Here is a 55259-nt window from a genome sequence, read left to right on the forward strand (position 1 = left end):
CCACGGTCCGGATCAGCAGGTGCACTGCGCGCAGCCAGCGGCCGACCTCGGCGTGCGAATACCGCTTGGGACGGGCCGTGGCACAGCCGACCCGGATGAGGCCGGTGACGAGTCGTGCGCGTTCCTCGGGGCTTCCGTCAGTGAGATTCCGAATGTCCTCCGTCGCCATTCCGAGGAAACGCGTGCGCTTCCAGTCCGCGATCAGCGCTCCGCTCGACATCTCGGTGACTCGGCAGTGCGGTGAGAGGATTCGCGTCATGGCCGCCAGGGAATCGAGGTCTTCTGCCACCGCACACCCTCCTGGCGGACCTGCCGCGGCGACCTCCGCGACAGGCCCCGGTTCGCCTCGTGGACGATGTCAGTACTGGTATCCGTGACCGTCGTAGTAACTGCCGCTGTAGCCCCCGATCAGACGGCCGTTACCGAGAAGGACAAGTCCGTGCGGCATACGACGGCGCAGCAGTCGGAGAAACATCGCTTACCTCCAAAATCGGGCAGCCGTCAGTCATTTCCAGGCTACTCGCCCCCGGAGGCCCCGCAATCGGGCTGCTGTCACCCGCGTCACGGCGCAGCTCGAGGTCACGTCGGGGGATGTGCGCCCGACAGGCCGGCAGGAGTGCGCGGCCCCGGCAGCCGAGTGCTGGTTCACCCTGCGCAGGATGCCGAGGCGATGGGCGTCCGCGAGGAAGTCCTCCAGCTGCCAGGGGAGTTGCCTGCGGACGGCGAACTGGATCCGAGCGATGCCGACCATGCCGCCATCCAGCGCCCTCGCATCTCCACGGCCCAGCGGCAGCCCGGAAGGGGTGAGACGCGACGGGGCCGATGGTCCGCGACCATCGGTCCCGATCGTCACATCAGCGGGGCACCCGCCCCGACCTGCGCCTACAGGACCGGCAGGTTCTTCCGCAGTTCGAACGCCGTGACCTCCGAGCGGTACTCCTCCCATTCCTGCTTCTTGTTGCGCAGGAAGAAGTCGAAGACGTGTTCGCCGAGGGTCTCGGCGACGAGGTCGCTGCGTTCCATCAGGGTCAGGGCCTCGCCCAGGTTCTGGGGCAGGGGCTCAATGCCCATCGCGCGGCGTTCGGCGTCGGAGAGGGCCCAGACGTCGTCCTCGGCGCCCGGCGGGAGTTCGTAGCCCTCCTCGACGCCCTTGAGGCCGGCGGCGAGGAGCATCGCGTAGGCCAGGTAGGGGTTGGCGCCGGAGTCGAGGGAGCGGACCTCGACGCGGGCCGAGCCGGTCTTGCCGGGCTTGTACATCGGGACGCGGACCAGCGCGGAGCGGTTGTTGTGGCCCCAGCAGATGTACGAGGGGGCCTCGCCGCCCGCGCCGGCGGTGCGCTCGGCGCCGCCCCAGATGCGCTTGTAGGAGTTGACCCACTGGTTGGTGACGGCGGAGATGTCCGCCGCGTGCTTGAGCAGACCGGCGATGAAGGAGCGGCCGACCTTGGAGAGCTGGTACTCCGAGCCGGACTCGTAGAAGGCGTTGCGGTCGCCCTCGAAGAGGGAGAGGTGGGTGTGCATGCCGCTGCCGGGGTGCTCGGAGAACGGCTTGGGCATGAAGGTCGCCTGGACGCCCTGCTCCAGCGCCACCTGCTTCATGACCAGGCGGAACGTCATGATGTTGTCGGCGGTGGAGAGCGCGTCGGCGTAGCGCAGGTCGATCTCCTGCTGGCCGGGCGCGCCCTCGTGGTGGGAGAACTCGACGGAGATGCCCATCGACTCCAGCATGGTGATCGCCTGCCGGCGGAAGTCCATGCCGATGTTCTGCGGGGTGTGGTCGAAGTAGCCGGAGTTGTCGGCGGGGGTGGGGCGGGACCCGTCGAGGGGGCGGTCCTTCAGCAGGAAGAACTCGATCTCCGGGTGGGTGTAGAAGGTGAAGCCCAGGTCGGAGGCGCGGGCGAGGGCGCGCTTGAGGACGTAGCGCGGGTCGGCGAAGGACGGGGAGCCGTCCGGCATGAGGATGTCGCAGAACATGCGGGCGGTGCCGGGGGCCTCGGCGCGCCAGGGCAGGACCTGGAAGGTGGAGGGGTCCGGCTTGGCGATCATGTCCGACTCGTACACACGGGCGAAGCCCTCGATGGCGGAACCGTCGAATCCGATGCCCTCGTCGAAGGCCTGCTCGAGCTCCGCCGGGGCCACGGCGACGGACTTGAGGAAGCCCAGCACGTCCGTGAACCACAGGCGTACGAACCGGATGTCGCGCTCCTCCAAGGTCCGGAGCACGAACTCCTGCTGCTTGTCCATCTTCCGCTTCCCCATCCTTGCTGGTCAGGCCGCCTGTCCCCCGTCCCACGGGAGGCGGTCGGGCACCTGAGCATCCCACCACACGACCATTTCGTGCGCGTTGCGGACCTTGATCGTCAGGGCGACCCCGGCCTGAACGCCTCGCGCACGGAAGGTGTACCGCTCGCGCGGCGGAACACACCGCCTGGGCGGCGGGTGTACTGCTCTGCCGCCCATCTTGCCTGCTCGGACCGACATCCGTAATGCCCGGCCCCCTGCGTCCTGCCCGACACCCCGCGCCCCACCCTCAGGTCTTTAATTTGCATCTCAGATGCAAGTTTTACTACGGTGCTGTCGCCGGCCGCCGCGCAGGGCGCCGGTGAGGGAGCCTTGAGGAGGCCTCATGCTGTCCGACCAGTCCGCAGCCACCGTCCGCGCCACGCTTCCCGTGGTCGGGGCGGCCATCGGCGAGATCACCGAGCGCTTCTACGCCGGTCTGTTCGCCGCCCACCCCGAACTGCTGCGCGACCTGTTCAACCGCGGCAACCAGGCCGCCGGCACCCAGCGCCACGCGCTGGCCGGCTCCATCGCCGCCTTCGCCACGCACCTCGTCGAGCACCCGGACGCCCGGCCCGACGCGATGCTCGCCCGCATCGCGCACAAGCACGCCTCCCTGGGCGTCGCGCCCGAGCAGTACGGGGTCGTCCACGAGCACCTCTTCGCCGCCATAGTCGAGGTGCTCGGCGAGGCGGTCACGCCCGAGGTCGCCGCCGCCTGGGACGAGGTCTACTGGCTGATGGCGAACGCGCTGATCGCCATCGAGAAGCGGCTGTACGAGGAGCGCGGCGGGCTCGTCCGGCGGGACTGGGAGGTCGTGGAGCGGGTCCCGGAGACGCCCGACGTCGTCACCTTCCGGCTGCGTCCCGTCGACGGCGGCCCGGTGCGCGACTTCCGGGCCGGGCAGTACGTCTCCGTGGGCGTCGAACTGCCCGACGGCGCCCGGCAGATCCGCCAGTACAGCCTGTCCGGCGCGCCGGGGACAGCCGTACGCCAGATCAGCGTCAAGCGGGTGCCCGGCGGTCCGGCGACGCCGGAGGGCGAGGTGTCGAACCACCTCCACGCGCGCGTGCGGGCGGGCGACGTCCTGCGGATGTCGGAGCCGTACGGCGACCTGGTCCTCGACGACGCCGAGGACGCGCCGCTGCTCCTGGCCTCGGCCGGCATCGGCGTGACCCCGATCGTCGCGATGCTGGCCCACCTCGCGGACGCCGGCCACCGCGCCCCCGTCACCGTCGTGCACGGCGACCGCTCCCCCGCCGAACACGCCCTGCGCGACGACCACGAGGCCTACGCGGCGAAGCTGCCCGAGGCGAGCGTCCACCTCTGGTACGAGGAGAACGCCCCGGAGGACGCGCGCACCGGGCTGGTCGACCTCACGGACGTCCCCGTCCACCCCGGCGCCCACGCGTACCTGTGCGGCCCGCTCCCCTTCATGCGCTCGGTACGCGCCCAGCTGATCGAGAAGGGCGTGTCCCCGGCGAACGTGCACTACGAGGTCTTCGGCCCGGACCTGTGGTTGGCGGGGGCCTGAGGGCTGCTACGCCGTGATCAGGGGGTCGTAGGGCTCGCCCTCGGGTGTGAACACCAGGACGAACTCCTTCCCGGCCCCCAGCGCGACCTCCCGCAGCCGGGCCAACGCCTGCGCCTCGGTGGGCAGGCCCAGGCCCAGAGCGGCGGCCGCGGCGTCGCGGCGGGCCGCCAGGTCGGGCATGTCCGCCAGGTACTCCGCGGCGAGCCCCCGGCTCTCCTCGACGGTGAACGCCTCGCAGTCCCGCCACCAAGGGGCGACCAGGAGGAGACACAGCAACTCGCGCAGCCCGACCGCGACCAGCGCCGCACCGCCCTCGGAGTCGGCGTACAGAACCGGGCGCCCCTCACCGCCCTCACCGCAGAAGAAGTAGGTACCGCCGGCTCCGTCCCCGGCGAACCCCTCCAACGCGGCGCCCGAGGCGAGATGAACCTCCTCGGCGTGGTCGCCCCGGTCCAGTTCGAAGTTCCCCGGCCAGGCAAGGAACCGGGCGGCCCGCTCGTGCTCACGCACGGCCGTGATCAGCGATCGCATGAGCGGCACCCTAGCGAGGTTCTCCGACACGGCCCGCTCGCGTGGGCCCCGCCGCGGTGGGCGGGGTCAGACGGGTCTGGGGGTGATGGACAGCAGCAGCGGGCCGGTCGGGTCCGCCACCATCTCCGAGATCGTCAGCGGGTCCAGGGAGGCGAAGAAGGCTTCCTGGGCCCGGCGCAGCGCGCCGCGGAGGCGGCAGGCGGGGGCGAGGGGGCAGGGGGCCGGGCCCTCGCAGTCGACCACGTCGCCCTCGCCCTCGAAGGCGCGGATCACCGCGCCCACGGAGGCGCCGCGGCCCTTCTCGGTCAGGGAGAGGCCGCCGCCCCGGCCGCGGCGGGCCTCCAGCAGGCCCATGTGCTGGAGCTCGGCCACGACCTTGGCGGCGTGCGTGTAGGGAACCTCCATCGCCGCCGCCACGTCACGGGTCGTCGGGGAGGTCTCGCCCGCCACCGCGAGGCGCATGAGCACCCGCAGCGCCAGGTCGGTGGATCGCAAGAGCCGCATGAGAGGAAGCGTAGATAATGCGCATCTCCGGTTCAAATTATCCGGCCCGTGAGCGCCGGTCCGGTTCGCACGCCGGTTGTTGGCTGTGACCTGCCTACGGAATCCGCACCGGGGCCCTTACGATCATCACCGTCCGACGCACCGCCCCCGCACTCCCCTCCCGAAGGACAGACCCCATGGGTTCCGCCAGCAAGAGCACCAACGCCGAGCGCAAGGCGCGCATAGAGGAGATGCGGCGGGCCGAGCAGGCTCGGGAGCGCCGCAACCGGATCCTCGTCATCACGGCGAGCGTCGTCGCTGTCGCCGGCCTCGTCGCCGGAACCGTCGTCCTCGTGCGGTCCCAGTCGGACGACGGCGCCACGACCGCCGACGCGAAGGCGACGGGCACGTTCGAGACGGGCGCCGACGGGGTCAAGACGTGGAAGGGGACGCTCGGACGCACCCACGTGACCAAGACGGTGAAGTACCCGAGCCGGCCCCCGGTCGGCGGCGACCACGACCGCGCGTGGATGAACTGCGACGGCGACGTCTACACCGAGGCGCTGAACGACATGAACGCCGTGCACTCGCTGGAGCACGGCGCGGTCTGGGTGACGTACAACGCCAAGGCCCCGAAGGCCGAGGTGGAGGCGCTGGCGGCGAAGGTGAAGAAGACGCCGTACACGCTGATGAGCCCGGTCGACGGGCAGCCCGACCCGATCATGCTGAGCGCGTGGGGGCACCAGCGCACGGTGACGGGGGCGAACGACCCGCAACTCGCCGCGTTCTTCGAGAAGTTCGTGCAGGGCGAGCAGACGCCCGAGCCGGGCGCGGCGTGCACGGGCGGTCTGTCGGAGTGAGGTACGCCGCAGTCGCCGTGGCGGTGGCCGGGGTGCTGGTCGCGGCCGGGGCGATCAGTTACTCCGTCGCCGTCGACAACGGCGCCCGAGTCCCGTCCGCCGGCTCCGCGGACGCCGGCTTCGCCCGTGACATGGCGGTCCACCACCAGCAGGCCGTCGAGATGTCGTACATCGTGCGCGACCGCACGAAGGACGAGGAGATTCGGCGGCTCGCCTACGACATCGCGCAGACGCAGGCCAACCAACGCGGCATGCTGATCGGCTGGTTGGACCTGTGGGAGTTGCCGAAGGTGTCGTCGGACGGGCCGATGGCGTGGATGGGCATGAAGGGCATGGCGGCCGGCGAAAACGGCGCGCTGATGCCGGGCATGGCCACCGATGCGGAGATGACGAAGCTCGGCACGCTCGACGGCCGTCAGGCGGAGGTCTACTACCTCCAGCTCATGACGGCCCATCACCAGGGCGGCGTCCACATGGCCGAGGGCTGTGTCAGCCGCTGCTCGGTGCCCGTGGAGAAGCGTCTTGCGCAGGGCATGGTCGAAGGGCAGGAGTCCGAGATCCGGTTGATGGCGGACCTCCTGAAGGAGCGCGGGGCCACGGCCGGTTCGTAGGCGGGTCCCTTGGGGGCTTCTTGGCGTGGGCAGGGTGGTTCTTGGGATGCGCATTTCCCTGGCATGAACGGTTCATCGGGAGAGTGGCCACCGTCGAGTGATCGCTCGCGAAGAACCCGATACAGGGGGTCTCATGAGATCCAAACGTGCCGTGCTGCGCGCCGGAGCGAGCATGGCGGCGACACTGCCCGTGCTCGCCGGCGCGCTGGCGTCCGGCATCCCCGCGGCGCACGCCGCGGACGGCCCGGCCCGGGACGCGCTGGCCGGGACCAGGCCCGCGTGGGCCACGGCCGGCGCGGACCGGGGCGCGACCCCGGACGGGGCGCAGGTCGCCGCCCGGGTCTATCTGGCCGGGCGGGACGCGGCCGGCCTCGCCGCGTACGCGAGGGCGGTGTCCGACCCGGCTTCGTCGGCGTACGGCGCGTATCTGAGCCCGCGTCAGGCGCGGGCCCGCTTCGGCGCGACCGCCGCGCAGGTGACCGCGGTCAGGTCCTGGCTCACCTCGGCCCGTCTGAAGGTCACGGCGGTCACACCGCGTTACGTGGCCGTCAGCGGCGAAGTGGCCGCAGTGGAGCAGGCCTTCGGGACGCAACTGCACAACTACACCAAAAGAGGCGGGACTTATCGCGCGCCGTCGGCGACGGCCTCCGTGCCGGCGAGCCTGGGCGGCGCCGTCCTGACCGTGACCGGCCTGGACAACGCCCCGCACCGGGCCGACGCCAAGGATCAACTGCCGCCGCCGGACGCCGTGTTCAAGAACGCCGGCCCGTTCTCCTCGTACTACGGCTCGAACGTCGCGCGCACGCTGCCGTCCGCGTACGGCACGAAGATCCCGTACGCCGTGCAGGGTTACACCGGGCGGCAGTTGCGCTCCGCGTACGGGGCGGGCGGCTACACCGGCAAGGGGGTGCGCATCGCCATCACCGACGCGTACGCCTCCCCGACCATCGCCTACGACGCCGGCTCCTACGCGAAGAAGCACGGGGACGCGGCCTGGAAGAGCGGGCAGCTCACGCAGGTCCTGCCCGGGAACTACACGCGCACCGAGGAGTGCGGGGCGGCCGGCTGGTACGGCGAGGAGACCCTCGACGTCGAGGCCGTGCACGCGCTCGCGCCGGCCGCGCAGGTCACCTACGTCGGCGCGGCCTCCTGCTACGACGACGATCTGCTCGACTCGCTCGGGAAGATCGTCGACAATCGTCTCGCCGACATCGTCTCCAACTCCTGGGGCGACGTGGAGGCCAACCAGACGCCGGACCTCGCCGCCGCCTACGACCAGGTCTTCCAGTTCGGCGCGGTCGAGGGCATCGGCTTCTACTTCTCCTCCGGCGACGACGGCGACGAGGTCGCCGGCACCGGGACCAAGCAGGTGGACACGCCTGCGAACTCGGCGTGGGTGACGGCGGTCGGCGGGACCTCGCTGGCGGTCGGCAAGGGCGACCGGTATCTGTGGGAGACCGGCTGGGGCACCCAGAAGGCGACCCTGTCGGCCGACGGCGCCGCCTGGACCGGCTTCCCCGGCGCGTTCACCTCGGGCGCGGGGGGCGGCACCAGCGCGACCGTGGCGGAGCCGTACTACCAGCGGGGCGTCGTGCCGACGGCGCTCGCCACGGCGCACGGCGCGGCCGGCAACCGCGTCGTGCCGGACATCTCGGCGATCGCCGACCCGAACACCGGGTTCCTGGTCGGGCAGACGCAGACCTTCCCGGACGGCTCGCAGCGGTACGGCGAGTACCGCATCGGCGGCACCTCGCTGGCCGCGCCGGTCATCGCGGCCGTGCAGGCGCTCGCGCAGCAGGCGCGCGGGGGCGGGGCGCTCGGGTTCGCCAACCCGGCGATCTACGCGCGGTACGGCTCGAAGGCGTACCACGACGTCACCGACCGCCCGACGGGCGCGGCAGGGCTCGCGGTGGCCCGCGTCGACTACGCCAACAGCTACGACGCGTCGGAGGGGCTGATCACGTCGGTGCGCAGCCTCGGCAAGGACAGTTCGCTGTCGGTGGTACGGGGCTACGACGACGTCACCGGCGTGGGCACCCCCGCGGGGGGTTACGTGGAGTCGTACCGCCGACGCTGAGGGCCTGCGGACGCGGCGGGGACTGCGCGACGCGGGCCACTGGCCCTCCGGGCAACGAGCGGGCGGGAACCGTACGACGCGGGCCGCGGGCCCTCCGGGCAACGAGCGGGCGGGAACCGTGCGACGCGGGCCGCGGGCCGTTCGTGGCCGGTCGCGCAGTTCCCCGCGCCCCTTGCCTCGGCGGACGCCGCCTGTGATGCCCGATCACCCTCCGGACAACGGGCGGGCGGGAACTGTACGACGCGGGCAGCCGGCCGTCCGTGGCCGGGCGCGCAGTTCCCCGCGCCCCTTGCCTCGGTAGACGCCGCCTGTGATGTCCAGGCGGCGGTGTCTCCCGGTGTTCAGTGGTGCAGTGCCTCCTCGCGGCGGGGCGTGCTCGCCGCCACGACGCGGGCCGGGGCGGACGTCGTCGCGGGGGTCCTGCGGCGGTCCACCGCCCAGGCGGTCGTGGCGACCGCGAGGCCCAGGACCGCCAGGGCCGCGCCCGCCACGGCGGGGGACGTCGTGCCGAGGCCGGCGGCCAGGGTGAGGCCGCCGATCCAGGCGCCCCCGGCGTTCGCCAGGTTGAAGGCCGCCTGGTTGGCGGAGGAGGCGAGGGAGGGGGCCGAGGCGGCCTTCTCCATCACCATCAGCTGGAGCGGCGAGCCGGTGACGAAGGCCGCCACGCCCAGCAGCGTCACGCCGAGCGCCGCGCTCCACGCCGCCGACATCAGCAGCGGGAAGAAGGCCAGGACGACGACCAGCGACGTCAGTCCGCCGAAGAGCGTCGCGCGCAGGGCGTGGTCGGCGAGGCGTCCGCCCAGCAGGTTGCCGATCGTCGCGCCGACGCCGAACAGCGCGAGCAGCAGCGTCACGCTGGAGGCGGCGAAGCCGGCGGAGTCGGTGAGCATCGGGGTGATGTAGCTGTAGGCGGAGAAGAGCGCGCCGAAGCCGGCGACGGTCGTGCCGAGCGCCAGCCAGACGGGCAGGGAGCGCAGGGCGTTCAGTTCGCCGCGCAGTCCGGCCGAGGTGGCCGCGTGCCGGCCGTCGTGCGGGATGAGCAGGGCGAGGGCCGCTATCGCCGCGACGCCGATCGCGCTCACGCCGAGGAACGTGGCCCGCCAGCCGAGGTGCTGGCCCATGGCCGTGGCGACGGGGACGCCGGCGACGTTGGCGACGGTCAGGCCGAGGAACATCAGCGACACGGAGCGTGCCTTGCGCTCGGGGGCGACCATGTTGGTGGCCACGACCGCGCCGACGCCGAAGAAGGCGCCGTGCGGCAGCCCGCTGAGCAGCCGGGCGGCCAGCAGCCAGTTGTTGTCGGGGGCGAGCGCCGAGAGCGCGTTGCCCGCCACGAACAGGCCCATCAGGGAGATCAGGACCGTGCGGCGGGACATGCGGGACGTCACCGCCGCGAGCAGCGGGGCGCCGACGACGACGCCGAGGGCGTACGCGGAGACGAGGTGTCCGGCGGTCGGGATCGAGATGTGCAGGTCGTCCGCGACGTCGGGCAGGAGGCCCATCATCACGAACTCGGTGGTGCCGATGCCGAAGGCACCCACGGCCAGGGCGAGCAGGGCCAGGGGCATAAAGGGGCCTGTGCCTTTCTGAGAGGGGGTTCCATCGTATGTTCCTCTACGGAACAAACCCTCCCCGGCCCGCTATTCCGGCAGCTCAGCCCCTCATGGTGTGGCGACCTTCACACGTGCCGCGACCGGCAGGTGGTCGCTGCCCGTCTGCGGGAGCGTCCAGGAGGTGACCGGCTCCACCCCGGTGACCATGATCTGGTCGATGCGCGCCAGCGGGAACGACGCCGGCCAGCTGAAGCCGAAGCCGCTGCCCGCCGCGCCCTGCGCCGAGCGCATCTGGGAGGTGACGGCGTTGAGCGAGCGGTCGTTCATGGTGCCGTTGAGGTCGCCCAGCAGGATCTTGCGGTCCAGCGCGTCGGCGGCGATCGCCTCGCCCAGCGCGTCCGCGCTCTTGTCGCGCTGGCGGGCGGTGAACCCGGCCTGGAGCTTGACGCGCACGGACGGCAGATGGGCGACGTAGAACCCGACCGGGCCCTCCGGCGTCGTCACGGTGGCCCGCATCGCGCGCACCCAGCCCAGCTTGATGTCGACGTCCGCGACCTGGCTCAGCGGGTACTTGCTCCACAGCCCGACCGTGCCCCGCACCGAGTGGTAGCGGTAGGTCCCCGCCAGCGCCTTCTCGTAGACCGGCGCCGCCGAGGCGGTCAGCTCCTCCAGGGCCACCACGTCCGCGCCGGAGGCGGCCACGTCACGGGCGGTGCCGGAGGGGTCGGCGTTGTCGGCGTTGACGTTGTGGGTGGCCACCGTGAGGTCGCCGCCGACGGCGGTCTTGTCGGTGAGCAGCCCGCCGAAGAGGTTCAGCCAGACGACGGCCGGGATCACCACCGCGATCAGCGCGGTCGCCGACTTGCGGACCAGCGCGATGAGGAGCAGCAGCGGGATGAACACGCCGAGCCAGGGCAGGAACGTCTCGGTGAGGCTGCCGAGGTTGCCGAAGCGGTTGGGGATGCGCGAGTGCACCACCATCACGAGAGCGAGCAGCAGGGCGAAGGCGGCGACGACGAGGCCCCGGCGCCAGATCTTCGGATCGCCGCGCCAGCCCGCCGACATCCGGGCGGTCAGCCGGGCGAACAGGCGCCGGAGCCGGGCTCCTCGGCGCTCGGGCCCCGAGCCGCCGTTCTCCGTCTCCGTCATGTACGCCTGCTGCGCCATACCGTCGCCTCACTGCCTGCCGTGCACACCGTCCGTCCCCCGGGTACGACCCTAGGGGATGATCGGCGTTGGTCCCGCCGTCCGTGACGGCCGTACGGCGGCGATGACGACGTGAGCGGCGCGAGGGGTTCCGTTGGTCGGCGCTCGGGACCGGTCTGTGACGAAACGCTCACATCAGGGCCCGGTCTCCGCGGAACTGACGTCCCGTAGTCCGGCGAGCAGCGCGTCGACCATCCGCTCCGCGAGGCCTTCGGCGAGGTCGGCGTCGGGGTGCAGGACCGCCCGCACCAGCATGGGGCCGACGATGATGTCGTACATCAGCTCCCGGTCGAGGTCGGTGCGCAGTTCGCCGTTCTCCTGGCCGCGGCGCAGGACTTCGAGGCCGACGCGGCGGCGGGGCTCGACGACCGTGGTGTGGTACGCCGCCCAGATCTTCGGGCTGCTCTTCATCTGGGCGCGGACGTTGGGCAGGAGCGCGGAGGACCGGTTGGCCAGGCCGCGCCGGCGCATCGACTCCAGCAGCACGATCAGGTCGTCGCGCAGGGAGGTGCCGGGCAGGGCGAGGTCCTCGGGTTCGACGGCCCGCAGCACGTCGACGAAGAGTTCCTCCTTGCCGCTCCAGCGGCGGTAGATGGCGGCCTTGCCCACACCGGCGGTCCTGGCGATCCGCTCGATGGACACCTCACCGAGCGGAACCCCCTCCTCCAGCAGCTTCATCGTCCCCTCGATGATGGCCCGTTCCACCGCCTCGCTGCGGGGCCGCCCGCGCGCGGGCTGCTCCACACCGGTGCCGCTGTCGGCGAGGCTCACGTCCGTCCGTCCCTTCGTCGTGCCGGGAACACTGGGGAGATTGTCGCTCAGGGGACGGCCCACGGGTCGGCCCTATGACTGGGTCCGCACCAAGTCGCCCTCGTGGTCGGCTTCCTGATGGGCCCTCGGCTTGCCGGGCAGGCACAGTCCGACGACCACCGCGCCCACCACGGCCACGGCGGCTCCCCACAGCGCGGTGACGTGCATCGCGTGCAGGAAGGCCGCGTGGGCCGGGCCGACGAGCGCTGCGCCCTGGTCGCCGAGTCGGGCCGCGACGCCCAGGGTCGCCTCGATGGACTCCCCCGCCGTCTCGCGCATGCCGGCCGGCAGCGCGCCGAGCCGGTCCTCGATGCCGCCCCGGTAGGTGGTGGACAGCACCGAGCCGAGGACGGCGATGCCGAGCGCGCCGCCGACCTGGCGGAAGGTGTTGCTGAGGGCGGAGGCGGAGCCGGCCTTCTCGCGGGGCAGGGCCTGCATGATGACGACGCTGGTGGGGGTCATGATGTGGGCCATTCCCGCGCCCATGAAGAAGAAGACGACCTCCAGGACCCAGATCGGGGTGTCTTCGTCGAGCGTGGCGAACGCCACCAGGGTCGCCGCGATGACGAGCATGGCGGTCGTGGTGGTGGCCTTGATGCCGAAGCGGTCGACGACGAGCCGGGCGCGCGGCGCGAAGATCATCTGGGCGGCGGCCAGCGGCAGCATCAGCAGACCGGTCTGGAGCGGCGAGTAGCCGCGCACGCTCTGCGTGTAGAAGACGGCGAAGAACGTCACGCCCATCAGTGCGAAGAAGACCAGCGCGATGACGGTGATCGCGGCCGAGAACACCTTGTTCTTGAAGTAGGTGACGTCGATGGAGGGGTGGTCGCTGCGCTTCTCGAAGACGACGAACGCGACGAGGACGAGGAGGCCCGCGCCGATCGTCGCCAGCACGGTCGGGTCGGTGAAGTCGGCGAGCTCGCCGCCCTTGATGATGCCGTAGACGAGCAGGACCAGGCCGACGACGGACAGGACGACGCCGACGGGGTCGATCCGGCCGGGGTTCGGGTCGCGCGAGTCGGGCACCAGCCACAGCATCAGCGCGATGGCGACGATCACGATCGGCACGTTGATCAGGAAGACCGAGCCCCACCAGAAGTGGTCGAGGAGCACACCGCCGGTGATGGGGCCGATGGCGATGGCGAGACCGACCCCGCCGGCCCACAGGCCGATCGCCTTGGGCTGTTCCTCGCGCTCGAAGACGTTCATCAGGACGGCCAGGGTGGCCGGCATCACGAAGGCGGCGCCGAGGGCCATCACCGCGCGGAAGGCGATCAGCTGGGCGGGCGAGCCGGACTCGGCGGCGAGCGCGGAGCCGATGCCGAACACGGCGAGACCGCCGAGCAGGACCTTCTTGCGGCCGACGCGGTCGCCGAGGAGGCCGGCGGAGAACAGCAGGCCGGCGAAGACGAGCGTGTAGGAGTTGATCGCCCACTCCAGCTCGCTCTGGGTGGCGCCCAGACCGGTCGGCGCGGGCGTGGAGATGGTCTTGACCGCGACGTTCAGGATCGAGTTGTCGAGGACGACGATCAGCAGGCTCAGCATGAGCACGCCGAGGATCGCCCAGCGGCGCCGGTGCACCGCTTCGGGTATGCGCGGCTCGGCGGGAGCGGCGGGAGTTGTCATGCGGTCGAGGCTAGGGAAATTCCGATACGAGACCGTCTCGTATCGGAATCCTCTTACTGAGGTTTTACCCACGGGGGAGGGCGCTCTGGCTCTCCCCCCACCCGAGGTGCCACCATGGGCAGTGGTCCGGGGACGCCGTGAGGGCGCCTCGAGATGACGTGAGGAGCTGTTCCCATGACGCAGCTTTCTGCTGCCCAGAGCGCGAAGTCAGGTCCCTCCGACGGCAGCAAGGCGCTGTACGGAGGCAAGAGCACGCGCCGCATCACCGTCCGCGACGTCGCCGCCGCCAAGGAGCGCGGCGAGAAGTGGCCGATGCTGACCGCCTACGACGCGATGACCGCGTCCGTGTTCGACGAGGCCGGGATCCCCGTGATGCTCGTCGGCGACTCGGCGGGCAACTGTCACCTGGGGTACGACACCACCGTGCCCGTCACCCTCGACGAGATGACGATGCTGTCGGCGGCGGTCGTACGGGGCACGAGCCGCGCCCTGATCGTCGGGGACCTGCCCTTCGGCTCCTACCAGGAGGGCCCGGTGCAGGCGCTGCGCTCGGCCACCCGGCTGGTGAAGGAGGCCGGGGTCGGGGCCGTGAAGCTGGAGGGCGGGGAGCGCTCGCACCGGCAGATCGAGCTGCTGGTGGAGTCCGGCATCCCGGTCATGGCCCATATCGGCCTGACCCCGCAGTCCGTGAACGCCATGGGCTACCGCGTCCAGGGGCGCGGCGAGGAGGCCGCCGCGCAGCTGCTGCGGGACGCCAAGGCCGTCCAGGACGCGGGGGCGTTCGCGGTCGTGCTGGAACTGGTGCCGGCGGAGCTGGCCGCCGAGGTGACGCGGGTGCTGCACATCCCGACGGTCGGCATCGGGGCGGGCGCCGAGACGGACGCGCAGGTTCTCGTCTGGACCGACATGCTGGGCCTCACCGGCGGCCGGGTCCCCAAGTTCGTCAAGCAGTACGCGAACCTTCGGGAGATCATGAGCGGGGCGGCGAGGGCGTTCGCGGACGAGGTCGTCGCCGGAACGTTCCCCCAGGAGGAAAACTCCGTCCACTGACCGCCCCTGGGGGCTCCGCCCCCAGACCCTCGGGCCTATGCCCACCCACCACCCGACTCGGTTGGGAAAAAGGGTGAGGTCACTCAGCCCGTCTGGGGGTCCCCCCTCCGGGGGAGTTCGAGGACGAGGCCTTGTGCCCCCTGTCGGCGATCTGTAGGCCCCGTCGGCGGCCTGTCGGCCGTATGTCGGCAGACGTTGGCACCGTCATCCCCATGACGCGAACCGACAACACCCCCTACCCCGCGGGGACCGCCGTCACCGTCCGGGGCCTGGTCAAGCACTACGGCGAGACCAAGGCCCTGGACGGCGTCGACCTCGACGTACGGGAGGGCACCGTCATGGGCGTGCTCGGACCGAACGGCGCCGGCAAGACCACCCTCGTCCGCATCCTCTCCACCCTCATCGCCCCCGACGCCGGCCGGGCGACCGTCGCCGGCTACGACGTCGTCCGCCAGCCCCGCCAGCTCCGCAGGGTCATCGGCCTCACCGGCCAGTACGCCTCCGTCGACGAGAAGCTCCCCGGCTGGGAGAACCTCTACATGATCGGACGGCTCCTCGACCTCCCCCGCAAGCAGGCCCGCGCCCGCGCCGACGAACTGCTGGAGCGCTTCTCGCTCACCGAAGCCGCCAAGCGCCCGGCGAGCACCTACTCCGGCGGCATGCGGCGCCGCCTCGACCTCGCCGCGTCGATGATCGGCCGGCCCGCCGTGCTCTTCCTCGACGAGCCCACCACCGGCCTCGACCCCCGCACCCGCAACGAGGTCTGGGACGAGGTCAAGCGGATGGTCGGCGACGGCGTCACCGTCCTGCTCACCACCCAGTACATGGAGGAGGCCGAGCAGCTCGCCTCCGAACTGACCGTCGTCGACCGGGGCAAGGTCATCGCGGGCGGCGCCATCGAGGAGCTGAAGGCGAAGGTCGGCGGCCGCACCCTGCGCATCCGCCCCGCCGACCCGGCGCAACTGCGCCCGCTCGCCGGCTGGATCGACGAACTGGGCGTCACCGGCCTCGCCCACACCACCGTGGACACCGAACGCACGTCCCTCCTCGTGCCGGTCCTCAGCGACGAGCAACTGACCGCCGTGGTCGGCGCGGTCACCGCGCGCGGCGTCACGCTGAACTCCGTCACCACCGAACTGCCCAGCCTGGACGAGGTGTTCCTGTCCCTCACCGGCCACCGCGCCGGTGCCCCACAGGACTTCGCACCCGCCGACGCCCGCGAGGAGATCGCCGTATGAGCACCGCCACCCTGACCGTCGAGGCGGACGCCCGGATCCCGCTGCGCGGCCATCTGCGCCACACCGGGGCCCTGATCCGCCGCAACCTGTTGTGGATCCGGCAGGACCCGGAGTCGATGTTCGACGCGCTGCTGATGCCGATCGTCTTCACCCTGCTGTTCGTGTACGTCTTCGGCGGCTCGATAGGGCAGGCCCTGGGCGGCGGGCAGGACGGGTACGTGCAGTACGTGATCCCGGGCATGATCGCGATGATGAGCATGACGCTGTCCCAGGGCGTCGGCACCGGCTTCAGCCAGGACTTCAACTCCGGTGTCATGGACCGTTTCCGGTCGCTGCCGATCGGGCGCGGTTCGGTGCTGTTCGCGAAGATCTCGGTCGAGCTGCTGCGGATGCTGTTCGCGACGACCGTGCTGATGATCGTGTCCGTGCTGGTCGGGTTCGACATCGCCAGCTGGCCGGGGCTGTTCGCGGCCGTGGCGCTGTCCACCGCGTTCGCCTCGTCGATCATGTGGGTGTTCCTCACCCTGGGCGTGGTGCTGAAGAACGCGCAGTCCGTGCAGGCGATGGGCTTCCTGGTGCTGTTCCCGCTCCAGTTCGGCTCGTCGATCTTCGCGCCCACGGCGTCGATGCCGGGCTGGCTCCAGGCGTTCACCGACTACAACCCGCTGTCCACGCTCGCCGACGCCGCGCGCGGACTGATGGTGGGCGGCCCCGTCGCCCACGACCTGTGGGTGACGCTCGGCTGGTCCGTGGCGATCACCGCGGTGATGGCGCCGGTCGCGATCCACAAGTTCCGCACGAAGAACTGACCGGGCCCGTCCCGTGGCGCGCTCAGACCAGGGCGGTGGCCTCCTCGTAGGAGAGGCCGCCGCCCTCGGCGTAGGCGGCCTCGTACTCCTGCGCGGTGAGCCCGGCGCGTACGGCGGCGGTGGCATGGTCGCGGGTGGCGCGCTCCGTCGTGGAGCGCAGGTGCCCGCTGGGCAGCTGCGCGTCGGCGGCTCCGAGGCAGCGCGCGCCGTCGCGTGCGTGGCCCTCGCCGGCGAGCGCCACGGCGGCGATGTACAGGAACGCCGAGCACATCTGCGGGGACATGGCGCGCGACAGCGGGGCCCCGGCCAGCTCCAGACCGCGCTGGATCTTCTCCCGGGCCGCCTCGAAGCAGCCCTCCAGGGCGTCCACCCAGGCCTCCTGGCCGAGGATGAACGCGTCGAAGACCATGAAGTGCGCGATGGCGAAGTCCTCACGCAGCTTCCGCAGATGCTCGCGTGCCTCCGCGACGCGATCGGTGATGCTCAGCCAGCCGGCGAGGACGATGCGGGCGAACGGCATCGCCTCGGTGTGCACGCCGCCGACGTCGTCCAGCACCTCCCGCAGCAGCCGCTCGCCCCGCTCGGTCTCGCCGGCCTCCAACAGCGCGCTGCCGAGCCGCGCGGACAGGACGGAGAACTGGGCTCGGGCGCCGAGCCCCTGGGCGTGCTCCATGGCCTCCTCGTAGTGGGCGGCGGCCTCGCGGTAGCGGCCCAGCCGCTCGTGGGCCTCGGCGCGCGCGGAGAGGGCCTCGGCGGTGCCCCAGACGTCCCCGAAACGCCGGTAGATCGCGAGTGCCTCGTCGGCGTCGGCGAGCGCGCGGTCGGCCGCGTCGGGTTGGTTGGCGAGGAGGTTGGCCCGCATGTGCAGACAGGCGGCGAGTTCCCACTCGTAGCCGGGGGTCTCGCGGCAGGTGCGGACGTTGGCGTCGGCGATGGCGCGGATGCGGTCCCCGCCGCTGGTGAGTATCACGGCGTAGAACCAGAGCAGGCCGGGCACGCGGCAGGTCTGGGGGAGGCCGGGCTCGTAGGTCTCGGCGATGATCCGCAGCTTCCGCTGCGCCGCCGGGGTCTCCCAGGCCTCCATCTCCGTGTCCATGCAGGCGAGATGGGCCAGGTGGACGCCGCGCCGGGCCTCGGCGAGGACCTCGCCGGTCATCGGCGGCGGGGCGTCGGTGCAGGACTTCCACACCGGCGCGGCGGGGCGGACGGGCTCGGTGAACGGGTCGGGGCCCAGGGCCATGACCTCCTTGCACCAGATGCGGGCCTCGATGCGCAGGTCGCGCATCTGCCAGTACTGGGCGAGGGAGAGGGCGAGGCAGAGGCCTTCCTGCTCGTCGCGGGCGGCGACCGCGCGGCGCAGGGCGGTGCGCAGGTTCTCGTACTCCAGCTGGAACCGCTCGATGGCGGTGCGCTGTCCGGGGCCGCGCAGCAACGGGTCGGTGGTGCGGGCGAGTTCGCGGTAGTGGGTGAGGTGGGCGCGTTCGGCGGCGGGACGGCCGCCGGACTCGTCGAGGCGTTCGCCCGCGTACTCGGCGACGGTCTCCAGGAGCCGGTAGCGCATCGCGCCGTCGGCGGCGGGGGCGGCGGGGGCGGCCACGACCAGCGACTTGTCGACGAGGGAGCCGAGCGCGTCCAGGGTGGCGGGGCCGCAGACGGCCTCGGCGGCGGCGAGGTCGCAGCCGCGGGCGAACACCGAGAGCCGGCACAGGACTTCGCGTTCGTCCTCATCGAGCAGGTCCCAGGACCAGTCGACGACGGCGCGCAGGGTCTGCTGGCGGGGCAGGACGGTGCGGCTGCCGGAGGTGAGGAGGCGGAAGCGGTCGTCGAGGCGGTCCGCGATCTGGCGGGGGGTCAGCATCCGCAGCCGGGCGGCGGCCAGTTCGATGGCGAGGGGCAGGCCGTCCAGGCGGCGGCAGATCTCGGCGCAGGCCGCCGCGGTCTCCTCGTCGGCGTCGACGCGGAAGCCGGGGCGGGCGGCCGCGCCGCGGTCGGCGAGCAGCCGCAGCGCGACGGGTTCCGGCAGCGGGTCCACGGGGCGCAGCACCTCGCCGGGCACGCCGAGGGGTTCGCGGCTCGTGGCCAGGACCGTCAGCCCCGGGCAGCGCTCCAGGAGTTCCTCGGCGAGCCGGGCGGCGGCCTCGACGACGTGCTCGCAGTTGTCGAGGACGATCAGCATGCGGCGGCGCGCGCAGTGCTCGACCAGCCGCTCGACGGGGTCGTCGTGGCGTTCGGCGACGGCCCGCATCTCCTCGGCGCCGGCCCCGTACAGCACGGTCTCCCGCGCGCCCACGGCGGTGAGGACGGCCTGCGCGACGGCGTCCGGGTCGGCGACGGGCGCGAGTTCGGCCAGCCACACCCCGTCGCCCACGGTGCCCCGCACGGCCTCGGCGGCCTCCTGCGACAACCGGGTCTTCCCGGCCCCGCCGGGCCCGAGCAGAGTGACGAGCCGCGCCCCCCGCAGGTCCTGACGTATGGCGTCGATGTCCGCTTCCCGCCCGACGAAGGAGGTGAGGCGGGCGCGGAGGTTGCCGGGCGCGCTGCCCGCGGGGGCCGGAGCGACGGGGACCGGGCTGGTCTGGGCAAGCGGCGCGCCGCCGGCGGCCGAAGCGTCGCCGGCGTCGCCGGGCCCGGGTGGGACGGCTGTGTCGGATCCCGAACCGCCCGACGCGTGCCCGTCCCCGCCGGCGGCGTGGCCCGCGGCGCCGGGAACGGCCGGGGCGGTGGCGGGCGTCGAGCCCGGGTGGGCCGGTATGGGCGTCGAGCCCGGGTGGGCCGGGACGGGCGTCGAGCCCGGGTGGGGCGGGACGGGCGTCCAGTCCGGGCGGGGCGGGGCCGGGTGCGGCCGGGTCCCGGTCGGGCCGGGGTGGGGCGGGGCCGGGTGCGGCCGGGTCGCGGTGGGGCCGGGGTGGGGCGGGGGCCCCGGTGTGTCGTCGGGTGTGGTGAGGAGTTCCGCGTGGAGGGTGCGCAGGGCAGGGCCCGGGTCCGTGCCCAGGCGGGCGGCGAGGAGGCGGCGGACCTCGTCGTAGGCGGCCAGGGCCTCCGCCGTGCGGCCGGTGTCGTGCAGGGCGCGCAGGCGCAGGGCCTGGAACGGCTCGTCCAGCGGGTGGGTGTCGCACAGCGCCGTCAGCTCGGGCAGGGCGTCGCGGGCCTGGCCGAGGGCGAGCGCGGCGGTGTGCCGGGCGCGCAGGGCGTCCAGGCGGCGGGCCTCGCCGCGGGCCGCCTCGGCGGCGCGGTCGGGCAGGTCGGCGAGGGCCGGGTCCTGCCAGAGGGCGAGGGCGTCGTCCAGGAGGACGGCCGCCTTGGCGGGGTCGTCGTCGGCGAGGGCGCGCAGCCCGTCGCCGGTCAGCCGCTCGAAGCGGTGCAGGTCGACGGCGTCGGGGCCGGCGGTGAGCCGGTAGCCGCCCTCCGCCGAGGCCACCGCCTGCGCGCCGAGGGCCCGGCGCAGCCGCCCGACCAGCGCCTGCAACGCGCCCGCCGCGTCGGCGGGCGGGTCCCCGGCCCACACCTCCTCCACCAGCAGCCCCGCAGGCACGGCCCGCCCGGCGCGCAGCGCGAGCACGGTGAGCAGCGCGCGCAGCCGCGCGCCGCCGACGGAGACGACGGTGCCGTCGGGACGGATTGCCTGGGTGGTGCCGAGGATGCGGTAGCGCACGGGGACCATTCTCTCCGGGGAGGGAGCGGTGACGCCCCCGGGTTTACCCGTCCTGGGCTTACCCGGCCGCGGCGGACCCGTTCACGCGGGCGCGCCGACGTGAGGAACCTCGGACCGCTCACGGGACGTTTCCCCCGGACCACAGGTACGGTCGACCCGCACACCCGCAACCCGCACATCCGCACATCGGAACGCTTGGTCGCCCGCACACGCGACCATCCCCCGCACCCCCGACCCCAGGAGCCCTGTCCTCATGACCACCGCCCTCTCCCGCCGCAGCGACCGGCGGATCAGTCCCGTCTTCGTCGGGATCGTGGCCGTCACCGCGGTCACGGGGTGGGCCACCTGGACCGGGTTCGCCGCGCAGCCCGGCGTGGCCGTGTTCCTGTTCGTGACGGCGGCCTGGATCGTCTCCCTGTGCCTGCACGAGTACGCGCACGCCCGCACCGCGCTGCACAGCGGCGACATCTCGGTCGGCGCGAAGGGCTATCTGACGCTCAACCCGCTGAAGTACACCCACGCCCTGCTCAGCATCGTCCTGCCCGTGCTGTTCGTGATCATGGGCGGGATCGGTCTGCCCGGCGGGGCGGTGTTCATCGAGCGGGGGCGGATCCGGGGGCGCTGGCGGCACAGTCTGATCTCGGCGGCGGGACCGCTGACGAACGTGCTGTTCGCCGCCGTGTGCACCGCCCCGTTCTGGCTGGACGCGCTGGACGGCGTCCCCGCGGACTTCCGCTACGCGCTCGCGTTCCTGGCCCTGCTCCAGGTCACCGCGGCGATCCTGAACTTCCTGCCGGTGCCGGGCCTGGACGGCTACGGCGTCCTGGAGCCCTGGCTGCCGTACGGCCTGAAGCGGCAGGTCGAGCCGTTCGCCCCGTTCGGGCTGCTGTTCGTGTTCGCGCTGCTGTGGGTCCCGGCGGTCAACGCCGCGTTCTTCGACGTCGTGGACGCGGCGCTGCGCGGCCTCGGCATCGGCGACCTGGAGACGTACTGCGGACAGACGCTCTACCGCTTCTGGGAGAGCGCGCCGGAGCTGTGCTCGGTCAGCCCGTGACGCTCGGTCAGCCCGTGACGGACCGGCGGATGCGCTCGCGCCGGACGTAGTACCAGGTCATGTTGGACGTCAGACCGGCGAGCAGCACCCACACGACGCCCAGCCAGCTGCCCTGGACGAAGGAGACCACGGCCGCGGCGACGGCGAGCAGACAGACGGCGAGGCTGTAGAGGGCTAGGCGGGGCATGGGGGCTGTTCTCCTACCAGGGCTGCCGGAACTACCAGGACCACCGGGGCCGCCAGGGCCACCGGGGGGACACCGGTCCTACGACGACCAGTGTCCCCCATGTCTCGGGCGTCGCTCACCCGTGCCCGACCTCACACGTCGGTGACGCGGAGCCCGGCGTGGGCCTTGTAGCGGCGGTTGACGGAGATCAGGTTGGCGACCAGCGACTCCACCTGGTGGGCGTTGCGCAGCCGGCCGGCGAAGACGCCGCGCATGCCGGGGATGCGGCCGGCCAGCGCCTGCACGATCTCCACGTCGGCGCGCTCCTCGCCCAGCACCATCACGTCGGTGTCGATCTCGTCGATGGCGGGGTCCTGGAGGAGGACGGCCGACAGGTGGTGGAAGGCGGCGGCGACCCGTGAGTCCGGCAGCAGGGCGGCGGCCTGCTCGGCGGCGCTGCCCTCCTCGGGCTTCAGCGCGTAGGCGCCCTTCTTGTCGAAGCCGAGCGGGTTGACGCAGTCCACGACGAGCTTGCCCGCGAGTTCCTCGCGCAGCGACTCCAGGGTCTTGCCGTGGCCGTCCCACGGCACGGCGACGATCACGATGTCGCTGCGGCGGGCGGTCTCGGCGTTGTCGGCGCCCTCGACGCCGTGCCCGAGTTCCTCCGCGGCGGCCCGCGCGCGGTCCGCGGCACGCGAGCCGATGATCACCTTCTGGCCGGCCTTGGCGAGCCGGTAGGCGAGGCCCTTGCCCTGCGGTCCGGTTCCGCCGAGCACGCCGACCACGAGCCCGGAGACGTCGGGGAGGTCCCACGGGTCCTTGGCGGGGGCCTTCGCGGGGGCGTTCTGTGCGCTGTCGGTAGAGGTCATGGGCCGACTTTACGTGCGAACGGACGCCCCCATCGGGCGGGGTGGGCGGCGTGCGCGTTCGCCGGGTCGGGGGAATCGTCGGCGAACCGCGCGCCGGACGCCGCCGGGTGCGGCAGGATGCCCGCGCATGGACGCCGTACGGGTCGCGTTGCTGCGCGAGGTGCTCGCGGGGACGCAGTGGCCGGGGGCCACGCGCAGGTTCGGCGCGGTGCTGCGGGGGTCGGTGGTCTCGCACGGGGGCGGGCTGCTGCTCGTGGGCACCGCGGACCACGAGCCGTGGCACCTCGCCGCGCACCTGGTGGACGAGGCCGCGTGGTCGGGGACGCCGGAGCTGGCTCCCACGCTGGTGCGCCATGGCGCGCGCCCCTCGGATCCCGCGCATCTCGCGGTCGGCCTGGGCCGGATCGAGGCGGCGCGGCGCAACGAGACGCTGCTGGTGGTGGCGCCCGAGGGGGACGCCGGGGAGGCTCCGCTGCTGGAGCGGGTGTCCGACGCCCGGCGGGCCGGGGTGACCGTGCTCGCCCTCGGCTCCGGGGACGGGGAACTGACGGCGCTGGCGCACGAGGCTTTGGCGGTGCCGGACCGCTCGGAGCTGGACCTGGACACCGTGCAGCACCTGGTGAGCGCGGCGGCCGGGGAGACGATGCCGCCGACGCGCAGCCGCCGACGCTTCCGTGACCGGCTGGCGCGGCTCGCGGAGCAGTTGACGGCCCCGCCGCCGCCCCCGTGGTGAAAAACCGGTTGCCCTAGGCGGCCGTCGTCCCGACGATGGCCCCTCGTGACCGACGACGCCCCCGCCCCGCCCGCCGCCCCTCCCCCCGCCGACGGCCCCGCCCCTGCCGACGGCCCGCCGTCCGGCCTGCGGGCCCTCCTGCCGGACCTCGCGCCCTGGCGGGACTCCCGTGACTTCCGGCGGCTGTGGGCAGCCGGGCTGGTGTCGACCTTCGGCAGCTTCCTCACGTTCGTCGCGCTGCCCGTGCAGCTGAAGGAGCTGACGGACTCCGCCGCGGCGGTCGGGGCGATCGGGGCCGTGGAGCTGGTGCCGCTGGTGGTGTTCGGGCTGTACGGCGGGGCGCTCGCGGACGCCTGGGACAAGCGGAAGCTGATCCTGTGGACGGAGGCGGGGCAGGGGCTGCTCTCGGCGGTGTTGCTGCTGAACGTCATGCTGCCGGAGCCGGCCGTGTGGCCGCTGTACGTCGTCGCGGCGCTGTCCTCCGCGCTGGTGTCCGTGCAGCGGCCGGCGCTCGACTCGCTGTGGCCGCGGATCGTGGCGCACGAGCATCTGCCGGCGGCGGCCTCGCTGAACGCGCTGCGGTGGACGGTCGGCGGGGTGGCCGGCCCGGCCGTGGCGGGCCTGGTCGTCGCCTACGCGGGGCTCGGCTGGGCGTACGTGGCGGATCTCGCCACCTTCGTCGTCTCGGTGGCCCTCACCGTGGGGATCGCCGCGTCCCCCGCCGCCCATGAGGCGGCCAAGCCGTCGCTGCGGGCGATCGCGGAGGGCGCGCGCTACGCGTGGAACCGCAAGGAGCTGCTCGGCACGTACGCCGTCGACCTGGCGGCGATGTTCCTGGCGATGCCGCTCGCGGTGCTGCCGTTCCTCGCGGACGAGCTGGACGCCGAGTGGTCGCTCGGGCTGATGTACGCGAGTCTGCCGGCGGGGGCGCTGCTGGTGAGTCTGACCAGCGGCTGGACCTCGCGGATCCACCGGCACGGGCGGATGGTGGCGGTCTCGGCCGCGCTGTGGGGTGTGGCGATCGCGGGCGCGGGGCTCACGCGCAACGTGTGGCTGGTGCTGCTGTGCCTGGCCCTCGCGGGCGCCTTCGACATGGTCAGCGGCGTGTTCCGGGCGGCCATGTGGAACCAGACGATCCCGGACGAGCTGCGCGGGCGGCTCGCCGGGATCGAGCTGCTGTCGTACTCGGCGGGCCCGCAGGTGGGCCAGGTGCGCGCGGGCGGCTTCGCGGCCTGGCTGGGCGTGCGGACGTCCGTCTGGTCGGGCGGGGTGCTGTGCGTGGGCGCGGTGGGCCTGCTGGCCCTGTGCCTGCCGGCCCTGATGCGCTACGACGCCCGCACCGACGAACACGCGGTCCGCGCCCGCGAGCGGCGGCGCTCGGCGCAGGGGGACACGGCGTCGACGGCGAGCGCCTGACGGAACGGGGGCGGCGGCAACGGGGGCGGCGACCCGACGGGACGGGGCGGCGGCAACGGGGGCGGTGGGAGCCGCCCCCGTCGGGTCGCCCCCGGTTCAGTCGTCGCCCGCCGCCCGTCCCGTGGGGGCGTCGTGCCACTTGGGGTCGTTCTCCCACTCGAGGTTGCGGTCGCGTGCGGTTTCCATCGCGTGTTCCGCCTCCGTGCGGGTGGCGTACGGACCGAACCGGTCCTTGCCCGGGCAGTCCGGGCCTTCCTCGACCTTCTTGTGCTCCAGGCAGTAGAACCACTCGCCCGGCTTGCCGACGGTCCGCTTCTTGAACAGGGCCATGACCAGCTCCTCTCGCCACCGACATGTTCCCCCACGGCGGCTCGTTAGACTCGCGGGCATGTCCAGCCAGTCGCTGCTCGTGCCCGGGGAGCTGTCCCCCTCCCGTTCCGTGCCCGGAAACATCCGGCGTCCCGAGTACGTCGGCAAGCCGGCGCCCACTCCGTACACCGGGTCGGAGGTGCAGACGCCCGAGACGATCGAGGCGATGCGGACCGCCGGCCGGATCGCCGCGCGGGCGATGGCGGAGGCCGCGAAGCTGATCGCGCCGGGGGTGACGACCGACGAGCTGGACCGCGTGGCGCACGCGTACATGTGCGACCACGGCGCTTACCCGTCGACGCTCGGCTACCGCGGCTTCCCCAAGTCGCTGTGCACGTCCGTCAACGAGGTGATCTGCCACGGCATCCCGGACTCGACGGTGCTGCGCGACGGCGACATCGTCAACCTGGACGTGACGGCGTACATCGGCGGGGTGCACGGCGACAACAACGCGACCTACCTGGTCGGGGACGTCGACGAGGAGAGCCGGCTGCTGGTGGAGCGGACCAGGGAGTCGCTGAACCGCGCGATCAAGGCGGTCCGGCCGGGCCGGCAGATCAACGTCATCGGGCGGGTCATCGAGTCGTACGCGAAGCGGTTCGGATACGGCGTGGTGCGCGACTTCACCGGTCACGGCATCAGCTCGTCGTTCCACTCGGGGCTGATCGTCCCGCACTACGACAGCCCGCACGCGACGACCGAGATGCGGCCCGGGATGACCTTCACCATCGAGCCGATGCTGACGCTGGGCACGCACGAGTACGACATGTGGGACGACGGCTGGACGGTCGTGACGAAGGACCGCAGGCGGACGGCGCAGTTCGAGCACACGCTGGTGGTGACGGAGACCGGCGCGGAGATCCTCACGCTGCCCTGACCCGCTCCCCCGCTCCCCCGCTCCCCCCTCGATCCTGGCCCGCTCTCCCCGGAGGGCGGGCTTTTCGCCGTCCGGATATGTTTTTACCGACGGCCCGTCGGTAAAGTTACCGACAGAAGGTCGGAAAGACATTGACTTAGGTAAGCCTAACCATAGAAAATTCGGGCCATGGACTCCTTCTCGACAGTCATCCGCACCGCCTCTCACGAGCAGCACGTGGAGGCGGAGACCTCCACGTTCATGAGCGACCTGCTCGGCGGCCGGCTCGGCGTGGACGCGTACGCGCGCTACACGGAGCAACTGTGGTTCGTCTACGAGGCGTTGGAGGCGGAGGCCGGGCGGCTGGCGTCGGATCCGGTGGCCGGACCGTTCATCCAGCCGGAGCTGTTCCGGCGGAGCGCGCTGGAGCGGGACCTGGCGCATCTGCGCGGCCCCGACTGGCGGGCCGGCGCGTCGGCGCTGCCGGCGACCGAGGCGTACGCGGAGCGGGTGCGCGAGTGCGCCGAGCGGTGGCCGGCCGGCTACATCGCGCACCACTACACCCGCTACCTCGGCGACCTCTCCGGCGGGCAGATCATCCGCGACCGGGCCGAGAAGGCCTGGGGCTTCGAGAAGAAGGGCGACGGCGTCCGCTTCTACGTCTTCGAGGAGATCGGCAACCCGGCCGCGTTCAAGCGGGGCTACCGGGAGCGGCTGGACGCGGTGCACGCCGACGACCTGGAGAAGCAGCGGATCGTCGCGGAGTGCAAGAAGGCGTTCGCCCTGAACACGGCGGTGTTCCGGGCGCTGGGCGAGGAGTTCCCGCTCTCGGCGTGAGGCGCCCGCGCGCGAGGCCCGTGTGAGACGCCCGCGTGAGACGCGGGCCCTCCCGGGGCCGGACACGGGCCGGGCCCCCTTCCCGACGGCGGGGAGGGGGCCCGGTGCCGTGTCGGTCAGTGGCCTTCGCAGTGCGCGCCGGCCCAGAAGATGTCGCTGGAGGACGTGTCGATGGCGCCGATGTAGGGGCTACAGACCGCCTCGCCGTCGGCGAAGTGGTGGCGGGGCTCCTCGTCGGTGGCGAAGTGGTGGTGGGGCTGCTCGTCGGCGACGGCGCCCGTCGCGCCGGTGGCGGCCAGGGCGATCCCGAGGACGGTCGCGGCCAGGGCAGAACGGATGCGCATGGTGTTCCTCTCACGGAGGCGGAGTGGTCACGCCCAGAGGTAACCGTTCGCTTCCCCGCGCACACGCGCGACCACCCGTACGGACGCCCAGAAGAAGCCGGACGCCCGTATCCGGGCGTAGGGTTCACCGCTCCAGGAGGACCCGGCCGCCGATCTCCACCCACCCGTACGGCTGCGGGGCGGTGAGGATCTGGGATCCCGCACCCTGCGTGATGTTCAGCGCCCGGCCCAGCCGGTCGGTGAGCAGCAGCGCCGCCGCGCCCGTCGCCTCGTCCTCCTCGATGCCGTCGTCGCGGCCGGGGAAGCCGCGGGCGCGGATCCGCCCGGCCGGCTCGTCCTCCCATGCCCAGGCGTAGATCCACTCGCCGGGGGGCGGCACGGGCAGGTCGTCCACCTCGGCGGCGGTGGCGTACTGGCGCAGGGTGCGCGAGGTGACCCACTCCGCGCGGGCCTCGATCCAGCTGAACTCGCCGTCGAGACGGACGCCCACGGTCCCGGCGGGGGTGACGAGTTCGGGCACGTCGAGCAGCCAGGCGGTGCCGACGCAGGGGTGGCCGGCGAACGGCAGGCGCACGGTGGGGGTGTAGATGTCGACGACCCCGCGCTCGGGGTCGTCGACGAACACCGTCTCGCTGAAGCCGAGTTTCGCCGCGAGCTCCTGCCGGTCGCTCCGCTCGGGCACCCGGGAGCCGTCGCGGACGACGCCCAGTTCGTTGCCGTATCCGCCGTTGGGCGCACAGAAGACACGGAGCACGTCGTAGTCAGTCACGCGGGAATTGAAGCATCGCGGGAGGGGGCGTAGCGCCGGCCGAGGTGAGGTTCGCGGCGGACGCCTCTGACGGGTCCTCCGGATACGGCGGCCCGTAGCGAGTAAAGGTAAGGCTAACCTAAGCTAGCTTGGCCGGATCTGGATGGTGGAGGGAAAGGAACGGGCAGGACAGTGCGACGCTCACCGAGACCGATCGTCGAGCAGGTGTACGGCGGGGAGGATGCCGCATGACCGTCCTGGACAAGCCCGTGGAGACCGCCGCGCCGCCGGCCGCCCCGCGCCGCAAGCGCGGCGCGGCCTGGCTGCTGACGGCGGCTCTGGTCCTCGGGCTCCTCGTCCTCGTGCCGGTCGCGGCCGGGCTCGGCGCCTATCCGGTGCCGGTCGGGGACGTGCTCTCCTCCGTGCGGCACCAAACGGGGCTCGGCGGGGCGGAGTTGGACCGGGTCGCCGAGTCGGTGCTGTGGAACGTGCGGTTCCCCCGGATCGTGCTCGCGCTGCTCGTCGGGGCCTCGCTGGGGTGCGCGGGCGCGCTGATGCAGGGCGTGTTCGGCAACCCGCTCGCCGAGCCCGGCGTCATCGGGATCTCCTCCGGCGCGGCGGTCGGCGCGGTGGCCGCGATCGCGTTCGGCGTGAACTTCCTCGGCAACTGGACGGTGCCCGCCTTCGCGTTCGTCGCCGGGCTCGGCACGGTGCTGCTCGTGTATGTGATGTCGCGCTCCGGCGGGCGTACGGAGGTGGTGACGCTGATCCTCACCGGGATCGCGGTGAACGCCTTCACGGGCGCGCTGATCGGGCTGTGCCTGTTCTTCGCGGACGCCGCGGCGATCCAGCAGATCACCTTCTGGCAGCTCGGGTCGCTCGCGCAGGCGACCTGGCCGAAGGTGCTCGCGGTGCTGCCGTGCGCGGTGGTCGGGCTCGCGCTCGCGCCTCTCTACTCGCGCCGGCTGGACCTGCTGGCGCTCGGGGAACGGCCCGCGCGGCACCTGGGGGTGGACGTGGAGCGGCTGCGGATCACGCTGATCTTCGTCATCGCGTTGCTGACGGCGGCGGCGGTGAGCGTGTCGGGCATCATCGGGTTCGTCGGGCTCGTCGTGCCGCATCTGCTGCGGATGGCGGCGGGGCCGGGGCATCGGTTCCTGGTGCCGGGGAGTGCGCTGGCGGGGGCGCTGGTGTTGCTCGCGGCGGATCTTGCGGCGCGGACGGTTGCCGTTCCGGCGGAGTTGCCGTTGGGGGTGCTGACGGCGTTGCTGGGGAGTCCGTTCTTCTTTTGGCTGCTGCGGCGGACTCGGCGGCGGCAGGGGGGTTGGGCGTGAGGCTTGCCCACCTGCCTTGCCCACCCACCCGCCCGTCTCGGTCGGCCGAGTGGCGGGCCAACCCCGGGGCTCCGCCCCGGACCCCGGGTGCGCCTACAGGGCGGGGGCGTTTGCACTCCGTGCGGGTGCGGGTTGCCTGTGGCTGGTCGCGCCAACGCGGCGGAGCCGCATATCGATACAGCCCCGCGCCCCTGGAGGGGCTGGGGCTTCGCCCCGCCCCGCCCGCTCCTGCGCCCCTCCCCCTGTACCCCCTCCCCCCTGCACCCTCTCCCCCAGCAGCCCTCCCCCGCGTCCCCCCTCCCTCTCCCCAAGGACCCCCGATGAGACTTCTCCGGCCCCGGCCCACCCCTCCTCCCCCCTTCTCTCCCGGTGATGTTCTCGTCGAAGTCGACGGGTTGTGGGTGCGGCTCGGGGGGCGGGATGTGCTTCGGGGGGTGGGGGTTGAGGTTCGGGCTGGGGAGGTGCTTGCTCTTGTGGGGCCCAACGGGGCCGGGAAGTCGACCCTGTTGGGGGCCGTCTGCGGGGATCTGCCTGCCGTCGGCGGGAGCGTGCGTATCTGCGGGCGGGAGGCCGGCGCCTGGTCCGCGCCCGAACTCGCCCTGCGGCGGGCGGTGTTGCCGCAGGCGGCCGTGCTGTCGTTCCCCTTCGCGGTGGAGGACGTCGTGCGGATGGGAAGGGCGCCGCACGACTCCTCCCCCGCCGAGGACGACCTCGCCGTCGCCGAGGCGATGGCCGCCACCGAGGTGACCGCGTTCGCCGCACGCCCGTTCTCCGCGCTCAGCGGCGGTGAACGGGCCCGAGTCGCGCTCGCCCGGGTTCTCGCGCAGCGCACCCCGCTGCTGCTGCTCGACGAGCCCACCGCCGCACTGGACCTGAAACACCAGGAGTTGGTGCTGAGGATCTGCCGGGAACGGGCCGCCGCGGGCGACGCCGTCGTCGTCGTGCTGCACGATCTGGGGCTCGCCGCGGCCTACGCGCACCGCGTCGCGATCCTGCACCGCGGGCAGGTCGCGGCGGACGGGCCGCCCGCCGAGGTGTTCACCGAGGAGCTGCTGACGGAGGTGTACGACCAACCGGTCGAGGTGCTCGCGCATCCCCGGACGGGCGCGGTCCTCGTGACCCCGCGACGCGTTCTTTGAACTCCCTTTGACTCTCCTGTGGGGTCCGTTTTCCACCTCCGTGATGGGCTCGTGCTCTTACACCGTCTATGAGAGCTGAATCACGGCACGGGCAGGTATCAGAGAGATTAGGGGCGGCTAAGTTAGGCGAGCCTCACTACGTTGATGTGAGTGCGGTCACGCTGTTTTTCAGCCACCCTGGGAGCCCCATGCACGCCGTCAGACTCTCCGTCGTCACCGCCGCCGCGACCGCGGTGGCCCTGACCGCCGTCACGGGCTGCACCGAGAAGAGCGCTTCCGCGGGCGGCGACCGCGTGATCACCGTGACCGCCACCGACGACAAGTGCGAGACCTCCCTGAAGGAGATAGCGGCCGGGCACGTCGAACTCGCCATCGAGAACAAGGGGTCCAAGGTCACCGAGGTCTACGTCCTCTTCCCCGACGACCGGGTGGTGACCGAGCGCGAGAACATCGGCCCCGGCACCAAGCAGCGCGTCACCGCCGAGGTGAAGGCCGGCGACTACCAGATCGCCTGCAAGCCGGGCATGAAGGGCGACGGCATCCGCCAGTCGCTGAAGGTCACCGGCGGCTCGGTGGCCGCGCGCGACCCGCGGCTGGACAAGGCCGTCGCCGCCTACCGGACGTACGCGCAGCAGCAGGCCGACGAGACGCTGCCGAAGGCCGAGGTGTTCGCGCGGGCCGTGAAGGCCGGCGACATCGAGGCCGCGAAGACGGCGTACGCGCCCTCCCGCATCGGCTGGGAGCGCACCGAGCCGGTCGCGGAGTCCTTCGGCGACATCGACCCCAAGGTCGACGTCCGCGCGGACGGCCTGGAGAACGGCCAGAAGTGGACCGGCTGGCACCGGCTGGAGAAGGCGCTCTGGCAGGACAAGAAGATCGGCGCCGAGGAGAAGGCCCTCGCCGATCAGCTGATCACCGATCTGAAGGACTGGCAGAAGCGGGTCGGCAAGGCGGAGATCACCCCGACCTCCATGGCCAACGGCGCCAAGGAGCTGCTCGACGAGGTCGCCACCGGCAAGGTCACCGGCGAGGAGGAGCGCTACTCGCACACCGACCTCGTCGACTTCAAGGCCAACGTGGAGGGCGCGCAGCAGTCGTACGAGCTGCTGAGGGAGGTCGCGAAGGAGAACGACGCGGCGCTGGTCACCGAACTGGACAAGCAGTTCGCCGCGTTGAACGCGCTGCTGGACAAGTACCGCGCGGACAAGACCTCGTACGACTTCACCTCGTACGACAAGGTCGGCGCGGCGGGGCGCAAGGAGCTGTCGGACGGCGTCAACGCGCTCGCGGAGCCGCTGTCGAAGCTCGCCGCCGCCGTCGCGAAGTGAGCCAGGAGGCACCGGCATGACGAACACGGACGACCGAGCCGGCACCCCCGACACGACGACCGGCACCGCAGACACGACCGCCGCCCCCGACAAGACCGACAGGACCGGCACCGCTGACACGACCGCCACCACCGACGCGACGGCCGCCAGCGCTGAGGCGACCAACAGCGCTGACGCCGGCGGAGCCACCGCCGCCGCCGCGCCCACCCGGCGCGCCCTGATCGGGTGGGGTGGGGCGGGCCTCGTGCTCGGGGCCGCCGGGGCCGGCGGGGCGGTCGCGATGGCCCGCGCCGGTGGCGACGCCGAGCCGGACGCCGCGGCGGCGGGCGCGGCCGTCGCCTTCCACGGCACGCACCAGGCGGGCATCGCCACCCCCGTCCAGGACCGGCTGCACTTCGCCGCGTTCGACGTGAAGACCGACGACCGCGCCGAGTTCGTCCGGCTGCTGAAGGACTGGACGGAGGCGGCCCGGCGGATGACGGCCGGGAAGGCCGTCGGGGAGGGCGCGTACGGCGGGCTGCCCGAGGCGCCGCCCGACGACACCGGGGAGGCGCTGGGCCTCAAGCCGTCCCGGCTGACGCTGACCGTCGGCTTCGGGCCGTCCCTGTTCACCCGGTTCGGGCTCGCCGCGCGGCGACCCGAGGCGCTGGTCGAGCTGCCGCAGTTCGCCGGGGACAACCTCGACGCGAACCGCAGCGGCGGCGACCTGTGCGTCCAGGCCTGCGCCGACGACCCGCAGGTCGCGGTGCACGCGATCCGCAACCTGGCCCGGATCGGCATGGGCAAGGTCGTCATCCGCTGGTCGCAGCTCGGATTCGGCAAGACCTCCTCCACCACGCCCGAGGCGCAGACCCCGCGCAACCTGATGGGCTTCAAGGACGGCACCCGCAACATCGCCGGGACCGAGACGGACCGGCTGGAGAGGTTCGTGTGGGTCGGGGCGAAGGACACCGACCACAACTCGGCCTGGATGACGGGCGGTTCGTATCTCGTCGCGCGCCGGATCCGGATGCACGTCGAGACCTGGGACCGCACCTCGCTCCAGGAGCAGGAGGACATCTTCGGCCGGGACAAGGGCGAGGGCGCGCCCGTCGGCAAGGCGAAGGAGCGCGACGAGCCGTTCCTGAAGGCGATGCTGCCCGACGCGCACGTGCGGCTCGCACACCCCGACTCCAACGGCGGGGCGACGATCCTGCGCCGCGGCTACTCCTTCACCGACGGCACCGACGGCCTGGGCCGCCTGGACGCGGGCCTGTTCTTCCTCGCCTACCAGCGGGACGTGCGCAAGGGATTCATCGCCGTCCAGCGGAATCTGGCGACCGACGCGCTCAACGAGTACATCCAGCACGTGGGTTCGGCGGTCTTCGCCGTCCCGCCCGGCGTCCGGGACACCGGCGACTGGTGGGGGCGGACGCTGTTCTCCGGCAGTGGGCAGGAGGCGTAACCCGTGTTCTCCAACTATCTGATCGGACTGCGCGAGGGCCTGGAGGCCAGTCTCGTCGTCTGCATCCTCATCGCCTACCTGGTGAAGACCGGCCGCCGGGACGCCCTGAAACCGGTCTGGGCGGGCGTCGCCGTCGCGGTGCTGCTCGCGCTGGGCTTCGGCTCCGCGCTCGAATTCGGTTCCCAGGAGCTGACGTTCGAGGCGCAGGAGGCGCTCGGCGGCTCCCTGTCGATCCTCGCGGTCGGCCTGGTGACCTGGATGGTGTTCTGGATGCGGCGCACCGCCCGGCATCTGAGGGCGGAGCTGCACGGCAAGCTGGACGCGGCCCTCGCCGTCGGCACGGGCGCGCTGGTCGCCACCGCGTTCCTCGCCGTCGGCCGGGAGGGCCTGGAGACCGCCCTGTTCGTGTGGGCGTCGGTGCACGCGGCCGGTGACGGCACCCCGCGCCCGCTGATCGGCGCGGCCCTCGGCATCGCGACGGCCGTCCTCCTCGGCTGGCTGTTCTACCAGGGCGCGGTGCGGATCAACCTGGCGAAGTTCTTCACCTGGACGGGCGGCATGCTGGTCGTCGTCGCGGCCGGTGTGCTGGCGTACGGCTTCCACGACCTCCAGGAGGCCGACTGGCTGCCCGGCCTGACCGACAAGGCCTTCGACGTCAGCGGCGCGATCCCCCCGGACAGCTGGTACGGGACGCTGCTCAAGGGCGTGTTCAACTTCCAGCCCGATCCGACGGTCCTCCAGGTCACGGTGTGGCTGCTGTACCTGGTCCCGACGCTCGCGCTGTTCCTCGCCCCGGTAGGGTTCGCCTCCGGGAAGGGGAAGGTGAACGCACCTGATGACCAGGGAACGCAGCCTGACGACCGGCCGTCCACGGCTCCTCGGGCGTGACCGCAACGCACTGACGGCACTCGCGCTCACCGCCGTCTCGCTGACGGCGAGCGGCTGCGTGGTGGTCCACGGGGAGCGCGAGGTGCTCCCCGCGGCCACCCGGGCCGAAGCCGCCGAGGCGCTACGGGAGTTCACGACCGCGTACAACAAAGCCGATGCGGCGTACGACAGTTCCCTCGACGCCGGACACACCACCGGCGCGCTCGGCGCGATCGACGCGGCGCGGCTGAAGGCGGGGAAGGTCAACAGCCCCGACGGCAACCCTCGGCACACTCCGCTGGTGTTGACGGACGTCAAGTACACGATCGTCGAGAAGGCGGGCTGGCCGCGCTGGTTCGTCGCGGACGCCAAGGCCAACAAGGGCGGTGACGCGCGCTGGGTGCTGGTGTTCACCCGGGACGCGCTGTCGGACCCGTGGGAGGCCGCGTATCTGACGCTGGTGGCGCCGGGCGCGCTGCCCGCGTTCGCGAAGGACAAGGACGGCTGGACCCCGGCCGTCCCGTCCGACGCCGCCGAACTGACGCGCGCGCCCAAGGACTTGAGCAAGGACTACGCGACGTATCTCAAGAACGGCGGGACGGCGTTCGCGGACGGCGCGTACACGAGCGAGCTGCGCGCCGCGCGGGCGAAGAACTCCATCAAGCCGGGGCTGGTCACGCAGTACATCGACGAGCCGCTCACCGGCGGCGAGTTCGCGCCGCTGGCGCTGCGCACGGCGGACGGCGGGGCGCTGGTCTTCTTCGCCACGCACCACTACGTCAAGCAGACGGCCGCGACGGGGACTTCGGTGCCGGCGCCGAACCAGAACGTGCGGGCGCTGACGACCGGGGAGGTCGGGCGGACGCTGACCATGGAGTTCGTGGCCAACGAGGTGGCCGTCGTGCGGGGTGGCTCCGCCGGGGGAAAGGGTGTGTCGTTGCTGAGCCGGCTCGAGGGGTTGACGGCGGCGAGGGGGGAGTGAGACGCCTGGGCGTCGGCCGGGTGCGGCAGGTGCTCTTGGCGAGCCGCTAGAAGCGCTGCCATCCCGTGGCCGCGTGGTCCCCCTGGTCGACGTGCCTGGCGCAGGCGTCCGTCAGGGGCTCCAGCAGGGTCAGCGGGTCGGGCAGGGGGTGTTCGGGGCCTCGCAGCCAGCGGACGGACTGGCCGTCGTCGCCGGGGAGCCGGGCGGGCGGGACGAGGACGTAGGAGCCGCGGCAGTGCCAGCGCAGGCCGGGGTGTTCGTCCATGGTCTCGGGGTGGCAGTCCAGTTCACACGGCCACCACTCGTCCTCGTCCTCGGGGGTGCCGCGGGTGAGGGTGAAGAAGAGCATGCGGCCGTCGTCGCCGACGGCGACCGGGCCCACCTCGACGCCGGAGCCGAGCAGCCGGTCCAGGGCTTCACGGCCCGCTTCCAGGGGGACGTCCAGGACGTCGTGCGTGGTGCCGGTCGCGGTGATGAAGTTGGCCTGCGGCTGGTGGCGGGCCCAGCGCTCGACCTGGGCGCGGTCGGTGGTGGACTGCGTCTGCCAGGCGAAGGAGACGGGGTGCCGGCCGGGGGTGGGACAGCCGACCCGGTCGCAGGAGCACCGGTAGCCGGAGACCGGGTGGGCGGCCGGCGCGAGGGGCAGTCCCGCTTCGGCGGCGGCGAGCAGCAGGGCCTCACGGCCGCCGTCGTCGGCGGCCTCCTTCGGGCGGCGTCCGCGCAGCCACTGGGAGAGTTTGCCCTGCCGGCCGCTTCGGCCACCGAACTCCGCGCTCATCTAGCCCCTTGCCCTCGCTCTGGTCCGGACAGCATGCCTCATCGTCTCATCATCCTGCGCATCGGGGTCCGGAGCACCTAATCGGGGCAGGTGGGGCGAGGGGTGACGGATGGGGCCTCGGGGTCATCTCGGGGTCATCTCGGGATGAGGCCGTGCAGGGCGTAGTAGACGAGGGAGTCGGTGTACTCGTGCGAGATGGGGGCCGTGTGCTGGAGCCAGCGCTGGGCGAGCGGGGAGACGAAGAGTTCCAGGGCGATGCGCGGGTCGACGTCGGCGCGGACGTCCCCGGCGCGCTGCGCCGAGCGCAGGCGGGTGACGTACAGCTGGAGCTGGGGTTCGAGCAGCTGGGCGACGAACCGGCGGCCGAGTTCCTCGTTGACGAGGCCCTCGGCGGCAAGGGCGCGGTAGGGGGCCTCGAACCGGGGGTCGAGGAGTTCGTCGACGGTGGCGCGCAGCACGCCCTTGAGGTCGGCGGCGAGGTCGCCGGTGTCCGGGATGGCGTAGGGGGCCTGTCCCGCGGCCTCGGCGGCCTGCTCGGAGAGGTCGAGGAACGCCTCCAGCAGGACGTCGGCCTTCGACCCCCACCACCGGTAGATCGTCTGCTTGCCGACGCCGGCCCGGGCGGCGATGCCCTCGATGGTGGTCTTCGGGTAGCCGGCCTCGGCGACGAGGGCGAGCGCCGCGTCGTAGATGGCGCGCCGGGACTTCTCACTGCGACGGGCGGTGTCGGGGGCCGGCTTGCCGGACTGGGTGACCATGGGTCGACGGTACCAAGGGAGTGAGACGGGCCGTCTCGCCTCCGCAGGGCCACGGGGCGGCGGGGCGGGCGGGTCAGCCCTCGCTCGGGTAGCGCACCCCGATCCGTTCCCGGACGGCGTCGAGCGTGCGCATCACGGCGAGGGTGCCGTCCAGCGGGACGAGCGGGGACTGCGTCTCGCCGGCCCGCAGGGCGCGCATGACCTCGCGGGCCTCGTGCCGCATGGTCGAGCGGGGCCCGTCGGCCGGGTCGGCGGCGAACTTCTCCGGGTCGCGGCCGGCCCGGTGCAGGACGAAGTGGTCGGGGTGGAAGAAGCCGGACGGGATGTCGATCCGGCCGCGCGAGCCGGTCACGGAGGCGGAGGTGCCCGTACCGCCGACGACGGAGCAGTGCAGGGCGGCCAGCGCGCCGGAGTCCCAGGACAGGGCGGCCGCGGTCTGGAGGTCGACGCCCTCGGCGGAGACGACGGCCTGCGCGGCGACGCCGTCGGGCTCGCCGAGCAGCAGGTGGGCGAAGGAGACCGGGTAGACGCCGAGGTCGAGCAGGGCGCCGCCGCCCTGGGCGGGGTCGCGCAGCCGGTGCGAGGGCGGGAAGGGGCCCTCCAGGCCGAAGTCGGCCTGGACGGTGCGCACCTCGCCGATCGCGCCGTCGTCGACGAGCGTCTTCAGCCGGCGGATCAGCGGGTTGCAGTACATCCACATGGCTTCCATGAGGAAGCGCCCGCGGTCGCGGGCGAGCGCGACGAGTTCCTCGGCCTCACGGAGGTTCAGCGTGAACGGTTTCTCGCACAGCACCGCGCGCCCGGCCTCCAGGCAGAGCCCGGCGGCGGTCCGGTGCGCGGAGTGCGGGGTGGCGACGTAGACGACATCGATGTCGTCGTCGTGCGCCAGCGCGTCCCAGTCGCCGTGGGCGCGGGGTATCCCGAACCGTTCGGCGAAGGCCTTTGCGGAGGTCTCGGTGCGCGAGGCGACCGCCACGACCTCCGCGTCCGGCAGGTCGATCAGGTCCGCCGTGAACGCGGCGGCGATCCCGCCGGTCGCCAGGATCCCCCACCGCACTGTGTCGCTCGTCATCCCGCCCGCCCTCGTGTGCCGTCCCAGCAGTCCGTTCGAGCTGAGAGCATAGGTGGCGCAGAGGTCGGAGAGGGAGGGGTCACATGCCCGAGGGCGGGGCGTCGACACCGGACGCGGCACGGGACGCGGCACGGGACGTTCCGGTGGACATGACACCGGACGGCGTACGGGGCGCGGACGCGAGCACCACGGAAGGCGTCACGGCCGGCGTCGTACCGGGCGTCCCGGCGGAGGCGTTGCGGGCGCGGCGCCGGACCGGGCTGCTGGTCACGCTGATCCTCGGCGGTCTGACCGCCACTCCCCCGCTGGCGATGGACATGTACCTCCCGGCGCTCCCGGAGGTCACCCGCTCCCTGCACGCGCCCGCGGCGACGGTCCAGCTCACCCTGACCGCCTGTCTGGCCGGGATGGCGTTCGGGCAGCTGGTGGTCGGTCCGATGAGCGACCGCTGGGGCCGCCGCCGTCCGCTGCTGGCCGGTCTGGCCGTGTACATCGTGGCGACGGCCCTGTGCGCGCTGGCGCCCACCGTCGAGGCGCTGGTCGCGTTCCGGCTGGCGCAGGGACTGGCGGGCGCGGCCGGGATCGTGATCGCGCGGGCGGTGGTGCGCGATCTGTACGACGGCGTGGCGATGGCCCGCTTCTTCTCCAACCTGATGCTGATCTCGGGCGTCGCCCCGATCGTGGCGCCGTTGATCGGCGGGCAGATCCTGCGGGTGACGGACTGGCGCGGCGTGTTCGTGCTGCTGACCGCCGTGGGGATCCTGCTGGCCGGGGTGGTCGCGGCGAAGCTCCCGGAGACGCTGCCGCCCGCCGAACGCCAGTCGGGCGGGGTCGGCGAGGCGCTGCGCTCGATGCGGGGCCTCCTCGCCGACACGCACTTCACCGGCTTCCTCCTCACCGGCGGCTTCGCGTTCGCCGCGCTGTTCGCGTACATCTCGGCCTCGCCGTTCGTGATCCAGGAGATCTACGGGGCGTCCCCGCAGACGTTCAGTCTGCTGTTCGGCGTGAACTCGATCGGTCTGGTGGCGGTCGGCCAGCTCAACGGCAAGGTGCTGGTGGGCCGGGTCCGCCTGGACCGCGTCCTCGCCGTCGGCCTGACGGTCGTCGTACTGGCCGCGACGGCGCTGCTGCTGATGTCGACGGGCGTGTTCGGCGAGGCCGGGCTGGTGCCGGTGGCCGTCGCCCTGTTCGTCCTGATGTCGGCGATGGGCGTGACGCTGCCCAACGCGCAGACGCTGGCCCTGATGCGGGTGCGGCACTCGGCGGGCTCGGCGGCGGCGCTGCTCGGCACGTCGTCGTTCCTGATCGGCGCGATCGCGTCGCCGCTGGTCGGCGTCGCGGGCGAGGACACGGCCGTCCCGATGGCCGTCGTCCAGCTGACGGCGGCGCTGGTGGCGCTGGGCTGCTTCGTGGGGCTGTGCCGGCCGTGGGCGGGTACGGGAACGGGAGCCGAGGACGGGGGTTCCGTCACCCGGGCCACGGCGCGGGCCGGGGAGGACAGCTGAGCGCACCGAGGCTGCGGGTCGACACCCCGGAACGGGCCGGGCTCGACCCCGAGGAGATGCGCCGTCTCGTGCGCGAGGTGCGGGACCTCACCGCCGGTGCGCGCCCCTGGGCGGCGGGCGCGGTGGTGGTCGCCGGGCGCGGTCCGGTGGTCGCGGTGCGGGAGGCGGCGGGCTGGGCGGTTCGGTACGCGGCCTACGACGCCGAGGCCGACGCCGGCGTGGAGCTGCCGCCGGCCGCCCGGGTCCCCATGACCGTCGACACCCCGTTCGACCTGGCGTCGCTGACCAAGCTGTTCACGTCGGTCGCGGCGGTGCAGCAGATCGAGCGCGGCACGCTGGGCATCGACGCCCGGGTGGGCGCCTACCTGCCCGACTTCCACGCGGCCGCCGCGCACGGTCTCACGGTCCGCGGGCTGCTCACCCACACCTCCGGCCTGCGCCCCGAACTCCCCCTGTACGACTGCGCGGACGACGCCGAACGCCTCGCCCTCCTGCGCGCCGAGGCCCCGGTCGGCGAGCCGGGCCGCTACGCCTACTCCGATCTGAACATGCTGCTCCTCCAGCACCTCCTGGAACGCCTCACCGGCCGCCCGCTGGACGTCCTCGTCCACGAGGGGATCACCCGCCCGCTCGGCATGACGTCCACCCGCTTCGGCCCGTGCCCCGGCGCGGCGGCGACGGAGGACCAGCGCCGCCCCTGGGCCAAGGCGGACCGGGGCATGTTGCGGGGCGAGGTGCACGACGAGAACGCCTGGGCGCTGGGCGGCGTCGCCGGCCACGCCGGCCTCTTCTCCACCGCACCCGACCTGGCGGTCTTCTGCCGCACCCTCCTGTCGGGCGGCTCCTACGGCCCCGCCCGCGTCCTCGGCCCCGACTTCGTCGACCTCCTCCTGACCCCGCCCGGCCTGGGCTTCGCCGTCGACCAGCCCTGGTTCATGGGCGAACTGTCGGGCAACGGCGCGGCGGGCCACACGGGCTTCACGGGAACGTCCCTGGTCGTGGACCCGGCGACGGACACCTTCCTGGTACTCCTGGCGAACACGGTCCACCCCCGCCGCCGCCCCCCGGACAGCGGGCCGCGGGCGGGGGCGGGGACGCGGGTGAGGCGGGGGGTGCGGTGAGGGGGAGGTGGGGGCGCGGTGAGGGTGAATCGGGGGATGCGGTGATCCAGCCCGTCCGGCGGCCACTTTCGAGCGATGGTGGGGACAAATCAGCCCGTCTGGGGGTGCCCCCTCTGGGGGAGTTTGAGGACGAGGCCCGTCCAGGGCCGAAGCGGGGGCCTGGGGGCGGCAGCCCCCAGCGACGGGGGGTCCGGGGCCCCGCCCCCAGCGACGGGGGGTCCGGGGGGCTCCGCCCCCAGCGAGGCCGGCACCGACACCGCCGCACATAGAATCACCGGGTGACCGCCCCAACCCCCTCGTCCGAAGCCCTGCGCAGCAGCCTCGCCACCCTGCTGAACGGCCTCCCGCCCAAGCAGGCCGCCCAGGCCGTGGACCGGCTGATCGCCAGCTACCGGGGCGGCGCCACCCCCACCGACGCCCCCATCCTCCGCGACCGCGCCGACGTCGCCGCGTACGCCGCGTACCGCATGCCCGCGACCTTCGAGGCGGTCCGCTCCGCGCTGGAGGCGTTCGCGGACGCCGTACCCGACTGGACCCCCGCCGGCCACACCGACGTCGGCGGCGGCACCGGCGCGGCGACATGGGCGGTCACCGCCACCTGGCCGTCCCCGCACCCCCGCCCGGTCACCGTCCTCGACTGGGCGGAGCCCGCCCTCGCCCTCGGCCGGGAGCTCGCCGCCGCCCACCCGCCGCTGCGCGAGGCCCGCTGGCAGCGCGCCCGCATCGGCCCGGCGCTCACGCTCGACCCCGTCGACCTGGTCACCGTCTCCTACGTCCTCAACGAACTCCCGGCCCCCGACCGCGCGGCCCTCGTGGACGCGGCCGCCTCCGCCGCCAGTGCCGTGGTGATCGTCGAGCCGGGCACCCCGGACGGCTACGCGAGGATCATCGAGGCGCGCGACCGCCTGCTCGCCGCCGGTTTCCGGATCGCGGCCCCCTGTCCGCACAGCGCGGCCTGCCCGATCGTCCCCGGCACGGACTGGTGCCACTTCTCGGCCCGGGTCAGCCGCTCCTCGCTGCACCGCCAGGTCAAGGGCGGCTCGCTCCCGTACGAGGACGAGAAGTTCAGCTACGTCGCCGCGGCCCGCTTCCCCGTGGAGCCGGCCCCCGCCCGGGTGGTCCGCCGCCCGCAGATCCGCAAGGGGCAGGTGCTCCTCGACCTGTGCGAGACCGAGGAGCGCCTGAGCCGCACGACGGTGACGAAGAAGCACGGTGACCTGTACAAGACGGCCCGCGACGCCGACTGGGGCGACGCCTGGCCGCCGTCGGCGTAGCAGGTCAGGCCGGCTTCAGCCCGGGTTCGCCGACCTCCGTCACGAAGGACGCGGCGGTGCCGACCGGCGCTCCCGGGGTGGTGACGTAGGGGACGGTCTTGAAGTCGGCGCGGGCGAGGTCACGGCCGAGGGAGACGGTGACGTAGCCGCGGCGGCCGTTGTAGAAGCGCAGATGCGGGTTGGCGGTCATGTAGGTGTTCCAGTTCGCGGGCTTGTCGGCGCCGTCGCGTCCGCTGGCGATCGACGTGGCCACGATCTCCGTGCCGAGGGTGCGGGAGGCGGGGTCGTCGAAGTCGTCCTTGATGTCGAAGGCGTACCCGACGTGCACGTCCCCGGTGAGGACCATCAGGTTGTCGACGTCGGCGGCTTTCGCGCCGTCGAGGACGCGGCGGCGGGAGGCGCGGTAGCCGTCCCAGGCGTCCATCGACAGCTTCGCGACCGGGTTGAGGTCCAACTTGCGCTGCGAGAAGGTGACTTGCTGCGGCACGACGTTCCACAGGGCCCGCGAGGCACGCCACCCGTCGAGCAGCCACCGCTCCTGCGCCTGCCCGGTCATCGTGCGCGAGGGATCGTCGATGTCCGGTCCGGGAAGCTGCGCGCCGTCGCCGTAGGCCTGGTTGCTCCGGTACTGACGGGTGTCGAGAACGTCGAACTGCGCGAGCCGGCCCCAGTGCAGCCGGCGGTAGAGCCGCATGTCGGGGCCGGCGGGGAGTTGGGGGCGGCGCAGCGGCTGGTTCTCCCAGTAGGCGCGGTAGGCGGAGGCGCGGCGCAGCAGGAACTCCTCGGGCGGGACGTCGTTCTCGGGGGTGTCGTCGGCGTAGTTGTTCTCCGTCTCGTGGTCGTCCCAGGTGACGACGAAGGGGTGCGCGGCGTGCGCGGCCATCAAGTCGGGGTCGGACTTGTAGAGCGCGTAGCGCAGGCGGTAGTCCTCCAGGGTCACCGTCTCGCGGTTGAACACGGCCGGGAGGGTCCGGTCGGTGTAGTTGCGGTTGTTGCCGGTGGAGTTGATCGCGTACTCGTAGAGGTAGTCCCCGAGGTGGAAGACGAAGTCGACGTCGTCCTGGGCGAGATGGGCGTACGGGGTGTAGTAGCCGTCGGCGTAGGCCTGGCAGGAGACGGCGGCGAGCGTCAGTTCCGACGGGCGGGCGCGGAGGGTGGGCGCGGTGCGGGTGCGTCCGGTCGGGCTGGTCCAGCCGCCCACGTGGAAGCGGTAGTGGAAGACCCGGTCGGGGTCGAGGTGGCCGACCTCGACGTGGACGGTGTGGTGGAACTCGGGGTGCGCGGTGACGGCACCGCGTCTGACGACCCGTCGGAACTGTTCGTCGTGGGCCAACTCCCAGCGCACGAGGACGCGTTCGGCGGGCAGTCCGCCGTCGGGCTGGTACGGGGCGGGGGCGAGGCGCGTCCACAGGAGCACCGAGCCGGGCAGCGGGTCGCCCGAGGCGACGCCGAGGGTGAAGGGATTGTCGGTGATCCGCGCGGGGTCGAGTTCGGCGGCGGCCGCGGCGCCGGCGGCCGGCAGGTTCACCGCGAAGGCGAGCGCGGCGGCGGCGCCGGTGACGGTGAGGAAGCGACGCCGCCCGATGTGCCGGGCGGCTGCGCGGAGTTCGGGGGCGTGCTGGGACAGCTGGACTGCGGGTGTCATCCGGTCCTCCCCTGACGAATGGCTTCGGGAGCCATTGGAGTGGCCGGGGACGACCCTGGAACGACCCGAGATTGGCGCGTACACAACAGTCCGATGACGAACGGCCAACCTCTACAAAAGGAATTAAGCATTCCGACCCATTGCTACCGGTCGGAGGCTTATGCTCGACTGGTCCTCCACAGAAGCTTCACATACGGAGCATCAAACTCCCATTGACCATGCCCGAGGGGGAGGACGGCAGCCGTTCCACGGCGCGAGTTGGGGGTGGGCCTCGCGCAGGACCGCGAGGTGCACACCGCACCGTGGAACGGCTGCCGTGAACTGCGTGCTGGGGGTGCGGGGGCGGGTGTCGGGGCGGGGACGGGACCGGGTGTAGGGGTGGGGCCGGGTGCGGGGCGGGCCGCAGGCGCCACTCAGCCCCGCTCGGCGCGCTCAGCGCCACTCAGTGCTGCTCATCCCCGCTCAGCGCCCGAGGATTCGGTCCACCTCGCTCAACTGCCCCGCGCTGAGCGGTCCTTTCTCCATCGCGCCGGCGTTCTCCTCGGCCTGGGCGACCGAACGGAACCCGGGGATCGGGATCGTCCGGGGGCTGCGCGCCCACAGCCAGGCGAGGGCGCCCTGCGCGAGGGTGCGACCGCCGCTGGTGAGGACGTCCCGGAGCGCGTCGACCCGGCCGAGCCACTCGGGGTCGGCGCCGGAGCCGTCGTCCTCGAACCCCTCCAGCCAGGCCGGCGGCCGACTGCGGATGTCCCCCGCCTCCAACGCCTCACCGCTCCTGCGCTTCCCGGCGAGCAGCCCCATGGCCAGCGGACTGCGGACGACGCTCGCGAGGCCCGACTCCTCGCACAGGGCGAGCATGCGGGGCGCGTCCTGGAGGACGTTGACCGCGTGCTGGACGGCGGCGCAGTGCTCACCTTTCGCGAACACGGCGGCACGGGCAGGGTCGTCGGTGCTCCAGGCGTAGGCGCGGACGAGCCCGTCCCGCACGAACTCCTCGCACAGGTCACGGAGTTCGGCGGCTTGAGCGGGGTGGGCGTCGCCGATGTGCAGCTGGTACAGGTCGACGCGGTCGGTGCCGAGCCGGGTGAGCGAGGCGGTGAGCGCGGTGCGGGCGTACTCGACGGAGGCGTCCTGCCCGGACGCGGTGCGGGTGCGCTCGTCGAAGAGGTTGCCCCACTTGGTGGCGAGGACGACATCGTCGCGCCGCTTGCCGAGGGCGCGGCCGAGGATCCGCTCGCTGTGTCCGGCGCCGTAGTTGTCGGCGGTGTCGAAGAACGTGACGCCGAGGTCGAGGGCGCGACGGACGGCCCGTACGGACTCGTCGTCGTCGACCTTGCCCCACCCGAGCGGCTGCACGCCCGCGTCCTGCCACTCACCGCCGATGGCCCAGCACCCGAACCCGAGGGGACTGACGGGAATACCGCTGCGCCCGAGTGTTCTGTGCGTATTTTTGTTCGTGTTTCTCTGCGTGGTCGTGGTCTCCATGCCCGAGAACGCCAGGAGTTGAAGCGCACCCGAGCGCAAGCCCCGTACGTCTCTTCGCTGGAGGGATCTCTAGGCCTGACCGGTCTCGAAACGGGAGATCCGCCCGTCGTCCTCCACCACGAACCGCCACTTGGTGCGCATCTCGCCCCAGGTGTCGTTGCTGTAGCGGGCGAGGAGGACGTGACCGCCGTTCGACTCGTTGTCGACCTGCATATGGCCGTGGGAGGAGAAGATCTCCCGGTCGATCCACTCGGCGAGGTCGCGGTCGGAGCCGTCGTCCGCCATGGTCGCGTCCGGGGTGAGCAGGCGCAGGAAGGCGTCCCTGTCATGGGCGTTGACAGCGCTGACGAAGGCCCGCACGGCCGGGTCGGTGAGTTTTCCGGAATGGATCGTCATACCGGCCAGCGTCACACCGCCCCCCGCGCCCCGCCACCCGAACGGCCTTCGGGGCGGGCCGGACGGGTGTGAGGGGTGCGACGGTGGACAACCGAAGGGGGGACCCGCGCACAGGGGGACCCATCCGTACGGGGACCCATGTCGCCTGCCGCTCTGGAGCCATCATGACCGCCAAGACCGCCAAGACCGCCACGACCGCTTTCGATCGACGTGATCTGGGCCTGCTGCTGTTGCGGCTGGGCACCGGAGGAGTGCTGGTGGCGCACGGCACGCAGAAGCTGTTCGGCTGGTTCGGCGGGCACGGCCTGGAGGGCACCGGCCAGTTCATGGAGTCCGTCGGCTACGCCCCGGGCAAGGCGAGCGCGACGGCGGCGGGCCTCGCGGAGACCGGCGGCGGCACGCTGCTGGCGCTGGGCCTGGCCACCCCGGCGGCGGGCGCGGCGGCGGCCGGCGCGATGGCGGGCGCGTCCGCGGTGCACGTCCCGAACGGCTTCTTCGCCCAGAGCGGCGGCTACGAGTACGCCGCCTCCCTGGCCCTGACCGGCGTGTCCCTGGCCATCACGGGCCCCGGCCGCCTCTCCCTGGACCACGCCCTGGGCCATGCGGTCAACCGCGGCTGGATGGTCCCGGCGGCCCTGGGCGTCGCGGCGGCGGCCACGACCCTGATCGTGGGCCTGCGCGAGAGGCGCCTGCGGCGACGCAGGGAGGGCGAACAGGAGCCGCTGTTCGAGGACTAGGCGGTCGGGGCAGGCATGGGCCCATGACCGAGAGCGACGCAACGCCGCCCGAACGCAGGAGCCTTCACCTGACCGGCCCCGAGTGCACGGACTCTGTCCGCAGCGCCCCTGTCCGCACCGGCGCACGAGACGCCACCCCCGACGGCATCGACCTCTGGGACACGGTGGACGCCCTGTGGGCCTGGCTCGAAGCCGCGGACCGCCGCCCCGCCGACGCCCGCGAGACGACCCTGCTCCTGCGCCTCCTGAAGCTGTCGGAGGAGGTCGGCGAGGCGGCCCAGGCGGTGATCGGAGCGACGGGCCGGAACCCCCGCAAGGGCGCCACCCACACCTGGGAGGACGTCGAAGCGGAACTCTGCGACGTCGCGATCACCGCCCTGGTGGCCCTGCGAACCCTGACCCCACACCCCAGGGAAACCTTCACCCACCACCTGACCCGCGTGGCGGCACGCTCGCTGCCGACGTGAACGCCGAGAGGCCCGCGCCGGCGGAAAGCGCCGACCCAGACCTGCGCTGGCTCCGAAAGCCCCGGGCGTCAGTCCCAGCAGCCGACCTTCGCACCGTCCGTCTCGGAGCCGACCTCTATCTCGAATCCGGGGCCTGAGTCGAACTCCGGCCCGGCGTCGTAGTCGTGCTCGAACTTCAGATCCTCGGCCGTAATGAACTGCACGGTCAGCAGGAGGGCATCACCGTCCCCGCCCTTGGTGAAGCACAGTCCCGCCGTTGTTTCGGGGGTGCTCAGGTCCCCGGGGTCGGGCCGCAGGCGCCAGCCGTCCGCCTTGGCGGCGGTGCGGTAGAAGTCGACGACCTCCTGCCGGGAGCCGGGGAATGCGTAGACGCGCGCGGCGTAGAGCCAAGCGTCGCCGGTGTCGTCGATGCAGCGCGAGTCGACCGAGTCGAGCCCCTTCGGGGCGGTCGCCCCCTCGGGAGTGGAGTCCAGGATCGACTGGGAGCGCAGCTCCTTCAGCCGCGCCTCGGTGTCGTCACAGGTGTTGAACGGGGACAGCGCGGAGCAGCCGGTCAGGCCTGCGGTCATCAGGGCGGTGGCCAGGACCAGTGCTCCGGGCAGGGCCAGCGGACGGGTGGGGCGCGTCCGGGGCGGCATGGGGTCTCCCGAGGATCGTCGGCGGGCGGACTTCACGCTCTGGTGGGGGGATCAGCAGGCGGAGCGAGAACAGTCGCTGCAATGGACCGGCTCCGGCGGCCCGCCGACGGGTTCCACCACGCCGTTCGTGCGGCGCCGACTCCCGCGCGGCCTGGCACTTGGGGGCGAACTCTACGGGCAACTCGCCCAACCTGTGCGGCCGTTGCTACGTCACGGCCACATCAGCCGGAACCTCGCCGCGAGCGGCAGCGCCGCCTCGCATGGGCTCGACCAGAGCCGCCCGCCACTCCGGGCGGCTCGATCAGCCCCCACACTCGTCCAGTACTCCCGGCCGCGCGCGATCCGTCCCTCCTGGACGGTCCAGAATGAGGCCACACGGAACACACCGAACTCGTCATGCGGCACCTCGACCTCGGAGACCACCTCGCTGCCTTCAGCCACGATCCGCAGCACCCGAATCGACCAACCCTCCGGGTACTCGCGGTTCACCGCGACGAAGTTCTTGTTCCCCACGATGCGTTCCCCGCTGACCGGCCACTCGACCACGAGTCGGAAAGGACCTCCGGCGCAGGTCAGAGGCCCTTCCCGAGGCGAAGCCGCAGGTGGCGGCAGACGAGTCGGGCTGTACGCCGGGTTCTGTCGCCCGGGCGCCTCGCGGCGGCCGGGGAGACGGCCATCCATCTAGGGCCGGCGTTGCCGTCGGCCTCGTGCGGTCTACCCGCGGACTCGGGCGGGCAGCCCTCGATCGTCCGCGCAGAAACACCGGGGTGTTTCCTTTTGACCTTGCTCCGGGTGGGGTTTACCTAGCTGCCCAGGTCACCCTGGGCACTGGTGGTCTCTTACACCACCGTTTCACCCTTACCGAGGGCCGAAGCCCACGGCGGTCTGTTCTCTGTGGCACTGTCCCGCGGGTCACCCCGGGTGGCCGTTAGCCACCACCCTGCCCTGTGGAGCCCGGACGTTCCTCGGGAAGCCCCCTAGGGGACCTCACGCGGCCGTCCGCCCGGCTCGTCTGCCGTGTGGACATGGTACCGGGCGGGAGCGGCTCCTCGGGCCGCCGGCCGTGACACGGAGCCGGCCGTCAGAGGAAGTCCGAGGTGTCCAGGTCGAAGGCGAACGGCTCGGGGAGCGTGAGCGGCTTGCCGAAGGGGACGGTGCAGCGTCGGCGGTAGTCGTCCTGCCTGGGGTCGCCGAGGAGCGTGATTTCGGCGGAGTCGCGGTCCACGAGCAGGTAGAGCGGGACGCCGGCGCGGGCGTAGCAGCGGCGTTTGACCTCGCGGTCGGCCCTCGGCTTGGTCGAGGTCACCTCCAGCACCATGGCGACGCCCTGGCAGGGCATCCAGGATTCGGCGCCCCGGTAGAGCTGTAGCGCCGCCGGCGCGAAGGTGCCGTCCGGGATCACGTGGTCCCTGGGGCAGCCCTCCGCCTTCGCCAGCTTCAGTCCCTTGTTGCCCGAGCAGTCCATCTCGGTCTGAGACAGCTTGATCACCTGCCGCATGATGCGGCTGATGCAGTGCTCGTGATCCCCGTCCGGCGGCGGCGTCACAACGATCTCCCCCTCGACGAGCTCCGCCCGGAACCCTTCCGGGGTGTCCAGAGCGAGGAAGCCCTCCAGCAGGACCTCTCCCTGCGTGAGCGGCTCGTGGGCCATGGCGGTCATGTCACGCCCCTCCTTCGGTCGCTCGCCAGAGTCGGGCATCGTCGGATCACCTGTCCGTGGGATCGGGAACCGTTCCCTCGATCGTGGCACAGGAGCACCGGCGTCGGCGGGACACCGGGCGCTTGACCCTGCCGCGACGTCAGGCTCTCTACTGGGCTCATGCGGATCGGAGAACTCGCCGAGGCCGTCGGCGTCACGACGCGGACCGTCCGGCACTATCACCACCTGGGCCTGCTGCCCGAGCCCGAGCGGCGCGCGAACGGTTACCGGGACTACACGCTGCGGCACGCCGTCACGCTCGCCCGGATCCGGCGGCTCACCGAGCTGGGGCTCGGGCTGGCCGAGGTGCGGGACGTGCTCGCGGACGACGCCGGGAAGGACCTCGTCGAGGTGCTCACCGAGCTCGACGAGGACCTGGCCCGGCAGGAGACGGCCCTCCGCGAACGCCGGGCGCGGCTCCGGGCGTTGCTGGACGCGGAGGAGCTGCCCGCCGAGGGGCCGGTCTCGCCCGAGCTGGCCGCGCTGTTCACCGGCATCCCCGCCTCCGCCTCCCCCATGGCCGCCCGGGACCGCGAGGTGCTCGCGCTGATCGACACGGCCGCGACGCCCGCGGAACGGGAGCGGCTGCTGGCGGCGGTCGGCGCGGTGGTGGCGTCTCCGGAGGCGGTGGCCCGCGCCCACGAGGCGTACGCGCTGCTCGACGCGCTCGCCGACGCCGCCCCGGACGACCCCCGCGTCGAGAACGCCGCCCGCAGGCTCGCCGAGTGCACCCCGACGGAGCTGCTCCCTCAGCCGGCGGACATCGATCACGACCACACCTTCCTGCGCGCCCTGTACGCCGACTTCGCCCCGGCCCAGGCGGAGGCCGTCCGCCGGGCGCTGCGCCTCCTCGCCGAAGGCGGCCGGTCGTGAGAACGACGCTCGTCGGGGACGGGCGGGTGTTCGGGAACGGGCGGGTGTTCGGGTACGCGCGAGGGCAGGGCGCGGTGACGGCCGGGCTGGCGTTCGTGTGCCTGGTCGAGACGTTCACGATGTCGGTGCTGCTGCGGGGGTGGCCGGCCGTGCACGCGGTGGTGCTGTTCCTGCACGTCAGCGCGGTGGTCGTGCTGGTCGGGCGGTACGCGGGCTGCCGGGTCCGTCCGCACCTCCTGGACGGCGACGGACTGCGCGTGCGTCACGCCGTCCACGTCGATCTGCGGATCCCGCTGGAGCGGATCGCCGCCGTACGGCACGAGCCGCGCTCCACGCACGCGCGTGCCGAGCGTGAGCTGCACCTGCCGGTGGGCTCGCAGACCTCCGTCACGCTGGAGCTGACCACGCCGCTCCTCCACGTCGGCCTCCTCGGTCGCCGCCGCCGGGAGGTGGACGTGGTGCGGCTGCACGCGGACGATCCGCGGGATCTCGTACGGGCCCTCCGTCAGGCCCTCGGACAGGCCGTCGGGGAGGCTGCCGAGGGGGCTCGGGCCGGCTCGGCGGGGCGGTAGAGGCGGAGGGGAGGGCGCCCTGCACCCCGTACGCTGGCGCGGAGCCCTGTCCTGCCCTGCCCCGCCCGCAGGCCCCGCAGGCCCCGCAGGCCCTACTGAAGGAGATCCGCTCGTGCTCGTCCTGCTGCCCCCGTCCGAGGGAAAGGCCGCCTCCGGTCGTGGCGCGCCGCTGAAGCCGGAGTCGCTGTCGCTGCCGGGGCTCGCCGCCGCACGTGAGGCCGTTCTGGCTGAGCTGGTCGAGCTGTGCGCGGGCGACGAGGAGAAGGCGCGCGAGGTGCTCGGGCTGAGCGAGGGGCTGCGCGGCGAGGTCGCGAAGAACGTCGAGCTGCGCACGGCGGGCGCGCGTCCGGCCGGGGAGATCTACACGGGTGTCCTCTACGACGCCCTGGACCTGGCCTCGCTGGACGCGGCCGCGAAGAAGCGGGCCGCCAGGTCGCTGCTGGTGTTCTCGGGGTTGTGGGGCGCCGTCCGCGTGACGGACCGCATCCCCTCGTACCGCTGCTCGATGGGCGTGAAGCTGCCAGGGCTCGGGGCGCTGGGCTCGTACTGGCGTACGCCGATGGCGGCCGTGCTGCCGGAGGCGGCCGGGGACGGGCTGGTGCTGGACCTGCGGTCGGCGGCGTACGCGGCGGCGTGGAAGCCGAAGGGGGAGGTCGCGGCGCGGACGGCGAGCGTGCGGGTGCTGCACGCGCCGACCCGGAAGGTGGTCAGCCACTTCAACAAGGCGACGAAGGGGCGGATCGTGCGCGGCCTGCTGACGACGGGTGCGGCCCCGAAGGATCCGGCCGAGCTGGTGGTGGCGCTGCGGGACCTCGGTTATGTGGTGGAGGAGAAGGCTCCGGTGCGGGCGGGGACGGCGTGGACGCTGGATGTGCTGGTGGAGGAGATCCACTGACCCTCAGGCCTTGGGCCTTAGCCCTCAGGTATCCCGTGGGCCTTAGCTCCTAGGTATTAGGCCTCCGCCCGCGCGGTGTGTTGCAGCATGCGCAATGGGCTTTGCGCCCGTTGCGGCCGCGGGCAGGGTCAGGCGCATGGCCTCACCCGTGCCTTCCGCTTCGGCTGTCTCCGTCCTGGACCTCGCCCCCGTTCGTGCCCGTCGTGGTCCTGTCGGACGTCGCCGACGCCGTACCGCTGGCGCGGGCGCTCGTGGCGGGCTGCCGGTGATCGAGGTGACGCTGCGCACGCCCGCCGCGCTCGACGCGATCCGGGAGATCGCCGGCGCGGTGCCGGAGGCGGTGGTCGGGGCGGGGACCGTGATCACGCCGGAGCAGGTGGCGCGGTGCCGGGAGGCCGGGGCGCGCTTCCTGGTCAGCCCCGGGTGGACGGACTCCCTGCTGACGGCGATGACGGAGTCCGGATGCCCTTCCTGCCCGGGGTGTCGACCGCGTCGGAGGTGGTGGCGCTGTTGGAGCGCGGGGTGCGGGAGATGAAGTTCTTCCCGGCGCAGGCCGCCGGCGGCACGGCCTATCTGCGGTCGCCGGCCGGGCCGTTGCCGCAGGCCCGCTTCTGCCCGACCGGCGGGATCGGCCCGGACAACGGGGCGGAGTATCTGGCGCTGCCCAACGTCGGTTGCGTGGGCGGGAGTTGGATGGTCCCGGAGGAGGCGTTGGCGGGACGGGACTGGGCGCGGATCGAGGACTTGGCGCGAACCGCCGCACGCCTCAGGGGCGTTGCCCTCAACTACGCAGGTGAGACGTGTCGTTGAGCAGCCGGACGCTGGCGTTGCCGTCGGCGTAGTACGCCACCACCGAGAGCGAGGCCACCGACAGTTCCATCCGGAACAGGGACTCGGGCGGGGCACCCAGGGCGAGCCGTACGAAGGTCTTGATCGGGGTCACGTGGGTGACCAGCAGGACCGTGCGGCCCGCGTACTGCGCGACGAGCCTGTCGCGGGTGGCCGCGATGCGGGTCGCGGTGGTCGCGAAGCTCTCGCCACCGCCGGTGGGTTCGGCCTCGGGGTCGGCGAGCCACCGGGTGAGGTCCTCCGGGTGACGCTCGCGGACCTCGCCGAACGTCAGCCCCTCCCACGCGCCGAAGTCCGTCTCACGCAGGCCGTCGTCGACGACGACCTCCAGACCGAGGCGGGCCGCGACCGCGCCGGCGGTCTCCCGGGTGCGTGTCAGCGGGGAGGCGACGATGTGCTGGATCGTCCCCCGCCGGGCGAGGGCGATGGCGACCCGCTCGGCCTGCTCCCGGCCGACGGCGGAGAGGGAGGGATCACTGCCACCGCTGCCGGAGAACCGCTTCTGCGGGGTGAGCGGCGTCTCACCGTGCCGCAACAGAACAAGGGTGGCGGGAGCCCCGAGATCGGGAGCGGAACCCCAGCCGACGCTGGTCTGCGGGGTGGCGGGTCCTTCGCCGACGCGGGTCTGCGCGGCGGAGGCAGGTCTTTCGCCGACACGGGTCTGGGTGACGGCAGGGGCCGGGGGGCCGGCAGGGGCGGGGGTGCCCGCACGCGCGGGAGTGGCGGCACGGGCGGGGGTGGCGGCAGGGGCGGGGGTGGCGGCAGGGGCGGGGGTGGCGGCAGGGGCGGGGGGACCGACGCCGTCCGTGTCGATACCGGCCGAGGTGCCAGCACGGGCCGGGGTGCCGACACGGGCGGGCGTGCCCGCACGGGCGGGGGTGCCCGCACGGTCGGGGGTGCCCGCACGGTCGGGGGTGCCCGCACGGGCGGGGGTGCCCGCACGGTCGGGGGTGCCCGCACGGTCGGGCGTGCCCGCACGGTCGGGCGTGCCCGCACGGTCGGGCGTGCCCGCACGGTCGGGGGTGCCCGCACGGGCGGGGGTGCCGACGTCGGCCGAAGTGTCGACGTCGGCCGAAGTGTCGACGTCGGCCGAAGTGTCGACGTCGGCCGAAGTGTCGACGTCGGCCGAGGTGCCAAAACCGGCCGGGGTGCCGGCAGGGGCTGGGGTGCCCGCACGGGCAGGGGCACCGACGCCGTCCGGGGCGTCGATACCGGCCGAGGTGCCGAAACCGGCCGGGGTGCCGGCAGGGGCCGGGGTGCCAGCACGGACAGGGGCACCAACGCCGGCGGGAGCGTCGGCACCAGCCGAAGTGTCGACGCCAGCCGGGGTGTCGGCAGGGGCCGGGGTGCCGACGCCGTCCCGGGTGTCGATACCAGCCGAGGTTTCAGCACCGGCCGAGGCACCGACACCGGCCGGCGTACCGACACCGTCCGAATTCCCCACAGCCCGCGCAGCCCGAAGATCAGCCTCCCCCTTCAAGGCCCCACCCCCACGCGACTCCACCCCGACGGAGGCGTCGGCACGCGACCGCAGCGCCTCGCGGGCCCGGGCCGCACCCGTGGTCGCGTCACCCGGCGGGCCCGCAGGCGCGGGGAACGGCGGAGTCGGAGCGGCGAGAGCCGGAGCAGTCGGGGCGGTTAGAGCCGGAGCCGTCGGGGCGGCGAGCGCCCGTGCAGTCGGGGCGGCGGGCACCGGAGCCGTCGGGGTGGCGGGCGCCGGCTTCGACGTGCCCGCCTCCCACTGCTCACCCCGCTTCCCCGCGTCCATCGCCTCGTTCGCCAGCCGGTCCGCGTGTTTGTTCTGGGCGCGGGGGATCCACTCGTAGGTGACCTGGCCGGGCGGGAACACGCGGGACGCCTCCGTGGCCAGCGGCTTCATGTCGGGGTGCTTGATCTTCCAGCGGCCCGACATCTGCTCGACGACGAGCTTGGAGTCCATGCGGACGTGCACCGACGCGGCCGGGTCCAGTTCACGGGCGGCGAGCAGCCCGGCCACCAGCCCCCGGTACTCGGCCACGTTGTTGGTGGCGACGCCGATGTACTCGGCCCGCTCGACAAGGGTCTCCCCCGTCGCCGCGTCGATCACCACACTGCCGTAGCCCGCCGGACCCGGGTTGCCCCGGGAACCGCCGTCCGCCTCGACGATGAACTCCCGCACGTGCACGACCACCGACCGCCGCCCTCCAGTGACCGGCCGGCTAGAGGCCGGACTCGGAGGTCCGCACCAGGATCCGGCGGCAGTTCTCGCACCGCACGACCGTGCCCGACGGCGCCTTGCGGATCTCGTTGATGTCCGTGATCGACAGCTCCTGGCGGCAGCCCTGGCAGGTGCGCTGGTACAGCTTGGCCGCGCCGATGCCGCCCTGCTGCTCGCGCAGCTTGTCGTAGAGCTTGAGCAGGTCGGCGGGGACGGCGGCGGCGATGACCTCGCGCTCCTTGCCGATGGAGGCGACCTCGCCGTCGATCTCCTCGCAGGCGGCGTCGCGGCGGCCGTTCGCGTCGTCGATCTTCGCCTGCACGGAGCCGACGCGCTCGGTCAGCTCGGCGGCCCGCTCCTGCGCGGCCTCGCGGCGCTCCATGACCTCCAGGACGACGTCCTCCAGGTCGCCCTGCCGCTTGGCGAGGGAGACGATCTCCTTCTGGAGGTTCTCCAGGTCCTTCGGGGAGGTGACGGCGCCGGAGTCCAGACGCTGCTGGTCGCGGGCGGCACGCTGGCGCACCTGGTCCACGTCCTGCTCGGCCTTGGTCTGCTCGCGGGCGGTGTCGCTCTCCTCGGTCTGCGCGGCCACCAGCAGGTCCCGCAGCTGCGTGAGGTCCTTGGTGAGCGACTCGATCTCGGCGTGCTCGGGGAGCGACCGCCGCTTGTGCGCGAGTTGCTGGAGGCGGACGTCGAGGGCCTGGACGTCGAGGAGTCGGATCTGGTCGGCGGGCTCGGCGTTCAGTTGGGGGCTCCCAAGGTTTCAGAAGGGGTGCTGGAGGACGCCGCGTGGGCGGTCCAGGGGTCGGTGACCGTGCGGGAGACGTGGACCCGAAGGCCCCATCCGTTCCGGTCGGAGATCTCGTCGAGCTGGGCGGCCGCCAGCTCGCACCAGGGCCACTCGGTGGCCCAGTGCGCCGCGTCGAGCAGCGCGAGAGGACTGTGGGCGCGGGCCTCGGACGACGGGTGGTGACGCAGGTCGGCGGTGAGGAAGGCGTCGACGCCGGCCGCGCGGACCTGGTCGAAGAGGCTGTCGCCGGACCCGCCGCTGACGGCGACGGTCCGCACGACGGCGTCGGGGTCGCCCGCGACCCGGATGCCCTGCGCGGTGGCGGGCAGCCGCTCGGCGGCGCGGGCGGCGAACTCGCGGACGGTGAGCGGGTGGTCGAGCTCGCAGATCCGCCCGAGGCCGCGCCGCCCGTCGGGGTCGGTGGGGTCGGGCACGAGGGGCCGTACGACGCGCAGGTCGAGCGCGCCGGCGAGGGCGTCGCTGACGCCGGGGTCGGCGGTGTCGGCGTTGGTGTGGGCGACGTGCAGGGCGATGTCGTTCTTGATGAGGGTGTGGACGACCCGGCCCTTGAAGGTGGAGGCGGCGACGGTGGTCGTGCCGCGCAGATAGAGCGGGTGGTGGGTGACCAGCAGGTCGGCGCCCAGCTTCACGGCCTCGTCGACGACGTCCTGGACGGGGTCGACGGCGAAGAGCACCCGCCCG

Annotated in this window: 52 protein-coding genes, 1 other RNA gene and 1 pseudogene (2 of these 54 running past the window's edge); 27 read left to right on the top strand and 27 right to left on the bottom strand. The window is 72.9% G+C overall.

Annotated features, from left to right (window positions below):
• Together ACFYX4_RS02330 and glnA are read right to left on the bottom strand one after the other, a co-directional pair.
• Positions 1-259, bottom strand: partial view of a lasso peptide biosynthesis B2 protein gene (locus ACFYX4_RS02330; RefSeq protein WP_389324427.1) — the start only. Its footprint begins 335 nt before the window's first position; 259 of the gene's 594 nt are visible here — the first part of the coding sequence; its start codon is at positions 257-259; its stop codon lies off the left edge, out of view.
• 623 nt (positions 260-882) lie between these two features.
• Positions 883-2244, bottom strand: a complete 1362-nt coding sequence (glnA, locus tag ACFYX4_RS02335; RefSeq protein ID WP_389324430.1) for a type I glutamate--ammonia ligase — start codon at positions 2242-2244, stop codon at positions 883-885.
• Positions 2245-2626: 382 nt separating this feature from the next.
• Between glnA and ACFYX4_RS02340 the strand changes: the two genes are divergently transcribed.
• Positions 2627-3814 carry a globin domain-containing protein gene (locus tag ACFYX4_RS02340; protein ID WP_389324433.1) on the top strand — a complete coding sequence of 396 codons (1188 nt, stop codon included), beginning with the start codon at positions 2627-2629 and terminating at the stop codon, positions 3812-3814.
• A 6-nt stretch (positions 3815-3820) separates the two neighbouring features.
• Here the strand turns inward: ACFYX4_RS02340 and ACFYX4_RS02345 are convergent, their stop codons facing one another.
• Positions 3821-4345, bottom strand: coding sequence for a hypothetical protein (locus tag ACFYX4_RS02345; RefSeq protein ID WP_389324436.1), 525 nt, complete (start codon positions 4343-4345; stop codon positions 3821-3823).
• Positions 4346-4411: 66 nt separating this feature from the next.
• Positions 4412-4849 (bottom strand): RrF2 family transcriptional regulator, encoded by a 438-nt coding sequence (locus tag ACFYX4_RS02350; RefSeq protein ID WP_389324439.1) that lies wholly within the window; start codon positions 4847-4849, stop codon positions 4412-4414.
• A gap of 176 nt (positions 4850-5025) precedes the next feature.
• On the opposite strand from ACFYX4_RS02350, the gene ACFYX4_RS02355 reads away from it, so the two are divergent.
• The 3 genes from ACFYX4_RS02355 (at position 5026) to ACFYX4_RS02365 (ending at position 8376) form a co-directional block, all read left to right on the top strand.
• Positions 5026-5688, top strand: coding sequence for a DUF3105 domain-containing protein (locus tag ACFYX4_RS02355; protein WP_389324442.1), 663 nt, complete (start codon positions 5026-5028; stop codon positions 5686-5688).
• On the top strand, positions 5685-6299 hold the full coding sequence (locus tag ACFYX4_RS02360) for a DUF305 domain-containing protein (RefSeq protein WP_389324445.1): 615 nt from the start codon (positions 5685-5687) through the stop codon (positions 6297-6299). The genes ACFYX4_RS02355 and ACFYX4_RS02360 overlap by 4 nt, the downstream gene beginning before the upstream one ends.
• A 133-nt stretch (positions 6300-6432) precedes the next feature.
• Positions 6433-8376, top strand: a complete 1944-nt coding sequence (locus ACFYX4_RS02365; protein ID WP_389324453.1) for a protease pro-enzyme activation domain-containing protein — start codon at positions 6433-6435, stop codon at positions 8374-8376.
• A gap of 341 nt (positions 8377-8717) precedes the next feature.
• Here the strand turns inward: ACFYX4_RS02365 and ACFYX4_RS02370 are convergent, their stop codons facing one another.
• The 4 genes from ACFYX4_RS02370 to ACFYX4_RS02385 form a co-directional block, all read right to left on the bottom strand.
• Entirely contained in the window at positions 8718-9944 is a 1227-nt protein-coding gene (locus tag ACFYX4_RS02370; protein ID WP_389324456.1) for an MFS transporter, read from the bottom strand.
• 93 nt (positions 9945-10037) lie between these two features.
• On the bottom strand, positions 10038-10994 hold the full coding sequence (locus ACFYX4_RS02375) for an endonuclease/exonuclease/phosphatase family protein (protein ID WP_389326683.1): 957 nt from the start codon (positions 10992-10994) through the stop codon (positions 10038-10040).
• 276 nt (positions 10995-11270) lie between these two features.
• Positions 11271-11906, bottom strand: coding sequence for a TetR/AcrR family transcriptional regulator (locus tag ACFYX4_RS02380; RefSeq protein ID WP_389324459.1), 636 nt, complete (start codon positions 11904-11906; stop codon positions 11271-11273).
• Between the two features lie 72 nt (positions 11907-11978).
• Positions 11979-13571, bottom strand: a complete 1593-nt coding sequence (locus ACFYX4_RS02385; RefSeq protein WP_389324462.1) for an MFS transporter — start codon at positions 13569-13571, stop codon at positions 11979-11981.
• A 174-nt stretch (positions 13572-13745) separates the two neighbouring features.
• Here ACFYX4_RS02385 and panB point away from each other — a divergent pair, with 174 nt between their 5' ends.
• The 3 genes from panB (at position 13746) to ACFYX4_RS02400 (ending at position 16668) form a co-directional block, all read left to right on the top strand.
• On the top strand, positions 13746-14621 hold the full coding sequence (gene panB, locus ACFYX4_RS02390; RefSeq protein ID WP_389324465.1) for a 3-methyl-2-oxobutanoate hydroxymethyltransferase: 876 nt from the start codon (positions 13746-13748) through the stop codon (positions 14619-14621).
• A 212-nt stretch (positions 14622-14833) separates the two neighbouring features.
• The gene (locus ACFYX4_RS02395) at positions 14834-15859 is read left to right on the top strand and encodes an ATP-binding cassette domain-containing protein (protein WP_389324468.1); all 1026 of its coding nucleotides are present in this window, start codon (positions 14834-14836) and stop codon (positions 15857-15859) included.
• Positions 15856-16668 carry an ABC transporter permease gene (locus ACFYX4_RS02400; protein ID WP_389324471.1) on the top strand — a complete coding sequence of 271 codons (813 nt, stop codon included), beginning with the start codon at positions 15856-15858 and terminating at the stop codon, positions 16666-16668. Before ACFYX4_RS02395 ends, ACFYX4_RS02400 begins: the two co-directional genes overlap by 4 nt.
• Positions 16669-16690: 22 nt before the next feature.
• Here ACFYX4_RS02400 and ACFYX4_RS02405 read toward each other — a convergent pair whose 3' ends face one another.
• Positions 16691-20329: a BTAD domain-containing putative transcriptional regulator gene (locus ACFYX4_RS02405; RefSeq protein WP_389324474.1), complete on the bottom strand. Its 3639-nt coding sequence runs from the start codon at positions 20327-20329 to the stop codon at positions 16691-16693.
• 244 nt (positions 20330-20573) lie between these two features.
• Here ACFYX4_RS02405 and ACFYX4_RS02410 point away from each other — a divergent pair, with 244 nt between their 5' ends.
• Positions 20574-21374: a site-2 protease family protein gene (locus tag ACFYX4_RS02410; protein WP_389324477.1), complete on the top strand. Its 801-nt coding sequence runs from the start codon at positions 20574-20576 to the stop codon at positions 21372-21374.
• Between the two features lie 7 nt (positions 21375-21381).
• On the opposite strand, the gene ACFYX4_RS02415 is transcribed toward ACFYX4_RS02410, so the two are convergent.
• Positions 21382-21561, bottom strand: coding sequence for a hypothetical protein (locus ACFYX4_RS02415; RefSeq protein WP_389324480.1), 180 nt, complete (start codon positions 21559-21561; stop codon positions 21382-21384).
• A 131-nt stretch (positions 21562-21692) separates the two neighbouring features.
• Positions 21693-22409, bottom strand: a complete 717-nt coding sequence (gene npdG, locus ACFYX4_RS02420) for an NADPH-dependent F420 reductase (protein WP_389324483.1) — start codon at positions 22407-22409, stop codon at positions 21693-21695.
• Positions 22410-22536: 127 nt separating this feature from the next.
• On the opposite strand from npdG, the gene ACFYX4_RS02425 reads away from it, so the two are divergent.
• Together ACFYX4_RS02425 and ACFYX4_RS02430 are read left to right on the top strand one after the other, a co-directional pair.
• Positions 22537-23142 carry a hypothetical protein gene (locus ACFYX4_RS02425; RefSeq protein WP_389324486.1) on the top strand — a complete coding sequence of 202 codons (606 nt, stop codon included), beginning with the start codon at positions 22537-22539 and terminating at the stop codon, positions 23140-23142.
• A gap of 45 nt (positions 23143-23187) precedes the next feature.
• On the top strand, positions 23188-24558 hold the full coding sequence (locus ACFYX4_RS02430; protein WP_389324490.1) for an MFS transporter: 1371 nt from the start codon (positions 23188-23190) through the stop codon (positions 24556-24558).
• Positions 24559-24654: 96 nt separating this feature from the next.
• Here the strand turns inward: ACFYX4_RS02430 and ACFYX4_RS02435 are convergent, their stop codons facing one another.
• Complete coding sequence (locus ACFYX4_RS02435; RefSeq protein ID WP_389324493.1) at positions 24655-24888, bottom strand: hypothetical protein; 234 nt, start codon at positions 24886-24888, stop codon at positions 24655-24657.
• 58 nt (positions 24889-24946) lie between these two features.
• Here ACFYX4_RS02435 and map point away from each other — a divergent pair, with 58 nt between their 5' ends.
• Together map and ACFYX4_RS02445 are read left to right on the top strand one after the other, a co-directional pair.
• Positions 24947-25804, top strand: a complete 858-nt coding sequence (map, locus tag ACFYX4_RS02440) for a type I methionyl aminopeptidase (RefSeq protein WP_389324496.1) — start codon at positions 24947-24949, stop codon at positions 25802-25804.
• A 168-nt stretch (positions 25805-25972) separates the two neighbouring features.
• The gene (locus tag ACFYX4_RS02445) at positions 25973-26620 is read left to right on the top strand and encodes a heme oxygenase (biliverdin-producing) (protein WP_389324499.1); all 648 of its coding nucleotides are present in this window, start codon (positions 25973-25975) and stop codon (positions 26618-26620) included.
• A 116-nt stretch (positions 26621-26736) separates the two neighbouring features.
• Here the strand turns inward: ACFYX4_RS02445 and ACFYX4_RS02450 are convergent, their stop codons facing one another.
• Together ACFYX4_RS02450 and ACFYX4_RS02455 are read right to left on the bottom strand one after the other, a co-directional pair.
• Positions 26737-26964, bottom strand: coding sequence for a hypothetical protein (locus ACFYX4_RS02450; protein WP_389324502.1), 228 nt, complete (start codon positions 26962-26964; stop codon positions 26737-26739).
• 124 nt (positions 26965-27088) lie between these two features.
• Complete coding sequence (locus ACFYX4_RS02455; RefSeq protein WP_389324505.1) at positions 27089-27733, bottom strand: PhzF family phenazine biosynthesis protein; 645 nt, start codon at positions 27731-27733, stop codon at positions 27089-27091.
• Between the two features lie 227 nt (positions 27734-27960).
• On the opposite strand from ACFYX4_RS02455, the gene ACFYX4_RS02460 reads away from it, so the two are divergent.
• From ACFYX4_RS02460 to ACFYX4_RS02485, 6 genes are all read left to right on the top strand, one after another.
• Positions 27961-29046 (top strand): FecCD family ABC transporter permease, encoded by a 1086-nt coding sequence (locus ACFYX4_RS02460; protein ID WP_389324508.1) that lies wholly within the window; start codon positions 27961-27963, stop codon positions 29044-29046.
• Between the two features lie 320 nt (positions 29047-29366).
• Entirely contained in the window at positions 29367-30185 is an 819-nt protein-coding gene (locus tag ACFYX4_RS02465) for a heme ABC transporter ATP-binding protein (protein ID WP_389324511.1), read from the top strand.
• Between the two features lie 188 nt (positions 30186-30373).
• Positions 30374-31513: an iron uptake system protein EfeO gene (efeO, locus tag ACFYX4_RS02470; protein ID WP_389324514.1), complete on the top strand. Its 1140-nt coding sequence runs from the start codon at positions 30374-30376 to the stop codon at positions 31511-31513.
• Positions 31514-31529: 16 nt separating this feature from the next.
• Positions 31530-32957 carry an iron uptake transporter deferrochelatase/peroxidase subunit gene (gene efeB / locus ACFYX4_RS02475; RefSeq protein ID WP_389324518.1) on the top strand — a complete coding sequence of 476 codons (1428 nt, stop codon included), beginning with the start codon at positions 31530-31532 and terminating at the stop codon, positions 32955-32957.
• Positions 32958-32960: 3 nt separating this feature from the next.
• The gene (efeU, locus tag ACFYX4_RS02480) at positions 32961-33845 is read left to right on the top strand and encodes an iron uptake transporter permease EfeU (protein ID WP_389324521.1); all 885 of its coding nucleotides are present in this window, start codon (positions 32961-32963) and stop codon (positions 33843-33845) included.
• A complete protein-coding gene (locus ACFYX4_RS02485; protein ID WP_389324524.1) occupies positions 33793-34806 on the top strand; it encodes a hypothetical protein in 1014 nt (337 codons plus the stop codon). Before efeU ends, ACFYX4_RS02485 begins: the two co-directional genes overlap by 53 nt.
• A 46-nt stretch (positions 34807-34852) precedes the next feature.
• On the opposite strand, the gene ACFYX4_RS02490 is transcribed toward ACFYX4_RS02485, so the two are convergent.
• The 3 genes from ACFYX4_RS02490 to ACFYX4_RS02500 form a co-directional block, all read right to left on the bottom strand.
• Positions 34853-35584: a bifunctional DNA primase/polymerase gene (locus ACFYX4_RS02490; RefSeq protein ID WP_389324527.1), complete on the bottom strand. Its 732-nt coding sequence runs from the start codon at positions 35582-35584 to the stop codon at positions 34853-34855.
• A gap of 134 nt (positions 35585-35718) precedes the next feature.
• Complete coding sequence (locus ACFYX4_RS02495) at positions 35719-36342, bottom strand: TetR/AcrR family transcriptional regulator (RefSeq protein ID WP_389324530.1); 624 nt, start codon at positions 36340-36342, stop codon at positions 35719-35721.
• Between the two features lie 73 nt (positions 36343-36415).
• On the bottom strand, positions 36416-37414 hold the full coding sequence (locus ACFYX4_RS02500) for a Gfo/Idh/MocA family protein (RefSeq protein WP_389324533.1): 999 nt from the start codon (positions 37412-37414) through the stop codon (positions 36416-36418).
• 83 nt (positions 37415-37497) lie between these two features.
• Between ACFYX4_RS02500 and ACFYX4_RS02505 the strand changes: the two genes are divergently transcribed.
• The 3 genes from ACFYX4_RS02505 to ACFYX4_RS02515 all read left to right on the top strand — a co-directional run bounded on the left by ACFYX4_RS02505 (position 37498) and on the right by ACFYX4_RS02515 (position 41314).
• Positions 37498-38919, top strand: coding sequence for a multidrug effflux MFS transporter (locus ACFYX4_RS02505; RefSeq protein WP_389324536.1), 1422 nt, complete (start codon positions 37498-37500; stop codon positions 38917-38919).
• A gap of 56 nt (positions 38920-38975) precedes the next feature.
• Positions 38976-40040: a serine hydrolase domain-containing protein gene (locus tag ACFYX4_RS02510; RefSeq protein ID WP_389324539.1), complete on the top strand. Its 1065-nt coding sequence runs from the start codon at positions 38976-38978 to the stop codon at positions 40038-40040.
• Positions 40041-40318: 278 nt separating this feature from the next.
• The gene (locus ACFYX4_RS02515) at positions 40319-41314 is read left to right on the top strand and encodes a small ribosomal subunit Rsm22 family protein (protein ID WP_389324542.1); all 996 of its coding nucleotides are present in this window, start codon (positions 40319-40321) and stop codon (positions 41312-41314) included.
• Between the two features lie 4 nt (positions 41315-41318).
• Here the strand turns inward: ACFYX4_RS02515 and ACFYX4_RS02520 are convergent, their stop codons facing one another.
• The 3 genes from ACFYX4_RS02520 to ACFYX4_RS02530 form a co-directional block, all read right to left on the bottom strand.
• Entirely contained in the window at positions 41319-42959 is a 1641-nt protein-coding gene (locus tag ACFYX4_RS02520; protein ID WP_389324545.1) for an alkaline phosphatase D family protein, read from the bottom strand.
• A gap of 462 nt (positions 42960-43421) precedes the next feature.
• Positions 43422-44444, bottom strand: a complete 1023-nt coding sequence (locus ACFYX4_RS02525; RefSeq protein ID WP_389324548.1) for an aldo/keto reductase — start codon at positions 44442-44444, stop codon at positions 43422-43424.
• 69 nt (positions 44445-44513) lie between these two features.
• Entirely contained in the window at positions 44514-44840 is a 327-nt protein-coding gene (locus tag ACFYX4_RS02530) for a nuclear transport factor 2 family protein (protein ID WP_389324551.1), read from the bottom strand.
• 164 nt (positions 44841-45004) lie between these two features.
• Here ACFYX4_RS02530 and ACFYX4_RS02535 point away from each other — a divergent pair, with 164 nt between their 5' ends.
• On the top strand, positions 45005-45577 hold the full coding sequence (locus tag ACFYX4_RS02535; RefSeq protein ID WP_389324554.1) for a DoxX family protein: 573 nt from the start codon (positions 45005-45007) through the stop codon (positions 45575-45577).
• A gap of 146 nt (positions 45578-45723) precedes the next feature.
• A complete protein-coding gene (locus tag ACFYX4_RS02540) occupies positions 45724-46044 on the top strand; it encodes a MazG-like family protein (protein WP_389326686.1) in 321 nt (106 codons plus the stop codon).
• 68 nt (positions 46045-46112) lie between these two features.
• Here the strand turns inward: ACFYX4_RS02540 and ACFYX4_RS02545 are convergent, their stop codons facing one another.
• The 4 genes from ACFYX4_RS02545 to ACFYX4_RS02560 all read right to left on the bottom strand — a co-directional run bounded on the left by ACFYX4_RS02545 (position 46113) and on the right by ACFYX4_RS02560 (position 48342).
• Positions 46113-46682 (bottom strand): hypothetical protein, encoded by a 570-nt coding sequence (locus ACFYX4_RS02545; RefSeq protein WP_389324557.1) that lies wholly within the window; start codon positions 46680-46682, stop codon positions 46113-46115.
• 210 nt (positions 46683-46892) lie between these two features.
• The gene (locus ACFYX4_RS02550) at positions 46893-47195 is read right to left on the bottom strand and encodes a hypothetical protein (protein WP_389324560.1); all 303 of its coding nucleotides are present in this window, start codon (positions 47193-47195) and stop codon (positions 46893-46895) included.
• Between the two features lie 96 nt (positions 47196-47291).
• Positions 47292-47693: RNase P RNA component class A (gene rnpB, locus ACFYX4_RS02555), an RNA gene on the bottom strand.
• Between the two features lie 70 nt (positions 47694-47763).
• Positions 47764-48342 (bottom strand): Uma2 family endonuclease, encoded by a 579-nt coding sequence (locus tag ACFYX4_RS02560; protein ID WP_389324562.1) that lies wholly within the window; start codon positions 48340-48342, stop codon positions 47764-47766.
• 159 nt (positions 48343-48501) lie between these two features.
• Between ACFYX4_RS02560 and ACFYX4_RS02565 the strand changes: the two genes are divergently transcribed.
• The 4 genes and pseudogenes from ACFYX4_RS02565 (at position 48502) to eda (ending at position 51531) form a co-directional block, all read left to right on the top strand.
• Positions 48502-49254: a MerR family transcriptional regulator gene (locus ACFYX4_RS02565; RefSeq protein WP_389324565.1), complete on the top strand. Its 753-nt coding sequence runs from the start codon at positions 48502-48504 to the stop codon at positions 49252-49254.
• Positions 49251-49826, top strand: coding sequence for a hypothetical protein (locus ACFYX4_RS02570; RefSeq protein ID WP_389324568.1), 576 nt, complete (start codon positions 49251-49253; stop codon positions 49824-49826). The genes ACFYX4_RS02565 and ACFYX4_RS02570 overlap by 4 nt, the downstream gene beginning before the upstream one ends.
• Positions 49827-49938: 112 nt before the next feature.
• A complete protein-coding gene (gene yaaA / locus ACFYX4_RS02575; protein WP_389324571.1) occupies positions 49939-50721 on the top strand; it encodes a peroxide stress protein YaaA in 783 nt (260 codons plus the stop codon).
• Between the two features lie 136 nt (positions 50722-50857).
• Positions 50858-51531 (top strand): annotated as a pseudogene (gene eda, locus ACFYX4_RS02580) (bifunctional 4-hydroxy-2-oxoglutarate aldolase/2-dehydro-3-deoxy-phosphogluconate aldolase).
• On the opposite strand, the gene ACFYX4_RS02585 reads toward eda, so the two are convergent.
• The 3 genes in view from ACFYX4_RS02585 to ACFYX4_RS02595 are tightly spaced (at most 40 nt apart) and all read right to left on the bottom strand, a layout consistent with a single transcriptional unit that may run on beyond the window.
• Positions 51503-53728, bottom strand: a complete 2226-nt coding sequence (locus ACFYX4_RS02585) for a histidine phosphatase family protein (protein ID WP_389326689.1) — start codon at positions 53726-53728, stop codon at positions 51503-51505. The pseudogene eda and the gene ACFYX4_RS02585 overlap by 29 nt on opposite strands.
• A gap of 40 nt (positions 53729-53768) precedes the next feature.
• Positions 53769-54512, bottom strand: a complete 744-nt coding sequence (locus ACFYX4_RS02590) for a zinc ribbon domain-containing protein (protein ID WP_389326692.1) — start codon at positions 54510-54512, stop codon at positions 53769-53771.
• Positions 54509-55259, bottom strand: the 3' portion of a protein-coding gene (locus ACFYX4_RS02595; protein WP_389326695.1) for a Nif3-like dinuclear metal center hexameric protein. The gene runs 110 nt beyond the window's last position; the window shows 751 of its 861 coding nt (coding positions 111-861); its start codon lies off the right edge, out of view — the gene reads right to left on this strand; it ends in the stop codon at positions 54509-54511. The genes ACFYX4_RS02590 and ACFYX4_RS02595 overlap by 4 nt, the downstream gene beginning before the upstream one ends.

Origin of the sequence: Streptomyces sp. NPDC002328, from assembly GCF_042890065.1 — a bacterium.
Classification (GTDB): domain Bacteria; phylum Actinomycetota; class Actinomycetes; order Streptomycetales; family Streptomycetaceae; genus Streptomyces.

Bases quoted from the DNA above. Each gene is read 5' to 3' on its own strand.
- ACFYX4_RS02395 (WP_389324468.1), top strand. From the start codon at position 14,834: ATGACGCGAACCGACAACACCCCCTACCCCGCGGGGACCGCCGTCACC.
- ACFYX4_RS02355 (WP_389324442.1), top strand. From the start codon at position 5,026: ATGGGTTCCGCCAGCAAGAGCACCAACGCCGAGCGCAAGGCGCGCATA.
- ACFYX4_RS02435 (WP_389324493.1), bottom strand. From the start codon at position 24,888: ATGGCCCTGTTCAAGAAGCGGACCGTCGGCAAGCCGGGCGAGTGGTTC.
- ACFYX4_RS02460 (WP_389324508.1), top strand. From the start codon at position 27,961: ATGACCGTCCTGGACAAGCCCGTGGAGACCGCCGCGCCGCCGGCCGCC.
- efeB (WP_389324518.1), top strand. From the start codon at position 31,530: ATGACGAACACGGACGACCGAGCCGGCACCCCCGACACGACGACCGGC.
- ACFYX4_RS02560 (WP_389324562.1), bottom strand. From the start codon at position 48,342: ATGACCGCCATGGCCCACGAGCCGCTCACGCAGGGAGAGGTCCTGCTG.
- panB (WP_389324465.1), top strand. From the start codon at position 13,746: ATGACGCAGCTTTCTGCTGCCCAGAGCGCGAAGTCAGGTCCCTCCGAC.
- ACFYX4_RS02445 (WP_389324499.1), top strand. From the start codon at position 25,973: ATGGACTCCTTCTCGACAGTCATCCGCACCGCCTCTCACGAGCAGCAC.
- efeO (WP_389324514.1), top strand. From the start codon at position 30,374: ATGCACGCCGTCAGACTCTCCGTCGTCACCGCCGCCGCGACCGCGGTG.
- ACFYX4_RS02510 (WP_389324539.1), top strand. From the start codon at position 38,976: ATGCGCCGTCTCGTGCGCGAGGTGCGGGACCTCACCGCCGGTGCGCGC.
- ACFYX4_RS02400 (WP_389324471.1), top strand. From the start codon at position 15,856: ATGAGCACCGCCACCCTGACCGTCGAGGCGGACGCCCGGATCCCGCTG.
- ACFYX4_RS02415 (WP_389324480.1), bottom strand. From the start codon at position 21,561: ATGCCCCGCCTAGCCCTCTACAGCCTCGCCGTCTGTCTGCTCGCCGTC.
- glnA (WP_389324430.1), bottom strand. From the start codon at position 2,244: ATGGACAAGCAGCAGGAGTTCGTGCTCCGGACCTTGGAGGAGCGCGAC.
- ACFYX4_RS02505 (WP_389324536.1), top strand. From the start codon at position 37,498: ATGCCCGAGGGCGGGGCGTCGACACCGGACGCGGCACGGGACGCGGCA.
- ACFYX4_RS02525 (WP_389324548.1), bottom strand. From the start codon at position 44,444: ATGGAGACCACGACCACGCAGAGAAACACGAACAAAAATACGCACAGA.
- ACFYX4_RS02345 (WP_389324436.1), bottom strand. From the start codon at position 4,345: ATGCGATCGCTGATCACGGCCGTGCGTGAGCACGAGCGGGCCGCCCGG.
- ACFYX4_RS02340 (WP_389324433.1), top strand. From the start codon at position 2,627: ATGCTGTCCGACCAGTCCGCAGCCACCGTCCGCGCCACGCTTCCCGTG.
- ACFYX4_RS02365 (WP_389324453.1), top strand. From the start codon at position 6,433: ATGAGATCCAAACGTGCCGTGCTGCGCGCCGGAGCGAGCATGGCGGCG.
- npdG (WP_389324483.1), bottom strand. From the start codon at position 22,409: ATGACCTCTACCGACAGCGCACAGAACGCCCCCGCGAAGGCCCCCGCC.
- ACFYX4_RS02465 (WP_389324511.1), top strand. From the start codon at position 29,367: ATGAGACTTCTCCGGCCCCGGCCCACCCCTCCTCCCCCCTTCTCTCCC.
- ACFYX4_RS02350 (WP_389324439.1), bottom strand. From the start codon at position 4,849: ATGCGGCTCTTGCGATCCACCGACCTGGCGCTGCGGGTGCTCATGCGC.
- ACFYX4_RS02405 (WP_389324474.1), bottom strand. From the start codon at position 20,329: ATGGTCCCCGTGCGCTACCGCATCCTCGGCACCACCCAGGCAATCCGT.
- ACFYX4_RS02535 (WP_389324554.1), top strand. From the start codon at position 45,005: ATGACCGCCAAGACCGCCAAGACCGCCACGACCGCTTTCGATCGACGT.
- ACFYX4_RS02490 (WP_389324527.1), bottom strand. From the start codon at position 35,584: ATGAGCGCGGAGTTCGGTGGCCGAAGCGGCCGGCAGGGCAAACTCTCC.
- ACFYX4_RS02385 (WP_389324462.1), bottom strand. From the start codon at position 13,571: ATGACAACTCCCGCCGCTCCCGCCGAGCCGCGCATACCCGAAGCGGTG.
- ACFYX4_RS02450 (WP_389324502.1), bottom strand. From the start codon at position 26,964: ATGCGCATCCGTTCTGCCCTGGCCGCGACCGTCCTCGGGATCGCCCTG.
- ACFYX4_RS02495 (WP_389324530.1), bottom strand. From the start codon at position 36,342: ATGGTCACCCAGTCCGGCAAGCCGGCCCCCGACACCGCCCGTCGCAGT.
- map (WP_389324496.1), top strand. From the start codon at position 24,947: ATGTCCAGCCAGTCGCTGCTCGTGCCCGGGGAGCTGTCCCCCTCCCGT.
- ACFYX4_RS02565 (WP_389324565.1), top strand. From the start codon at position 48,502: ATGCGGATCGGAGAACTCGCCGAGGCCGTCGGCGTCACGACGCGGACC.
- ACFYX4_RS02425 (WP_389324486.1), top strand. From the start codon at position 22,537: ATGGACGCCGTACGGGTCGCGTTGCTGCGCGAGGTGCTCGCGGGGACG.
- ACFYX4_RS02545 (WP_389324557.1), bottom strand. From the start codon at position 46,682: ATGCCGCCCCGGACGCGCCCCACCCGTCCGCTGGCCCTGCCCGGAGCA.
- ACFYX4_RS02530 (WP_389324551.1), bottom strand. From the start codon at position 44,840: ATGACGATCCATTCCGGAAAACTCACCGACCCGGCCGTGCGGGCCTTC.
- ACFYX4_RS02485 (WP_389324524.1), top strand. From the start codon at position 33,793: ATGACCAGGGAACGCAGCCTGACGACCGGCCGTCCACGGCTCCTCGGG.
- ACFYX4_RS02375 (WP_389326683.1), bottom strand. From the start codon at position 10,994: ATGTCGGCGGGCTGGCGCGGCGATCCGAAGATCTGGCGCCGGGGCCTC.
- ACFYX4_RS02500 (WP_389324533.1), bottom strand. From the start codon at position 37,414: ATGACGAGCGACACAGTGCGGTGGGGGATCCTGGCGACCGGCGGGATC.
- ACFYX4_RS02520 (WP_389324545.1), bottom strand. From the start codon at position 42,959: ATGACACCCGCAGTCCAGCTGTCCCAGCACGCCCCCGAACTCCGCGCA.
- ACFYX4_RS02370 (WP_389324456.1), bottom strand. From the start codon at position 9,944: ATGCCCCTGGCCCTGCTCGCCCTGGCCGTGGGTGCCTTCGGCATCGGC.
- ACFYX4_RS02410 (WP_389324477.1), top strand. From the start codon at position 20,574: ATGACCACCGCCCTCTCCCGCCGCAGCGACCGGCGGATCAGTCCCGTC.